Origin of the sequence: Streptomyces sp. NPDC015345, assembly GCF_043078805.1 — a bacterium.
Lineage (GTDB): Bacteria > Actinomycetota > Actinomycetes > Streptomycetales > Streptomycetaceae > Streptomyces.
The window spans coordinates 353,954-409,130 of sequence record NZ_JBIBTX010000003.1 but is presented as its reverse complement, the minus strand read 5'-3'; the positions used below and the strand labels follow the sequence as shown (position 1 = coordinate 409,130).

General features: G+C 72.0%; 58 protein-coding genes (1 of these 58 only partly in view). 36 read left to right on the top strand and 22 right to left on the bottom strand.

All coding sequences use genetic code 11. The features are described from left to right. Nucleotides 1-764 carry the 3' portion of an ABC transporter ATP-binding protein gene (locus tag ACF062_RS14155; protein WP_392138028.1) on the top strand. Its footprint begins 277 nt before the window's first position, so the window shows 764 of its 1,041 coding nt (coding positions 278-1,041); the start codon falls outside the window, past its left edge; the stop codon is at nt 762-764. 8 nt (nt 765-772) lie between these two features. On the opposite strand, the gene ACF062_RS14150 is transcribed toward ACF062_RS14155, so the two are convergent. Further along, on the bottom strand, nt 773-2,953 hold the full coding sequence (locus tag ACF062_RS14150; RefSeq protein WP_392138026.1) for a prolyl oligopeptidase family serine peptidase: 2,181 nt from the start codon (nt 2,951-2,953) through the stop codon (nt 773-775). A gap of 147 nt (nt 2,954-3,100) precedes the next feature. Here ACF062_RS14150 and ACF062_RS14145 point away from each other — a divergent pair, with 147 nt between their 5' ends. The 8 genes from ACF062_RS14145 (at nt 3,101) to ACF062_RS14110 (ending at nt 10,759) form a co-directional block, all read left to right on the top strand. Then, the gene (locus ACF062_RS14145) at nt 3,101-3,295 is read left to right on the top strand and encodes a hypothetical protein (protein WP_127909498.1); all 195 of its coding nucleotides are present in this window, start codon (nt 3,101-3,103) and stop codon (nt 3,293-3,295) included. Nucleotides 3,296-3,345: 50 nt separating this feature from the next. Then, nucleotides 3,346-4,269 (top strand): N-acetyl-1-D-myo-inositol-2-amino-2-deoxy-alpha-D-glucopyranoside deacetylase, encoded by a 924-nt coding sequence (gene mshB, locus ACF062_RS14140; RefSeq protein ID WP_392138024.1) that lies wholly within the window; start codon nt 3,346-3,348, stop codon nt 4,267-4,269. Nucleotides 4,270-4,385: 116 nt separating this feature from the next. Next, nucleotides 4,386-4,754 (top strand): DUF6113 family protein, encoded by a 369-nt coding sequence (locus tag ACF062_RS14135; RefSeq protein ID WP_392138858.1) that lies wholly within the window; start codon nt 4,386-4,388, stop codon nt 4,752-4,754. Between the two features lie 165 nt (nt 4,755-4,919). After that, nucleotides 4,920-7,055 carry a hypothetical protein gene (locus ACF062_RS14130; RefSeq protein WP_392138022.1) on the top strand — a complete coding sequence of 712 codons (2,136 nt, stop codon included), beginning with the start codon at nt 4,920-4,922 and terminating at the stop codon, nt 7,053-7,055. Nucleotides 7,056-7,195: 140 nt separating this feature from the next. Next, the gene (locus ACF062_RS14125; protein WP_392138856.1) at nt 7,196-8,143 is read left to right on the top strand and encodes an ABC transporter ATP-binding protein; all 948 of its coding nucleotides are present in this window, start codon (nt 7,196-7,198) and stop codon (nt 8,141-8,143) included. After that, nucleotides 8,137-8,895, top strand: coding sequence for an ABC transporter permease (locus ACF062_RS14120; RefSeq protein WP_392138020.1), 759 nt, complete (start codon nt 8,137-8,139; stop codon nt 8,893-8,895). Before ACF062_RS14125 ends, ACF062_RS14120 begins: the two co-directional genes overlap by 7 nt. After that, nucleotides 8,892-10,112: a sensor histidine kinase gene (locus ACF062_RS14115; protein WP_392138019.1), complete on the top strand. Its 1,221-nt coding sequence runs from the start codon at nt 8,892-8,894 to the stop codon at nt 10,110-10,112. The genes ACF062_RS14120 and ACF062_RS14115 overlap by 4 nt, the downstream gene beginning before the upstream one ends. Continuing rightward, nucleotides 10,109-10,759 (top strand): response regulator transcription factor, encoded by a 651-nt coding sequence (locus ACF062_RS14110; protein ID WP_392138017.1) that lies wholly within the window; start codon nt 10,109-10,111, stop codon nt 10,757-10,759. The genes ACF062_RS14115 and ACF062_RS14110 overlap by 4 nt, the downstream gene beginning before the upstream one ends. A 14-nt stretch (nt 10,760-10,773) precedes the next feature. Here ACF062_RS14110 and ACF062_RS14105 read toward each other — a convergent pair whose 3' ends face one another. The 3 genes from ACF062_RS14105 to ACF062_RS14095 form a co-directional block, all read right to left on the bottom strand. Beyond that, nucleotides 10,774-10,929, bottom strand: coding sequence for a hypothetical protein (locus ACF062_RS14105; RefSeq protein ID WP_392138015.1), 156 nt, complete (start codon nt 10,927-10,929; stop codon nt 10,774-10,776). 77 nt (nt 10,930-11,006) lie between these two features. Beyond that, nucleotides 11,007-11,855, bottom strand: a complete 849-nt coding sequence (locus tag ACF062_RS14100; protein WP_392138013.1) for a tetratricopeptide repeat protein — start codon at nt 11,853-11,855, stop codon at nt 11,007-11,009. Between the two features lie 58 nt (nt 11,856-11,913). After that, entirely contained in the window at nt 11,914-12,921 is a 1,008-nt protein-coding gene (locus ACF062_RS14095; RefSeq protein ID WP_392138011.1) for a GNAT family N-acetyltransferase, read from the bottom strand. 143 nt (nt 12,922-13,064) lie between these two features. Here ACF062_RS14095 and fdxA point away from each other — a divergent pair, with 143 nt between their 5' ends. Together fdxA and ACF062_RS14085 are read left to right on the top strand one after the other, a co-directional pair. Continuing rightward, a complete protein-coding gene (gene fdxA, locus ACF062_RS14090; RefSeq protein WP_018089397.1) occupies nt 13,065-13,385 on the top strand; it encodes a ferredoxin in 321 nt (106 codons plus the stop codon). 117 nt (nt 13,386-13,502) lie between these two features. Continuing rightward, on the top strand, nt 13,503-14,597 hold the full coding sequence (locus ACF062_RS14085) for a bifunctional succinyldiaminopimelate transaminase/glutamate-prephenate aminotransferase (protein ID WP_392138010.1): 1,095 nt from the start codon (nt 13,503-13,505) through the stop codon (nt 14,595-14,597). A 66-nt stretch (nt 14,598-14,663) separates the two neighbouring features. Here the strand turns inward: ACF062_RS14085 and ACF062_RS14080 are convergent, their stop codons facing one another. Both ACF062_RS14080 and ACF062_RS14075 read right to left on the bottom strand, forming a co-directional pair. Next, a complete protein-coding gene (locus ACF062_RS14080) occupies nt 14,664-15,092 on the bottom strand; it encodes an ATP-binding protein (protein WP_320590037.1) in 429 nt (142 codons plus the stop codon). Between the two features lie 327 nt (nt 15,093-15,419). Next, nucleotides 15,420-16,328, bottom strand: coding sequence for a heavy metal transporter (locus ACF062_RS14075; protein WP_392138008.1), 909 nt, complete (start codon nt 16,326-16,328; stop codon nt 15,420-15,422). Nucleotides 16,329-16,400: 72 nt separating this feature from the next. On the opposite strand from ACF062_RS14075, the gene dapE reads away from it, so the two are divergent. Together dapE and ACF062_RS14065 are read left to right on the top strand one after the other, a co-directional pair. Then, on the top strand, nt 16,401-17,489 hold the full coding sequence (gene dapE, locus ACF062_RS14070) for a succinyl-diaminopimelate desuccinylase (RefSeq protein WP_392138006.1): 1,089 nt from the start codon (nt 16,401-16,403) through the stop codon (nt 17,487-17,489). A 102-nt stretch (nt 17,490-17,591) separates the two neighbouring features. Continuing rightward, nucleotides 17,592-18,368, top strand: coding sequence for a TIGR00730 family Rossman fold protein (locus tag ACF062_RS14065; protein WP_223776601.1), 777 nt, complete (start codon nt 17,592-17,594; stop codon nt 18,366-18,368). A 39-nt stretch (nt 18,369-18,407) separates the two neighbouring features. On the opposite strand, the gene folP is transcribed toward ACF062_RS14065, so the two are convergent. Further along, entirely contained in the window at nt 18,408-19,268 is an 861-nt protein-coding gene (folP, locus tag ACF062_RS14060) for a dihydropteroate synthase (RefSeq protein ID WP_392138004.1), read from the bottom strand. Nucleotides 19,269-19,391: 123 nt separating this feature from the next. Here folP and ACF062_RS14055 point away from each other — a divergent pair, with 123 nt between their 5' ends. Beyond that, nucleotides 19,392-19,817: a DivIVA domain-containing protein gene (locus ACF062_RS14055; RefSeq protein ID WP_223776603.1), complete on the top strand. Its 426-nt coding sequence runs from the start codon at nt 19,392-19,394 to the stop codon at nt 19,815-19,817. Between the two features lie 8 nt (nt 19,818-19,825). After that, nucleotides 19,826-20,428, top strand: coding sequence for a DNA-3-methyladenine glycosylase I (locus ACF062_RS14050; RefSeq protein ID WP_392138854.1), 603 nt, complete (start codon nt 19,826-19,828; stop codon nt 20,426-20,428). On the opposite strand, the gene ACF062_RS14045 is transcribed toward ACF062_RS14050, so the two are convergent. Further along, nucleotides 20,425-21,225, bottom strand: coding sequence for an enoyl-CoA hydratase/isomerase family protein (locus ACF062_RS14045; RefSeq protein WP_392138002.1), 801 nt, complete (start codon nt 21,223-21,225; stop codon nt 20,425-20,427). The two genes, ACF062_RS14050 and ACF062_RS14045, sit on opposite strands and share 4 nt — an antisense overlap. A gap of 37 nt (nt 21,226-21,262) precedes the next feature. On the opposite strand from ACF062_RS14045, the gene ACF062_RS14040 reads away from it, so the two are divergent. Both ACF062_RS14040 and ACF062_RS14035 read left to right on the top strand, forming a co-directional pair. Continuing rightward, nucleotides 21,263-21,544, top strand: a complete 282-nt coding sequence (locus tag ACF062_RS14040) for a hypothetical protein (RefSeq protein WP_230902626.1) — start codon at nt 21,263-21,265, stop codon at nt 21,542-21,544. Continuing rightward, nucleotides 21,532-21,699 carry a DUF3117 domain-containing protein gene (locus ACF062_RS14035; protein ID WP_003966491.1) on the top strand — a complete coding sequence of 56 codons (168 nt, stop codon included), beginning with the start codon at nt 21,532-21,534 and terminating at the stop codon, nt 21,697-21,699. The genes ACF062_RS14040 and ACF062_RS14035 overlap by 13 nt, the downstream gene beginning before the upstream one ends. Before the next feature lie 190 nt (nt 21,700-21,889). Here the strand turns inward: ACF062_RS14035 and ACF062_RS14030 are convergent, their stop codons facing one another. Further along, on the bottom strand, nt 21,890-22,588 hold the full coding sequence (locus ACF062_RS14030; RefSeq protein ID WP_392138853.1) for an O-methyltransferase: 699 nt from the start codon (nt 22,586-22,588) through the stop codon (nt 21,890-21,892). A 153-nt stretch (nt 22,589-22,741) separates the two neighbouring features. Between ACF062_RS14030 and sigE the strand changes: the two genes are divergently transcribed. The 5 genes from sigE to ACF062_RS14005 all read left to right on the top strand — a co-directional run bounded on the left by sigE (nt 22,742) and on the right by ACF062_RS14005 (nt 27,925). After that, a complete protein-coding gene (gene sigE, locus ACF062_RS14025; protein ID WP_223776605.1) occupies nt 22,742-23,518 on the top strand; it encodes an RNA polymerase sigma factor SigE in 777 nt (258 codons plus the stop codon). Continuing rightward, the gene (locus tag ACF062_RS14020) at nt 23,515-24,558 is read left to right on the top strand and encodes an anti-sigma factor family protein (RefSeq protein WP_392138000.1); all 1,044 of its coding nucleotides are present in this window, start codon (nt 23,515-23,517) and stop codon (nt 24,556-24,558) included. Before sigE ends, ACF062_RS14020 begins: the two co-directional genes overlap by 4 nt. Before the next feature lie 143 nt (nt 24,559-24,701). Beyond that, nucleotides 24,702-26,492, top strand: a complete 1,791-nt coding sequence (locus ACF062_RS14015; RefSeq protein WP_392137998.1) for a trypsin-like peptidase domain-containing protein — start codon at nt 24,702-24,704, stop codon at nt 26,490-26,492. A gap of 182 nt (nt 26,493-26,674) precedes the next feature. Further along, a complete protein-coding gene (locus ACF062_RS14010; protein ID WP_223776608.1) occupies nt 26,675-27,136 on the top strand; it encodes a sec-independent translocase in 462 nt (153 codons plus the stop codon). A gap of 120 nt (nt 27,137-27,256) precedes the next feature. Continuing rightward, complete coding sequence (locus ACF062_RS14005; RefSeq protein ID WP_223776609.1) at nt 27,257-27,925, top strand: hypothetical protein; 669 nt, start codon at nt 27,257-27,259, stop codon at nt 27,923-27,925. Between the two features lie 76 nt (nt 27,926-28,001). Here ACF062_RS14005 and ACF062_RS14000 read toward each other — a convergent pair whose 3' ends face one another. From ACF062_RS14000 to ACF062_RS13990, 3 genes are read right to left on the bottom strand one after another with little or no spacing between them, the layout of a single operon-like run. Continuing rightward, nucleotides 28,002-29,135, bottom strand: a complete 1,134-nt coding sequence (locus ACF062_RS14000; protein WP_205038926.1) for an Mrp/NBP35 family ATP-binding protein — start codon at nt 29,133-29,135, stop codon at nt 28,002-28,004. A 44-nt stretch (nt 29,136-29,179) separates the two neighbouring features. Then, nucleotides 29,180-29,764 (bottom strand): DUF1003 domain-containing protein, encoded by a 585-nt coding sequence (locus ACF062_RS13995; protein WP_223776610.1) that lies wholly within the window; start codon nt 29,762-29,764, stop codon nt 29,180-29,182. Beyond that, the gene (locus tag ACF062_RS13990; RefSeq protein ID WP_392137995.1) at nt 29,751-31,031 is read right to left on the bottom strand and encodes a magnesium transporter MgtE N-terminal domain-containing protein; all 1,281 of its coding nucleotides are present in this window, start codon (nt 31,029-31,031) and stop codon (nt 29,751-29,753) included. The genes ACF062_RS13995 and ACF062_RS13990 overlap by 14 nt, the downstream gene beginning before the upstream one ends. A 209-nt stretch (nt 31,032-31,240) precedes the next feature. Here ACF062_RS13990 and ACF062_RS13985 point away from each other — a divergent pair, with 209 nt between their 5' ends. Then, nucleotides 31,241-32,029: a hypothetical protein gene (locus tag ACF062_RS13985; RefSeq protein WP_392137994.1), complete on the top strand. Its 789-nt coding sequence runs from the start codon at nt 31,241-31,243 to the stop codon at nt 32,027-32,029. Between the two features lie 65 nt (nt 32,030-32,094). Here ACF062_RS13985 and ACF062_RS13980 read toward each other — a convergent pair whose 3' ends face one another. Together ACF062_RS13980 and ACF062_RS13975 are read right to left on the bottom strand one after the other, a co-directional pair. Then, nucleotides 32,095-32,607, bottom strand: coding sequence for a hypothetical protein (locus tag ACF062_RS13980; RefSeq protein ID WP_392137992.1), 513 nt, complete (start codon nt 32,605-32,607; stop codon nt 32,095-32,097). Between the two features lie 41 nt (nt 32,608-32,648). Further along, nucleotides 32,649-33,791, bottom strand: a complete 1,143-nt coding sequence (locus tag ACF062_RS13975; protein ID WP_392137991.1) for a magnesium and cobalt transport protein CorA — start codon at nt 33,789-33,791, stop codon at nt 32,649-32,651. Between the two features lie 510 nt (nt 33,792-34,301). Here ACF062_RS13975 and ACF062_RS13970 point away from each other — a divergent pair. Further along, nucleotides 34,302-34,886, top strand: coding sequence for a suppressor of fused domain protein (locus ACF062_RS13970; protein ID WP_392137989.1), 585 nt, complete (start codon nt 34,302-34,304; stop codon nt 34,884-34,886). Nucleotides 34,887-34,926: 40 nt separating this feature from the next. Here the strand turns inward: ACF062_RS13970 and ACF062_RS13965 are convergent, their stop codons facing one another. Next, complete coding sequence (locus ACF062_RS13965) at nt 34,927-36,180, bottom strand: MFS transporter (protein ID WP_392137987.1); 1,254 nt, start codon at nt 36,178-36,180, stop codon at nt 34,927-34,929. A gap of 177 nt (nt 36,181-36,357) precedes the next feature. Here ACF062_RS13965 and ACF062_RS13960 point away from each other — a divergent pair, with 177 nt between their 5' ends. The 3 genes from ACF062_RS13960 (at nt 36,358) to ACF062_RS13950 (ending at nt 38,721) form a co-directional block, all read left to right on the top strand. Then, nucleotides 36,358-36,999, top strand: coding sequence for a DUF6758 family protein (locus ACF062_RS13960; RefSeq protein WP_356574648.1), 642 nt, complete (start codon nt 36,358-36,360; stop codon nt 36,997-36,999). A 95-nt stretch (nt 37,000-37,094) separates the two neighbouring features. Further along, a complete protein-coding gene (locus tag ACF062_RS13955; RefSeq protein WP_392137985.1) occupies nt 37,095-37,961 on the top strand; it encodes a PHP domain-containing protein in 867 nt (288 codons plus the stop codon). 154 nt (nt 37,962-38,115) lie between these two features. Beyond that, nucleotides 38,116-38,721, top strand: coding sequence for a MarC family protein (locus ACF062_RS13950; RefSeq protein ID WP_356574732.1), 606 nt, complete (start codon nt 38,116-38,118; stop codon nt 38,719-38,721). A 91-nt stretch (nt 38,722-38,812) separates the two neighbouring features. Here ACF062_RS13950 and ACF062_RS13945 read toward each other — a convergent pair whose 3' ends face one another. After that, nucleotides 38,813-38,965 (bottom strand): hypothetical protein, encoded by a 153-nt coding sequence (locus ACF062_RS13945; protein WP_162933566.1) that lies wholly within the window; start codon nt 38,963-38,965, stop codon nt 38,813-38,815. A gap of 237 nt (nt 38,966-39,202) precedes the next feature. Between ACF062_RS13945 and ACF062_RS13940 the strand changes: the two genes are divergently transcribed. Then, complete coding sequence (locus tag ACF062_RS13940; protein WP_392137984.1) at nt 39,203-40,132, top strand: NYN domain-containing protein; 930 nt, start codon at nt 39,203-39,205, stop codon at nt 40,130-40,132. A 17-nt stretch (nt 40,133-40,149) separates the two neighbouring features. Here ACF062_RS13940 and ACF062_RS13935 read toward each other — a convergent pair whose 3' ends face one another. Together ACF062_RS13935 and ACF062_RS13930 are read right to left on the bottom strand one after the other, a co-directional pair. Then, nucleotides 40,150-41,049 carry an alpha/beta fold hydrolase gene (locus ACF062_RS13935; RefSeq protein ID WP_392137982.1) on the bottom strand — a complete coding sequence of 300 codons (900 nt, stop codon included), beginning with the start codon at nt 41,047-41,049 and terminating at the stop codon, nt 40,150-40,152. A gap of 262 nt (nt 41,050-41,311) precedes the next feature. Next, complete coding sequence (locus ACF062_RS13930; RefSeq protein WP_392137980.1) at nt 41,312-43,492, bottom strand: DEAD/DEAH box helicase; 2,181 nt, start codon at nt 43,490-43,492, stop codon at nt 41,312-41,314. A 454-nt stretch (nt 43,493-43,946) separates the two neighbouring features. On the opposite strand from ACF062_RS13930, the gene ACF062_RS13925 reads away from it, so the two are divergent. Beyond that, on the top strand, nt 43,947-44,705 hold the full coding sequence (locus ACF062_RS13925; RefSeq protein ID WP_223776621.1) for a ferritin-like fold-containing protein: 759 nt from the start codon (nt 43,947-43,949) through the stop codon (nt 44,703-44,705). A gap of 79 nt (nt 44,706-44,784) precedes the next feature. Here ACF062_RS13925 and ACF062_RS13920 read toward each other — a convergent pair whose 3' ends face one another. The 4 genes from ACF062_RS13920 to ACF062_RS13905 form a co-directional block, all read right to left on the bottom strand. Next, nucleotides 44,785-45,054, bottom strand: a complete 270-nt coding sequence (locus ACF062_RS13920; protein WP_223776622.1) for a hypothetical protein — start codon at nt 45,052-45,054, stop codon at nt 44,785-44,787. A 192-nt stretch (nt 45,055-45,246) separates the two neighbouring features. Next, nucleotides 45,247-45,474 (bottom strand): DUF3107 domain-containing protein, encoded by a 228-nt coding sequence (locus tag ACF062_RS13915; protein WP_194138286.1) that lies wholly within the window; start codon nt 45,472-45,474, stop codon nt 45,247-45,249. 151 nt (nt 45,475-45,625) lie between these two features. Further along, the gene (locus tag ACF062_RS13910) at nt 45,626-46,267 is read right to left on the bottom strand and encodes a TetR/AcrR family transcriptional regulator (RefSeq protein ID WP_205040194.1); all 642 of its coding nucleotides are present in this window, start codon (nt 46,265-46,267) and stop codon (nt 45,626-45,628) included. A 184-nt stretch (nt 46,268-46,451) separates the two neighbouring features. Next, a complete protein-coding gene (locus tag ACF062_RS13905) occupies nt 46,452-46,676 on the bottom strand; it encodes a hypothetical protein (protein WP_223776623.1) in 225 nt (74 codons plus the stop codon). Between the two features lie 172 nt (nt 46,677-46,848). Between ACF062_RS13905 and ACF062_RS13900 the strand changes: the two genes are divergently transcribed. The 7 genes from ACF062_RS13900 to ACF062_RS13870 all read left to right on the top strand — a co-directional run bounded on the left by ACF062_RS13900 (nt 46,849) and on the right by ACF062_RS13870 (nt 54,965). After that, nucleotides 46,849-47,889 (top strand): alpha/beta fold hydrolase, encoded by a 1,041-nt coding sequence (locus tag ACF062_RS13900; RefSeq protein ID WP_392137977.1) that lies wholly within the window; start codon nt 46,849-46,851, stop codon nt 47,887-47,889. Between the two features lie 401 nt (nt 47,890-48,290). Beyond that, nucleotides 48,291-49,340 (top strand): DUF3152 domain-containing protein, encoded by a 1,050-nt coding sequence (locus ACF062_RS13895; protein WP_392137975.1) that lies wholly within the window; start codon nt 48,291-48,293, stop codon nt 49,338-49,340. Nucleotides 49,341-49,422: 82 nt separating this feature from the next. Then, nucleotides 49,423-49,515, top strand: a complete 93-nt coding sequence (locus ACF062_RS13890; protein WP_317850838.1) for an Ms4533A family Cys-rich leader peptide — start codon at nt 49,423-49,425, stop codon at nt 49,513-49,515. Between the two features lie 164 nt (nt 49,516-49,679). After that, nucleotides 49,680-51,410 (top strand): ABC transporter substrate-binding protein, encoded by a 1,731-nt coding sequence (locus ACF062_RS13885; RefSeq protein WP_392137973.1) that lies wholly within the window; start codon nt 49,680-49,682, stop codon nt 51,408-51,410. Next, nucleotides 51,407-52,345, top strand: a complete 939-nt coding sequence (locus ACF062_RS13880; protein ID WP_392137971.1) for an ABC transporter permease — start codon at nt 51,407-51,409, stop codon at nt 52,343-52,345. The genes ACF062_RS13885 and ACF062_RS13880 overlap by 4 nt, the downstream gene beginning before the upstream one ends. Then, entirely contained in the window at nt 52,342-53,349 is a 1,008-nt protein-coding gene (locus tag ACF062_RS13875; RefSeq protein WP_392137969.1) for an ABC transporter permease, read from the top strand. Before ACF062_RS13880 ends, ACF062_RS13875 begins: the two co-directional genes overlap by 4 nt. Next, a complete protein-coding gene (locus tag ACF062_RS13870) occupies nt 53,346-54,965 on the top strand; it encodes a dipeptide ABC transporter ATP-binding protein (protein ID WP_392137967.1) in 1,620 nt (539 codons plus the stop codon). Before ACF062_RS13875 ends, ACF062_RS13870 begins: the two co-directional genes overlap by 4 nt. Nucleotides 54,966-55,177: the final 212 nt, after the last annotated feature.

Here is a 55,177-nt window from a genome sequence, read left to right as displayed (position 1 = left end):
GGGCCCTGAAGGCGGTCCGCCGCAACATCCAGATGGTCTTCCAGGACCCGTACACCTCACTGAACCCCCGGATGACCGTCGGCGACATCATCGGGGAGCCCTACGAGATCCATCCCGAGGTCGCGCCGAAGGGCTCGCGGCGGCAGAAGGTGCGGGAACTCCTCGACGTGGTGGGGCTCAACCCCGAGTACGTCAACCGCTATCCGCACCAGTTCTCCGGCGGCCAGCGCCAGCGCATCGGCATCGCGCGCGGCCTCGCGCTCAGGCCCGAGGTCATCGTCGCCGACGAGCCGGTCTCCGCGCTCGACGTCTCCGTCCAGGCCCAGGTCATCAATCTCCTGGACCAGCTCCAGACCGAGTTCGACCTCAGCTACCTTTTCATCGCCCACGACCTGTCGATCGTGCGGCACATCTCCGACCGGGTCGGGGTGATGTACCTCGGCCGGATCGTGGAGACCGGCACGGACGCGGAGATCTACGAACACCCGACGCACCCCTACACGCAGGCGCTGCTCTCCGCCGTGCCGGTCCCCGACCCCGAGGCGCGCGAGCACCGGGAGCGGATCATCCTCACCGGCGACGTGCCCTCGCCCGCCAACCCGCCCTCGGGCTGCCGCTTCCGCACCCGCTGCTGGAAGGCGCGGGAGCGGTGCGCCCTGGAGGTGCCGGCGCTCGCGGTGCCCGCCGAGTTCCGGTACACGCAAGGGCCCGCCGCGCACGACTCGGCCTGCCACTTCGCCGAGGAGAAGCAGGTCGTGCCGTAGCCGGGGCGCTACGCGAGGCCCAGCGACCGCTTCAGGAAGTCCGCCTGGTGCAGCAGCAGATTCTCCGCGACCTGCTCCTGCGGCATCATGTGCGTCACGCCGGACAGCGGCAGGACCTCGTGCGGGCGGCCCTCGGCGAGCAGCGCCGAGGAGAGCCGCAGCGAGTGCGCCACCACCACGTTGTCGTCCGCGAGGCCGTGCACGATCAGCATCGGACGGTGCGGCCCGGCGGCCGCCTCCACCAGGCCGTCGTCCCAGACCAGGGAGTTGTGGCGGTACGTCTGCGGGGTCCGGGTCGGGTCGCCCAGGTACCGCTCCTCGTAGTGCGTGTCGTACAGCCGCAGATCCGTCACGGGCGCGCCGACCACCGCCGCGTGGAAGACGTCGGGGCGGCGCAGCGCGGCCATCGCGGCGAGGTAGCCGCCGTAGGACCAGCCCCGGATCGCGACGCGCTCCAGGTCCAGGGGGTACGCCCCGGTCGCCGCGAGGGCGTGCAGGGCCTCGACCTGGTCGTCGAGGGTCAGCGTGAGGTCGTTCTTGATCGACTTCTCCCAGGCGGGGGAGCGGCCCGGGGTGCCGCGGCCGTCCGCGACGACCACCGCGAAGCCCTGATCGGCGAACCACTGCGAGGTGAGGAAGACGTTCTGCGCCCGCTGGACCCGCTGCCCGTGCGGCCCGCCGTACGGATCGAGCAGTACCGGAAGCGGCCCGTCCGCCGCCTTGTAATCCGTGGGGAGCAGGACGGCGCACGGAATCCGCCGCGTGCCCCCTTCGGTCAGCGTCACGCGCGGCGTGAGCCCCGGGCGCTGGGCGTGTGAGGCGACGGTGGCGACCCGCTTGCCGTCGCGCAGCACCTGGACCGACGCGCCGGGACGTTCCAGGGTGGCCGAGACGAGCACGGTGACACCGCCCGCCCGCACCGCCGCGTGCACGCCGGGTTCCCGCGAGAGGCGCTCCACACCCAGTTCGTTGACGCGGTAGACGTGGATCTCACCGGTCTCAGGGCAGGCCGCCGCCTCGCCCGCCGACGCCGAGACGAGGATGTCCTCCTCCGTCACGTCCAGCACCGCGCGGACATGCAACTGCGCCCCCGTCAGCGGCCGTTCGCCCCAGGCCAGGACCCGCGCGCCGCCCTCGTCGACGATCCGCACCAGCTTGCCGCTGGGGGACCAGGAGGGCACTCCGGGGAAAAGTTCCAGCCAGTCGGCGTCCTCCTCGGCATGCACCATTCGGGTGGATCCGTCCCCGGGGTTCACCGCGAGGTACAACTGGCTCCGCTGGTCGCGGGACTGCACGAGCAGCAGCGGCGCACCATCCGCCGACCAGTGCACCCGGCCCAGATAGGGGAAGCGGACGCGGTCCCACACCACCTCCGTGCGCGACCCGTCCAGGCCGAGGACGAACAGGCGTACGTCGGCGTTGGCCGTGCCCGCGGCGGGATACGCGACCTTCGTGGGCTCGCGGTCCGGGTGCGCGGGGTCCGTGATCCACCACCGCAGGACAGGGCTGTCGTCGACCCGCGCGACGAGCAGCCGCGTGGAGTCGGGCGACCACCAAAAGCCCCGGTGCCGCGCCATCGACTCGGCCGCGACATGCTCCGCGAGACCGTACGTGACGGTTCCGGTGTGGCCGGATTCCGGCTCCGCCAGCGCCCGGTCACCCTCGCCGTCGGCGCCCGTCACACGCAGGGCGCCCTGGGCGACGTACGCGACATGCCGGCCGTCCGGCGAGGGGCGCGGGTCGATCACCGGTCCCCGCGCGGGCAGTTCGCGCGCCGTGCCCGCGCGCAGCTCCGCCGTGAAGAGCCGGCCCGACAGCGCGAACGCCGCCAGCTCCACCGCCGCGTCCGTCGCATAGCCCACGATGCCCGCGCCGCCCTCCCGGCTGCGCTCGCGCCGCGTCCGCTCCCGCGCGGAGAGCCGCTCGGGCGCGCCGCCGAGCAGCACGCCCGGATCGGCCGAGAGTCGCTCACGGGAGCCGTCCGCGAGGTCCAGGACCCAGAGCTGGTGCGCCCGGTCCGTTTCGGACGGCGAGCGCAGGAACACCACCCGCGAGCCGTCGGGCGCCACCGTGAACGCACGGGGCGCACCCAGGGTGAACCGCTGCGTGCGGGCGCTCTGCCGCGGGAAGGAGAGCCGTGGTGCCGGGCTCTCGTCGGGCCTGCGGATGCCGGGGTTCTCGGTGGTCATCCCCCGAGCCTAGGCCGCATGCGCCCCCCTGTGCTGCCGTGCTCCGAGTCATGCGTCCGCACGGATAGTTATGATCCGTAGCGCTTGGTGGGTATGAACCTGCTGGCGTCCGCACTGGGTTACGGCAACGACTTGGAGGTGACCGCCGTGGCACTCTCGATTTCGGCGGTGGTGCTGCTGGCGATCATCGTCTTCTTGCTGGTCAAGAAGTCAGGGCTGAAAGCGGGGCACGCTGTCGTCTGTACGCTGCTCGGCTTCTACCTGGCGAGCTCGTCCATCGCCCCGACGATCAGCGAGCTGACGACGAACGTGGCGGGGATGATCGGCGACATCAAGTTCTGACCCTTCTCCCTGGACCCTCGCCCTCCTCACCTTCCTCGTAGGGTGGTCCCATGACGGAACCGCCCGCCCGGCGCCTGCTGCTCGTGCACGCGCACCCCGACGACGAGTCGATCAACAATGGCGCGACCATGGCCAAGTACGCGGCCGAGGGCGCCCATGTCACGTTGGTCACCTGCACGCTGGGCGAGGAGGGCGAGGTCATCCCGCCCGGGCTCGCCCACCTCGCCGCCGACCGTGAGGACTCGCTGGGGTCCTGGCGCGTGGGCGAGCTGGCCGCAGCCATGAAGGAGCTGGGGGTCACCGACCACCGCTTCCTCGGCGGCCCCGGCCGCTACCGCGACTCCGGGATGATGGGCACCGAGCAGAACCACCGCCCCGGCGCCTTCTGGTCGGCCGACCCCGACGAGGCGGCCGCCCATCTCGTCGAGGTGATCCGCGAGGTCCGGCCGCAGGTCCTGATCACGTACGACCCCGACGGGGGCTACGGCCACCCCGACCACATCCAGGCGCACCGCGTCGCCATGCGCGCCGCCGACCTCGCGGCCGAACCGGCCTTCCGCCGCGACCTCGGGGAGCCGCACACGATCGCCAAGATCTACTGGAACCGCGTCCCGCGGTCCGTGGCCGAGGAGCGGTTCCGGCGGCTGGAGGGGCAGTTGCGGCACTCGCCGTTCACGGCCCCCGCCGCCGTAGCGGACGTCCCCGGCGTCACGGACGACGAGCGGATCACGACGGAGATCGACGGCGGCCCCTTCAAGGCGGCCAAGGCGGCGGCGATGCGCGCCCACGCCACGCAGATCACGGTGAGCGAGCCGCTCTTCGTCCTCTCCAACGAACTGGCACAGCCACTCTTCGAGGTGGAGTACTACGAGTTGGTTCGGGGAGAAGCGTCCGCAGAAGACACGATCCGCGAGACCGATCTCTTCGCCGGGCTCGAAAGGGTGACGGATGTGGCTGAGGTGACCGCGCTGTGAGTACGCGATCTCGTGCGTCGTCGGGGGCCGGTTCCGGGGCCTCGGAGACTCCGGGCGCCTCGGGCTCCGCCACGACGCCCGCCCCGGCGCCCGCCGGGAGCTTCCTCGCCCAGCCGCTGAGGGCGGGGCGACTCGCCGCGTACGCCGGACTGTTCGTGCTCGGCGCCGTCGTCGGCGCCGCGGGCGCCCTCGTCCAAGGCGGCTTCTTCCCCGCCGGGTTGCTGCTCGCCCTGCTCGGCGCCGCCGGCGCCTTCTATGGCGGCGCGCGGGCGGTCGGCACCAAGGCGGGGGCCGTCGCGGCCGCCGCCGGCTGGCTGGTCGCGGTGATGCTGCTGACCGCCACCAGACCCGAGGGGGACTTCCTCTTCGGTGCGGGCCTCGGCTCGTACGGCTTCCTGCTCGGCGGCATGGCGGTGGCTGTGATGTGCGCCACCCTCGGGCAGCGGCCGCAACCGGGCGTGTCCGGCGCCCGACTTGGCAAGTGACGTACCACTTCAGCCCGTGTCCCGCACGGGTTTGACGCCGGTCACAGGATGAGCGCCGACGGCGGCCAGTATGGTGGTGCGGCCGCCGAGCCTCCCCCAACCTCCGGCCGGGGGGACCCCGGATGAGGTCGAGACGGGCGGCGGAGTCAACCAGGAGAACCTGCCTTGAGTCGTGAAACTGACAGTTCGTCCTCCGGGCCCCAGGGGCGCGGTGGAGCCGCATACCCCTCGGGGACGCCGCCGTACGGCTCCCCGGCGCAGGGCGCTGCCGCGGACGGCGGCGCGGACGGCGGGCGGCCCGGCGAACCCGAGACCCAGACCACGCTGACCACGCGCATCCGGATCAACATCCCCGGTTCGCGGCCCATCCCACCGGTCGTCATGCGTACGCCCGTCGGTGACGAGGGCGGCTCCCGGGGCGACGCCCCGGGCGGGGACCGTGCGGATGGCGAAAGCCGCCGTGATGGCGCGCCGGGGGCTCCCGGCGCGGCGGACGCGGGCGCGGCGGGCAGGGGCGGGGCCCCGGCCGCGTCCCACGCGGGCGCCGGCTCCCAGGGTTCCGGTGACGGCGGCGGTTCCGGGGCCGGGCCGGCCTCCGGTGACGGCGGCGCGGGCGGTTCCGGCGGCTCAGGCTCCGGTTCCGGTTCCGGTTCCGGTTCCGAGGAGAAGACCAGCGACTGGTTCGCGCCGCGCAAGCCCGCGCGGGGCGAGAGCGGCGCGTCGGGCGGCTCGCCCGCGGCCGGTTCCGGCGGCCAGAACGGCCCCGGCGGCTCCGGATCGGGCTCCTTCGACGTGTCCGGCGCCGTGGCGTCGGGCCCGCTCGGCTCGGGGACACCGCAGGGCGGCGACCTGCCGTACTTCTCCCAGGGCTCAGGCGCCGGTTCCAGCGGCTCTCAGGACGCACAGGGCGCACAGGACTTCAGGGGGCCCGCGGGCCCGACCGGCGGCCCCGTGACGGGCGACAGCCCGCTGGCCCCGCCCGGCGCCCGCCCCTCGGGCCCCGGCGGCGGCTCCGGCGGCCCCGCGGCGCGTCCGCCGCGTTCGGGTGCCATGAGCGACGACACCGCGATCCTGACGCCGCAGAAGGCCGGACCCGTCTCGCCGCCTTCCGGCGGCCAGCGCCCGCCCGCGGGCGGTCCCGGTTCCCTGCCCGGCGGCCCCGGCGCCCCGACGCCCGGCACCAACGTCTCCGGGGACACGCTGACCAGCGGCATCCCCGTCGTACCGCCCACGCAGGACAACTCGCCCTTCCCGGCGGGGCCGCAGGGTGACGGGGCGATGTCGCACACGCCGCCGAAGCTGCCGGAGCCGGTGCGCTCCGACGTGCCGGCCGCCGCGCCCGCAAAGAAGAAGAAGGGCCGCAACAAGCTGGTCCTCCTCGCGGTCGCCGTGGTCGTCGTGGCCTGCGGGGCGTACGGCGCGGGTCTGTTGATGAACCACGCGGACGTGCCGAAGGGCACCACGGTGCTCGGCGTCGACATCGGCGGCGGCACCCGTGACGAGGCCGTCAAGAAGCTCGACGACGCCATCGGCGCGCGCGTCACCAAGCCCCTGAAGCTGTCGGTGGACGGCGAAACGGTCACGCTCAAGCCCGACCAGGCCGGCCTGACCGTGGACAGCCAGGCCACCGTCCGCGTGGCGGCGGGCAGCGACTACAACCCCGTCTCCGTGATCGGTTCGCTCTTCGGCAACCAGCGCGTCGTCGACCCGGTCGTGCCCGTCGACGAGGAGAAGCTGGCGGCCGCCCTGGAGCGCGCCGCGGGCGGCTCGGGCTCGGCGCAGGACGGCACGGTCAAGTTCGTGCCCGGCAAGGCCGTCCCCGTCTACGGCAAGGTCGGCAAGGGCATCGACGCCGACGCCTCGACGACCGCGGTCGCGCAGGCGTACCAGAAGCAGGTCGAGACGGGCAGCGCGGGCGCCGTCCAGGTCCCGGTCACCACCCGCAAGCCGACGGTCTCCAAGGCGGAGGTCGACAAGTTCATGACCCGGTTCGCGAAGCCGGCGATGTCCGCCAACGTCACGATCAAGGCGGGCGGCCGGTCGATCCCGTTCGGCCCGGCGAAGTCCCTGCCGAAGATCCTTGAGGCGAGGCCCACCGACAGCGGCACCCTCCAGCCGCACTTCGACCTCGAAGAACTCAAGAAGCTGTACGGCAACGTCTTCGACGGCATCCTGATCCAGCGCGGCAACGGCGAGAAGACGCCGGTCCAGCCCACGGACGTGGCCGGTGCCATGAACAAGGCGCTGCTCGGCAAGACGCCCGCGGAGCGCATCGGGGTGATCGAGACGAACGCCGGCTGACCGGCGTACGCCGGCTCATCGTCAGGAGGCCGGACGGCCCGCCCAGGTGACCGGGTGAACCGTCCGGCCTCCGGCATGACATCTGTCATCCCGGAGACATCACTCCCGGCACTGCCGCCCCCACCTGCGCTTTTGTGACGATGGTCGGCATGACGACGACCACACTCCCAGCGACCGCCACCAGCGCGGTCAGCTTTGAGCGGGTGACCAAGTCCTACGGCGACGTCCGCGCCGTGGACGGCCTCACGCTCGACCTGCGCCCCGGCGAGACGGTGGCGCTCCTCGGCCCCAACGGCGCGGGCAAGTCCTCCACCCTCGACCTGCTGCTCGGCCTGCGCCGCCCGGACAGCGGCACCGTCCGCGTCTTCGGGACGTCCCCGCGCGAGGCGATCACCGAGGGCCGGGTCGGCGCCATGCTCCAGAGCGGCGGCCTGATGGGCGAGGTCACCGTGCGGGAGATGGTCGAGCTCGCCTGCGCCCTGCACCCGAGGCGCCACCGCGTGAACGACGTGCTCGCCCACGCGGGCATCACACAGATCGCCGACCGCAAGGTCGACAAGCTCTCCGGCGGCCAGGAGCAGCGGGTGCGCTTCGCGCTCGCCACGGCCGGCGCGAACGACCTCATCGTCCTGGACGAGCCGACCACCGGCATGGATGTCACCGCCCGCCAGGCGTTCTGGGCCACCATGCGGGAGCAGGCGGACCAGGGCCGTGCGGTGCTTTTCGCCACGCACTACCTGGAGGAGGCCGACGCGATCGCCGACCGCGTCCTGGTCCTGCACCGCGGCCGCCTCCTCGCCGACGGCACCGCCGCCGAGATCAAGGCGAAGGCGGGCGCCCGCAAGGTCTCCTTCGACCTCGCGGAGATCGGCGCCGAACTGGCCGCGCGCCTCGGGAGGCTGCCGTTCCTGACGTCGCTCGATGTCGCCGGGCGCACGGTCCGCCTCCAGTCCACCGACGCCGACGCGACCGTGCACGCGCTGTACGGACTCGGCGTCTACCCCCGCAACCTCGAAGTCGCCGGGCTCGGCCTTGAGCAGGCCTTCGTGGCGATCACCGCGGCCGAGGAGGCCAAGTCGGCATGCTGACCACCTTGACGTCATGGGCCCTGGTCCGGCTGGAGATCATCCGCGCCCTGCGCAACCGCAAGTTCCTGTTCTTCTCCGTCATCTATCCCGCGATGCTGTTCCTGATCATCGCGGGCAGCCAGGGCGGCTCCGACGAGGTCCCCGGCTCGGGGCTGTCCGTACCCGCGTACGTGATGGTGTCGATGGCGTCCTTCGGCGCCCTCACCGCTGTCCTGATGGGCAACAGCGAGCGCATCGCCAAGGAGCGGGAGAGCGGCTGGGTGCGGCAGCTGCGCCTGACGACGCTGCCCGGCCGCGGCTATGTGCTGGCGAAGACGGCGAGCGCGGCCGTGGTCAGCCTGCCGTCCATCGTCGTGGTGTTCGCCGTCGCCGCCGTCTTCAAGGACGTCCGCTTCGCGGCCTGGCAGTGGCTGGCGCTGACCGGTGCGATCTGGGCGGGCAGCCTCTGCTTCGCGGCGCTCGGCGTGGCCATCGGCTACCTCGCCTCCGGCGACGCGGTCCGCCCGATCACGATGATCGTCTACTTCGGGCTCTCGCTCCTCGGCGGCCTGTGGATGCCGACGACGACCTTCCCGCAGTGGCTGCGGGACGTCGCGTCCTGGCTGCCCACCCACGCGTACGCTGCCCTCGGGCAGGCGATCGAACTGGGCGACGCCCCGCACGCGAAGGACGTCACCCTGCTCGCCGTCTACTTCCTCCTCTTCGCGGGCGGCGCGGCATGGCTGTATCGGAAGGACACACTGAAGCCGTGAGCGAGACCCCCCGCGCCGAGGACGCGCGCGCCATCGACCGCCTCGAAGAGGCCCACCCGCTGCACACCTTCGGCCGACCCGCCCACGACCGCCGCCAGATCCTCGCCAAGTCCCTGTGGATCGGCGTCTGGCTGGTCTTCATGGCGAGCCCCGTGCGGGACCTGCTGACGGCGGAGCGCGGCGCCGCGGCCACGGCGCTGGGCTGGCTCGGCCTGTCGGTCTTCGTGGTCTGCTACCTCGCGCTCGTCTTCCGGTACACCTCACGGGTGCTCGACTGGGGAAGGGTGCACGGGTGGTTCGCGGCGCAGTTCGTCCTGGCGGTCGTCCTCGCCCTCAGCTTCGGCACCAACTGGCTCGGCCTCTTCGTCTACGTCTCCGTGGCCGCGGGCGCGGTGCTGCCGCTGCGCCACGCGGCCTGGGTCATCCCGGCGGTCACCGCCGCGCTGATCGGGGTGGGTCTGCGCACCGACAGCCTCCAGGACCTCCTCGGCAACCTCGCGGTGCTCAACGTCCTCACCGGCTTCGCGATGAGCGGCGTACGCCAGTTGGTGCGTACGACGATCCAGCTCCGCCAGGCACGAGCCACCGTCGCCCAGCTCGCCGCCAACGAGGAGCGGCTGCGGCTGGCCCGGGACCTGCACGACCTGCTCGGCCACTCGCTCTCCCTGATCACGCTCAAGAGCGAACTGGCCGGGCGGATGCTCCCCGACCACCCCGACAGGGCCGCCCAGCAGGTCGCCGACATCGAACAGGTCAGCCGCCAGGCCCTGGTGGACGTCCGCGAGGCCGTCTCCGGGTACCGCAGGCGCACCCTGGCCGGTGAGCTGGCGGGCGCCCGCACCGCCCTGACCGCCGCGGGCATCGAGGCGGACGTCCCGCTCCGGGCGCCCGCCGAACTGCCCGGCGAGGACGGCGAGGCGGCGCTCGCCTGGGCGCTGCGGGAGGCCGTGACCAACGTCGTGCGGCACAGTGGCGCCCGGCGCTGCACGGTGGCGTTCACGGCCCGCCAGACCCTCACGGGGCCGCTCCTGGAACTGACCGTGGAGGACGACGGCGTGGGCGGCTCGGGCACGGCCGCGGGCAACGGCCTGACGGGCCTCGCCGAGCGCGTGGAGGCGGTCGGCGGTGCCCTGGAGACGGGCCCGGCGGGCCGCCGCGGCTTCCGCCTGGCGGCCCGCGTCCCGATGGCCGGGACGGCCGTAGGATCCCCCTCATGACCAGCGAGGACGGCCACGGGGTGGCAGGGGACGGGAGCGCGACGATCAGGGTGCTCCTCGCCGAGGACCAGTCGATGGTCCGCGAGGCGCTCGCGGCGCTGCTCGGCCTTGAGCCGGACATCGAGGTCGTCGCCCAGGTGGCCCGCGGCGACGAGGTGCTCGCGGCGGCCCGCGCCCACGACGTGGACGTGGCGCTCCTCGACATCGAGATGCCCGGGTGCACGGGCATCGAAGCGGCGGCCGAACTGCATGCCGCGCGCCCCGAGTCGAAGATCGTGGTCCTGACCACCTTCGGGCGTCCCGGCTACCTGCGCAGCGCCATGGAGTCCGGCGCCGACGCGTTCCTCGTCAAGGACGCCCCCGCCGCCCAGCTCGCCGAGGCCGTGCGCAAGGTCCTCGCGGGGGAGCGGGTCATCGACCCGACGCTGGCGGCGGCGGCCCTCGCGGAAGGCGCGAACCCTCTCACCGACCGCGAGCGCGAGGTCCTGCGGGCCGCGGCCGACGGGGCCACCAACGCCGAGCTGGCCGACGCCCTGCACCTCTCCCCGGGCACGGTCCGCAACTACCTCTCCACGGCCATCCAGAAGCTCGCCGTCCGCAACCGCGCGGAGGCGGTCAGGACGGCCCGCGACAAGGGCTGGCTCTGACCCGCGGCCGCCGCTCAGCTCAGCAGCGCCCGCGCGCCCCGCGCCTGGAGCCGCGCCCGGTCGATGTCCTCCCGGCCGAAGGAGGGGTCGGCCTCCGCGCCGATCAGCAGGCACAGCAGCGCGAGATCGGCCGCGGGGCACCGGCCTCGGCGGCGAACAGCCGCCGCCACTCGGTGGTTCCGGTGAGCCGGGGATGCATACGCCCTGGTGCCCGGCCGGCCCGATCGAGTACCGCCGCCCCGGCCGCTCAGTTCAGCATGGCGCGGGCCGCCCGCGCCTGCTGGCGCACCCGGTCCGCCGTGGTCGGCTCCACGGCCGTCACCACGTCGGCGTACTCGTCGAGCTCCGCCGCGCCGCCGAGGAAGTCGCCGCGCTGGACGAGGAGTTGGGCGCGTTCGTAGCGCAGGCGCGCCGGGTGCGCGGGCAGCAGCAGCGAGAGGTCGAGGGCCCACAGCGCGACCTCCGAGCGCTCGGGACGCGCGGCGGCCCAGGCGCGGATGTTGTTGAGGACGCGCTGCACGATGTTCAGCGGGTCGGCGGGCGTCAGCATCGACGGCTGGATCCCGGTGCCCGCGGTCCCCGCCACCAGCAGCTCCGCGTCCTGCCCTGTCAGCAGCCGCCCGCCGTCGAAGGGGTCGGCGAGCACCTGGTCGTCGCGGGGCCCGAAGCCGACCACGAAGTGGCCCGGCAGCGCCACCCCGTACACGGGAGCGCCCGCGCGGCGCGCCACCTCCATCCACACGACGGAGAGCAGGATCGGCAGCCCTCTGCGGCGCCGCAGCACCTCGTGCAGCAGGGAGGACTCAAGCCGCTGGTAGTCGCCCGGCGTCCCCTCGAACCCGCACCGATCACCGAGGAGTTCGGCCATCGCCGACGCCCACGCGCGGGGCCCGCCGGGCCGGAAGGGCAGCAGCCCCGCGAGCCGGTCCAGCTCGATCTCGGCGGCGTCGATGCCCGCCTCGTCCAGTGAGGGGTCGGCCTCCGTGCCGATCAGCAGACACAGCAGGGCGAGTCCGGGCCGTTCGGACCGTGCCTCTTCGGCGAACCGCCGCCGCCATTCGCCGGACTCCGCGTGCATACGTGCCTCGTGTCTCATGCCCTCGCCGGGCTGCTTTCCGTGCCGTGCCGTGCTGACCCCGCCGGGCCGCTCCCGCTCAGGCCCCGCCGTGCCGGTAGTGGTGATGGGCGTGATGCGCCGCGAAGCCCATCCGGCCGTACAGCGCCCGCGCGCCGTCGTTGCCCTCCTCGACCTGGAGCCAGGCCGCCGACGCGCCGTCGGACAGGGCCTGACGGGCCAGCGCGGTCATCACCGCGGTGGCGAGTCCCTGCCGCCGGTGCTCCGGGTCCACCTCGACCGCCATGAACCCGGCCCAGCGTCCGTCCACCACGCACCGCCCGATCGCGGCCATGGAGTCACCGCTCCCGGGCACGGAAGCGAACCACACCGAGGGCCCGCTCGCCAGCACCTTGGACACATGAGGTGCCAAGTCCCCGGACCGCCCGTAGCGCCGCAGCCACGCCTCGCCGCAGGACCGGGACAGGTCTACGCGCGACACGTCCACGTCGACATTCGGATCGGCGATCGGCGCGAGAGCGCCGATGTGCAGCTCAGCGCTCACCTCGCGCTCCCACCCGCGCGCCGCGAGCTCGGCGCAGAGCAGCTCCTGGGTGCCCTCGGCGCCGGTCGCGGCCTGGATGCGGGCGGGCAGCCCGCGGGCCGCGTACCACTGGCGTACGTACGTCAGCGCCTCGTCCAGCGGCCGTCCCGGGTCGCCCAGCGGCAGCGCCGAGTTGAGGCGGCGCATGTACCCGGACGAGGCCCGCAGCTCCCAGTCGCCGAGCCGCTCGCTCTCCACCGGCTGCCAGGCCCGCGCGGAGACCCGGGCCAGCTCGGCGTACGAGGCGGCGGGGCCCCGTCGGCGGGCCGGTGCCTGCGGCACGACCTTGCCCGCGACCAGGGAGTGTTCCGGGATGCGGACGCACTCGCCGTTCCGCCGTGTGATGACCACCACACCATCGGTCCACGATGTGAGAACACCGACCGTGTCGGTGAACTTGCCCCCAGGTTCTCCCGCCTCACCCAGGCGCCGGACGGAGACTCGTTTCCCCACGTCAGCAGGGGTGATGCGGACCTCAAGCCGTCCGCCCGCAGTGAATTCCACAGCTCTGTACGCCCCTCCTGTTCGGATCATGCCCAGGAACGGAGATACTAGGTGCGGGCATCGACGACGCCGCGCTCCCGCGCGCCAGGCGAGCGGAGCCTGAGGACGGCCCGCCAACGCCCGTATCGAGGAGGAACGACAGCGTGACCTACGTCATCGCGCAGCCTTGTGTCGACGTCAAGGACAAGGCGTGCATCGAGGAGTGCCCGGTCGACTGCATTTACGAGGGCTCCCGGTCCTTGTACATCCACCCGGACGAATGCGTCGACTGTGGTGCCTGTGAACCGGTCTGCCCGGTCGAGGCGATCTTCTACGAGGACGACACTCCCGAGGAGTGGAAGGACTACTACAAGGCGAACGTCGAGTTCTTCGACGAGCTCGGTTCGCCCGGTGGCGCGAGCAAGCTCGGCCTGATCGAGCGCGACCACCCCTTCATCGCCGCACTGCCGCCGCAGAACCAGTAACGACGGCCTGAGCACCGCCCCGGTCCCGTACGGCACGTCCCGCGTACGGGACCGAGGTGTTTCCACGGGAGCGTGCGAGGCGCCCCCGAAGAACAAGCGCACCACGGGAGTGAGCACGTGTCCGCAGTCTCCGATCGGCTTCCCGCCTTCCCCTGGGACAAGCTGGAGCCCTACAAGGCCACGGCGGCCGCGCACCCGGGCGGCATCGTCGACCTGTCCGTGGGGACGCCGGTCGACCCGGTCCCCGAGCTGATCCAGAAGGCCCTCGTCGGGGCCGCCGACTCGCCGGGCTATCCGACGGTGTGGGGCACCCCCGAGCTGCGCGACGCGATCACCGGCTGGTGCCGGCGGCGTCTTGGCGCACAGGACATCACGCACCGCGAGGTGCTGCCGGTCGTCGGCTCCAAGGAGCTGGTGGCGTGGCTCCCGACGCAGCTGGGGCTCGGCCCTGGCGACGTCGTCGCCTACCCCCGCCTTGCCTACCCCACGTACGAGGTGGGCGCCCGGCTCGCCCGTGCCGACTACGTGGCCTACGACGAGCCCACGGACCTCGACCCCACCCGCCTCAAGCTCCTGTGGCTGAACTCGCCCTCCAACCCGACCGGTCGCGTCCTCACGGCCGAGGAGCTGACCCGCACCGTCGCCTGGGCGCGCGAGCACGGCGTGCTGCTGGTCAGCGACGAGTGCTACCTGGAGCTCGGCTGGGAGGCCGACCCGGTCTCGGTGCTGCACCCGGACGTGTGCGGCGGTTCGTACGACGGGATCGTCGCCGTCCACTCGCTCTCCAAGCGGTCGAACCTCGCCGGCTACCGCGCCGCGTTCATCGCCGGTGACGCGGCCGTCCTCGGCGACCTGCTGCAGATCCGCAAGCACGGCGGCATGATGACCTCCGCGCCGACCCAGGCCGCCGTCGTCGCGGCGCTCGGGGACGACGAGCACGTCCGCGAGCAGCGCGAGCGGTACGCGGCCCGGCGCGCCGCCCTGCGCGACGCCCTCCTGAAGCACGGCTTCCGTATCGAGCACAGCGAGGCGAGCCTGTATCTGTGGGCGACGCGCGAGGAGTCCTGCTGGGACACCGTCGGCCACCTCGCCGGGCTCGGCATCCTGGTGGCGCCCGGCGACTTCTACGGCCCGGCGGGCGCCCGCTTCGTGCGCGTGGCGCTGACGGCGACGGACGAGCGGGTGGCCGCGGCGGTCGAGCGCCTGGGGTGAGCCCCTGAGCACGACGCAGGGCCCGGAGCCGATGGCTCCGGGCCCTGCGTCATGAGGTGCGGGTGATCAGCCGAGAGGCAGGCCCTGGGTCGGCAGACCGCCCTTGGCGACACCATCGGTGGGCAGACCGGCGCCGGTGGCCGTGCCCGCCGTCTCACCGACCACCTCACCGGCGCTGGCCGCGACGTCACCGGCGGCCTTCTGCGCGGCGGGAGTCGCGGTCTTGGCGCTCTTGCCGACGACCTTGCCCGCGGTCGGGACGCCCTTCTTCACGGCCTTGCTGCCGGTGTCACCGGCGACCTTGGTGGTCTTCTGGGCGGCGCCGTCGACGGTGTCGCCGATGCCGGCGCCGTCCAGCGCGGTCAGCCCGCCCAGGTCGGGGGCGGCAGGCAGGCCAACGGCGCTCGCGGAGCCGGCCGCACCGACCACGGAAGCTGCGCCTGCTGCGCTGAGCAGCGCGGCGCGGGCGATCCGGCGGGTCAGGGGGAGGGACATGATGCTCCTTCAGACGGGGAGAGAACGTTGGGGTGTCCGGCCGGTTCGGTTCCGGCGTCCCACCGGATGGCTTCCGGCGATCGGACACAGTGGATACCGCTCGAAGCCCGCGAAGGTTGCGGTGCGCCAACGTAAAGAGTTGGCAATGCGTCGCATTATCGGTTCTGGATAAAAACGGGCAAAAAGCTCGTGTTCCCGGAGCGCTGCCGAAACCTTAATTCCCTTCGGTCGCACGGCCTTTCAGGGTGCCTCGGCAGACACGCGGGAAATCCGGGCGGCGCGTCGCCGTGCCGTGATCGCCGCCCCTCGATCGGGTGACCGGCCGCACTACTGCCCAGTGACGATTCGGACCTCGTCCAGGGCGCCGCCGGGCCCCGCGGACCCGCTCCGGCGCACCTCGCGCCACACCCCCGGGTCCGAGGCGCGCCACTCCCGGCCGCCGTACGAGACGCGCTCGACACGCAGCGCCGAGGCCTGCGCCACCGCCCAGTGCGCCAGCTCCCAGCCCCGCCGCGGGGCCCTGCCGTCGGCGGCGGCCGTGGCGGGCACCGGGACCGTCACCGTGCGCCCCCGGGCGGCGTCGGGCCGCACCTCGCGGCCGAAGTCACGCACAAGCGCGGCCCGCACCTTCGCGGGGCCGCCGGGATCCGTGCCCGGGCGGCCCTCGCAGGTGAACGTGGCGGGCGCGCGGCCGGTGAGCGCGGCGGCGAGCAGCACGGCGTCCGGCTCGTGCTTGGCGTAGGCCTGCGGAAAGCCGCTGCGCTGCACGCGCTGCGCGGCGACCGTCAGCGGCAGGCGCGAATAGCCGGGGACCTCGGCGAGGTGCTCGTAGAAACGGGCCGACGCGTATGCCGGGTCCATGATCTGGCGCTCGTCGCCCCAGCCCTGCGTGGGGCGCTGCTGGAAGAGACCGAGCGAATCCCGGTCGCCGTGCCGGATGTTGCGCAGTCCCGACTCTTGTAGGGCGGTCGCCAGGGCGATGGTCACGGCGCGCTCGGGCATGCCGCGCGAGGTGCCGACGGCGGCGACCGTCGCGGCGTTCCGCGCCTGCTCGGCGGTGAATTCGTACGACGCGCCGTCGTCGTCCGCCGAGACCACCGTGCACCGGGGGGCGGGCTTGCCCCCGTAGACGTACTGCACCGCCACATAGCCCACGACGGCGAGCAGCACGACGACCGCGGCCGTGAGACGGCGGATGCGGCCGCGCCGGAGGAGAGGGGTGGGGGGCTCAGGCACGCGTCCAAGGTACTGGAGTCCACCGACAGGCCCGCGCGCCCCGTGGAGTTCTCTGGCGTTAGGGTCTTCCGCATGCCTCAGACCGCGCTTGACCTCACGCTGGACGCCGCCGAGCTGACCGCCCGGCTCGTCGACTTCCCGTCCCCGAGCGGCTCGGAGAAGGACCTCGCCGACGCCATCGAGGCGGCCCTGCGCGGCCTGCCGCACCTCACGGTCGACCGGCTCGGCAACAACGTGGTGGCCCGCACCAACCTGGGCCGCGCGGAGCGGGTCGTCCTCGCCGGGCACATCGACACGGTGCCGATCGCGGACAACCCTCCCAATGTGCCCTCCCGCCTGGACGAGGACGGCGTCCTGTGGGGCTGCGGCACCTGCGACATGAAGTCGGGCGTCGCCGTCCAGCTGCGCATCGCCCAGACGGTGACCGAGCCCAACCGCGACCTCACCTTCGTCTTCTACGACAACGAGGAAGTGGCCGCCCACCTGAACGGCCTCGGCCATGTCGCCGAGGCGCACCCCGACTGGCTGGCGGGCGACTTCGCGGTCCTCCTGGAGCCGACCGACGGCCAGGTCGAGGGCGGCTGCCAGGGCACCCTGCGGGTCCTGCTGAGGACCAAGGGCGTGCGCGCGCACTCCGCGCGCGCGTGGATGGGCTCCAACGCCATCCACGCCGCCGGCCCGATCCTGACGAAGCTCGCCGCGTACGAACCGCGCAAGCCGGTCGTCGAGGGCCTTGAGTTCCACGAGGGCCTCAACGCCGTCCGCATCGAGGGCGGCGTCGCCACCAACGTCATCCCCGACGAGTGCACCGTCACCGTCAACTTCCGCTACGCGCCGGACCGCAGCGAGGAGGAAGCCCTCGCCTTCGTACGCGACTACTTCGCGGACTGCGGCGTCGACGAGTTCATCGTCGACGACCACACCGGCCCGGCCCGCCCCGGCCTCACCCACCCGGCGGCCGCCGCGTTCATGGCGGCCGTCGGCGGCGAGGCCCGCCCCAAGTTCGGCTGGACGGACGTCTCCCGCTTCAGCGCGCTCGGCGTGCCCGCGGTGAACTTCAGCCCCGGCGACCCGCTGCTCGCCCACAAGATCGACGAGCGTGTGAAGGCCTCGCTGATCCCGGAGGCGGAGGAGCGGCTGCGCTCCTGGCTGACGTCATAGGCGGCTTCCCGAGCGGCTTCGGGGCCGGACATCCCGAGGTCCCTCGGGCGTAACCCGCGTAGATCTACGCTGTGAGGCACGCACGCGTGGAGGGAGCAGACGATGACCGACCCCAATGCCAGCCCAGACAGTGGTGCCCCCGCTGCCAGGAAGCGTCCCGAGGAGCAGCGGCTCGGGCCGGTGCTGCGCCGCCGCGACAAGGTCCAGGCAGGCACCACCGATCAGCGTCTCCTCGACTCCAAAGGCCCCTCCGAGTGGGTGCACACCGACCCCTGGCGGGTCCTGCGCATCCAGTCCGAGTTCATCGAGGGCTTCGGCACCCTCGCCGAACTCCCGCCCGCGATCAGCGTCTTCGGCTCGGCGCGCACTCCCGCGGGCTCACCGGAGTATGCGGCGGGGGTGGAGATCGGCCGGGCGCTCGTGGAGGCCGGCTTCGCCGTCATCACGGGCGGCGGGCCCGGCGCCATGCAGGCCGCCAACCAAGGCGCCGTCGAGGCGAAGGGAACCTCGGTCGGCCTCGGCATCGAGCTCCCCTTCGAGCAGGGCCTGAACCCATATGTCGACATCGGCGTGAACTTCCGCTACTTCTTCGTCCGCAAGACGATGTTCGTGAAGTACGCGCAGGGCTTCGTGGTGCTGCCCGGCGGCCTCGGCACCCTGGACGAGCTCTTCGAAGCGCTCACCCTCGTCCAGACCCGCAAGGTCACGCGCTTCCCGATCGTCCTGTTCGGCTCGCAGTACTGGCAGGGCCTGATCGACTGGCTGAAGAACACGGTCATCGCCCAGGGCAAGGCCTCCGAGGCCGACCTGCTCCTCTTCCACGTCACGGACGACGTGGAAGAGGCCATCTCCCTGGTGACCAAGGAAGTCGGGACGTAGCTTCTTCCCCTCAGGGGAGTTCAAGGGATTTCAGGGGGTTCAGGCGAGTCCCCGGCGGGCGACCGCCGGGGGCCGGTGCCCCGCGATGGCGGCCACCATGTCCAGGACCTGCTTCGTCTCCGCGACCTCGTGCACGCGGTAGACCTGCGCGCCAAGCCACGCCGAGACCGCCGTCGTCGCCAGCGTGCCGATCACCCGCTCCTTGACCGGCTTGTCCAGGGTCTCGCCGACGAAGTCCTTGTTGGACAGCGAGACCAGCACGGGCCAGCCCGTCTCCACCATCTCGCCGAGCCGCCGGGTGGCTTCGAGACTGTGCCGGGTGTTCTTGCCGAAGTCGTGCCCCGGGTCGATCAGCACGGACTCACGCGGGACGCCGAGCCCGACCGCCCGCTCGGCCAGGCCCACCGTCACGCGCAGGATGTCGGCCAGCACGTCGTCGTAACGGACGCGGTGCGGCCGCGTCCGCGGCTCGGCGCCGCCCGCGTGCGTGCAGACCAGGCCGGCGCCGTACCGCGCGGCGACCTCCGCGAGCTTGGGGTCGACACCGCCCCAGGCGTCGTTGAGCAGATCGGCGCCGGCCTCGCAGACCGCCTCGCCGACGTCGTGCCGCCAGGTGTCGACGCTGATCACCACCTCGGGGAACCGCTTGCGCACCTCGGCGACGAAGCCGACCGTGCGGCGCGCCTCCTCCTGCGCTGTGACCTCCTCGCCGGGGCCCGCCTTGACCCCGCCGATGTCGATGATGGCGGCGCCCTCGGCCACCGCCTGCTCCACCCGGGCGAGCGCCGGCTCGTCGCGGAACGTGGCGCCCCGGTCGTAGAAGGAGTCCGGGGTCCGGTTGACGATCGCCATGATCACCGGCTCGTGCGCGTCGAACTCGCGCCTGCCAAGCCTGAGCATCCCCTGTGGCCCTCCTGGGTCCTCGTCGCGTGTGGCCGCCTGCGACCTTAACTGTCACAGCCGCATGGCACGATCGGACCCTGACAGTTTCAGCACGGGCAGTCGAGCGTGGGGGCCTACGCCATGGTCTTGTTCTTGTTCCTGGTCATCGCCCTCGTGGTGGTGGTCGGCGCGGTGACCCTCGCCGTGGTCGGCGGCGGCGAGAGCGCCGCCCTGCCCGATGCCCCGCCCGAGCGGTTCACCGACCCGCTGCCCGTCGACCGTCCGCTGCGCCGGGCCGACGTCGACGCCGTCCGCTTCCCGACGGCCCTGCGCGGCTATCACATGGGCGAGGTGGACGACGTGCTCGGCCGCGTCGGCGCGGAGCTGGCCGAGCGGGACGCCCGCATCGCCGAGCTGGAGGCGGCCCTGGCCGGCGCCCAGGCCACGGCGGTCGCGGGCCCCGCCCTCTTCGAGGGGTACGACCCGCGCCCCCACGAGGCGGCCGCCGACGACAAGGCCGAGGACACCGCTCAGCCGAAGGACCAGAAGGGCGACGACGACCAGTGAGCACCGAGATCGAGAGCGGCGCGGTCCCGGGTCCGGACGGCGCGCTGCGCTGCCCCTGGGGCCTGTCCACCGAGGACTACGTCGCGTACCACGACGGCGAGTGGGGCCGCCCGGTCCACGGCGACGACGCGCTCTACGAACGGCTCTGCCTGGAGGCCTTCCAGTCCGGCCTCTCCTGGATCACGATCCTGCGCCGCCGCGAGGGCTTCCGCGCGGCCTTCGCCGACTTCAAGATCGCCGCGGTCGCGGAGTTCACCGACGAGGACCGTGCGCGGCTCCTCGCCGACCCGGGCATCATCCGCAACCGCGCCAAGATCGACGCGACCCTCGCCAACGCGCGCGTGCTCGCCGACTGGGCCGAGGGCGAACTGGACGCCCTGATCTGGTCGTTCGCGCCGGACCCCGCCTCCCGCGAGGCCCCGAGGGTCCTCGCCGACGTGCCCGCGATCACCGACGAGTCCATCGCCCTGTCCAAGGCCCTCAAGAAGCGCGGCATCCGCTTCATCGGCCCCACCACGGCGTACGCCCTCATGCAGGCCTGCGGCCTGGTCGACGACCACCTCGCGGACTGCGTGGCCCGCGAGGCCTCGCGCGGGGCCTCCGCGGGCTAACGGCCCAGGTACTTCGGCTTCTCCTTGGCGATGAAGGCCTGGACGGCGATCGTGTGGTCCTCCGACGCGCCCGCCCTGCTCTGCAACTCGTCCTCCTTGTCCAGCGACTCGTCCAGCGAGTGGGAGGCGGCGTAGGCGAGGGACTCCTTGAGCGCCGCGTAGGCGAGGGTCGGGCCCTCGGCCAGGGCGCGGGCCACCTTCGCGGCCTCGGCGGCCAGCTCGGCCGCGGATACGACCTTGTTGGCGATCCCCAGGTCGTACGCGTCCTGGGCGCTCAGGTTCCGCGGGAAGAGCAGCAGGTCGGCGGCGCGGCCGGGGCCGATCACGCGCGGCAGCGTCCAGGAGACGCCCGAGTCGGCGGTCAGGGCGACCCCGGCGAAGGAGGTGTTGAACGACGCGGTGTCCGCGACCACGCGGTAGTCGGCGGCGAGCGCGAAGCCGAGGCCCGCGCCGGCGGCGACGCCGTTCACCCCGGCCACCACCGGCTTCGGCATGCCCGTCAGCGTCCGCACGATGGGGTTGTAGTGCTCCCTGACCGTGCTCATGGTCTGCCCGGTACCGGCCTCGCGGTCCGCCGCCAGGGAGCCGATGTGCTCCTTGAGGTCCTGCCCGACGCAGAAGGCGCGCCCGGTCGCGGTGAGCAGAACGGCGCGCACGGCGGTGTCCTCGGCGGCCGACCGCACGGCCTCCCGAAGGGCGACCTTGGCCTCCGTGTTCATGGCGTTCATCGCATCGGGACGGTTGATCGTGATCGTCGCGAGTCCGTCGCTCACCTCGTAGAGCACGCTGTCGGCCATGGTGTTCCCCTCCGTCGGTCCAGTACGTGGACTCAGCATGACGGAGATCATCGGGCTCAGGCATGAGGCCGGATATGTGACCTGCGTCAAAGAATTTCGGGTCTGTGAGGCGTATGGGGCGGCGAAGTATCGCAGCCACATCGGCGAATTGGGTGGTTTTGCGGGCGCGCGTTGCGCAAGCGATGCCGACCGATGTTGGTCATCGGGTCCCGCCATGCGGGATAATGACCTGGAAGCAATGTGTTCGATGCCGGTGACACCTGGGTTGTCGGCTGCGATGAGCTGGTTTCAGGAAGGGGAACGAGCATGGCGGCCATGAAGCCGCGGACGGGCGACGGCCCGCTCGAGGTGACCAAGGAGGGGCGGGGCATCGTCATGCGCGTTCCGCTCGAAGGCGGCGGACGACTTGTCGTCGAACTCACTCCGGACGAGGCCGACGCACTCGGCGACGCTCTGAAGAAGGTCGTCGGCTGACGCGCAAGCGCCAACACTTTTCACTGCCCCGGATCCGCGACACCGATCCGGGGCAGTGCTGTACCCGGCCCCGATAGGGGCGCGGGGAACTGCACGCCCAGCCAAGAACGACCCGCACCCGACGAACCACACAAGCGGCCCCCGGCACCCCGACCGGGCAGCACCGAGAACCGCCCGAGCGAGCGCAGCGCTACCGCTTGACGGCGCAGAGCAGCCCGTCCCCCACCGGCAGCAGCGAAGGCACCAGGTCCGGACTCTCCCGCACGGTGCGCAGCAGCTCGCGAAGGTGCAGCACCTCGACCGGCTGGGGTCCGGAGTCCACGGTCCTGCCGTCCGCGAAGGCACCCTCGAAACAGACGAGGCCGCCAGGCCGCAGCAGACGCAACGATTCAGCGAGGTACTCCATGGACTCCACGCGGTCACCGTCGCAGAACACGAGGTCGTAACCACCGTCCGCGAGGCGCGGCAGGACGTCCAGGGCCCTGCCGGGGATGAAGCGCGCGCGGTTGCCGGCGAACCCGGCGGCGCGGAAGGCCTGACGGGCGAACTGCTGGTGGTCCGGCTCGGGGTCGACCGTGGTCAGCACACCGTCGGGCCGCATGCCGTGCAGCAGGTGGATCCCCGACACTCCCGTGCCGGTGCCGATCTCGGCCACCGCTTTCGCGTCAACCGTGGCGGCGAGCATCCGCAGCGCGGCGCCGGTGCCGGGCGACACCGAGGGCAGCCCTGCCTCCCGGGCCCGGTCCCGGGCCCAGCGCAGCGCCTCGTCCTCGGCGACAAAGGCGTCGGCGAACGCCCAGCTCGTCTGCCGGTTGCCGGTAATGGCCCTCTCCTGTCCCCGTGGTTGCCTGGCCGTGACTGTATCCGTTGGGGCCGGGAACCCGCAGATGGGACCGGGCGTTTACAGGGGGTGGGAGGACAGCGGGGGTAACGGATGGATCAAGACCGGAAGCGGGCGCGCCGAAGAGGCAGGACAGCTGCCCGGAAGCCTGTACCAAATTCACGTAAAAACGCTTATCCGGAGCTAACGGGCGAGGTGGTTATGGTAGGGGCTCCACTGGACAACACCACCAGAGCCGACAGGGGAGGTGCGGCTGCGTCCGCGGATCGGGGAGGAGCGCTGCGGCGTTTTCTCGGATTGGCGGGTGAGCCGAAATCCGTGACCGACACCGCTGACCGCATCCGTGCCAACGACTCCGCTCAGACCGCGACCTTTGCCGCTGACGCGGAATCGCAGGCGTGGACTCCGCCCACCTGGGAGGAGATCGTCAGCACGCACAGCGGCCGCGTCTACCGCCTGGCGTATCGCCTGACCGGCAATCAGCACGACGCCGAGGACCTCACCCAAGAGGTCTTCGTCCGTGTCTTCCGGTCCCTCTCGACCTACACCCCCGGCACGTTCGAGGGCTGGCTGCACCGCATCACCACGAACCTCTTCCTGGACATGGTGCGCCGCAAGCAGCGCATCCGCTTCGACGCCCTCGGCGACGACGCGGCGGAGCGCCTGCCGAGCCGCGAGCCGTCGCCGCAGCAGGTGTTCAACGACACGCACTTCGACGCGGACGTCCAGCAGGCGCTCGACACCCTCGCGCCCGAATTCCGCGCCGCCGTGGTCCTCTGCGACATCGAGGGCCTTTCGTACGAGGAGATCGCCGCCACGCTCGGCGTCAAGCTCGGTACGGTCCGCAGCCGAATCCACCGGGGCCGCTCGCAGCTGCGCAAGGCCCTCCAGCACCGCTCTCCCGAGGCCCGCGCCGAGCGTCGTTCGCTCGCGGTCACGGGGGCTCTGGCGCTGGGAGGAGGGGGCGCGACCGCGTGAGTGGATCACGGTCGAATCCTGCCGGGCGGCATCTGGCCGAGGCCGAGCAGCATCTGGGAGACCGACTCGCCGCCCTGGTGGACGGCGAGTTGGGCCATGACGCGCGCGAGCGCGTCCTCGCGCATCTGGCGACATGTCCGATGTGCAAGACCGAGGCGGATGCCCAGCGTCGCGTGAAGAGCGTCTTCGCGCAGGCGGCACCGCCGCCGCCCTCCGAGAGTTTCCTCGCCCGCCTCCAAGGCCTTCCGGCGGGTGGCACCGAGCCGCCCGACGGCCCCCGACATCCCGGCGACGGGGACGGGTTCGCCACCGGCTCCACCGGTTCCACCGGACTGCCGCGGACCGGGCTCTTCGGCGTGAGCACCGAGCCCTTCGTGGGGTATGTCCCGGCCGGCGCCCACGCCGGGGTGCTGCCCGGCGCGGGGCGCGGCTTCCGCATCCACGACGTCACCCGGCACGACGGCGACCGCTCGCTCTGGCGCGGGCGGCGCTTCGCGTTCGCCGCGGCGGGCGCGGTGTCGCTGGCCGCCATAGCGCTGGGCGGTGTCACGGTGGGCGTCCCCGCCGATACCGGCGTCCCGCGGGCCAGTGGCTCCAAGGCCAACAGCAATGTGACGCCGCAGCGGACCCAGGGCTCGGGTGTCGCCGTGACCCCCGACTCCGTCCGGCGCCGCGGCGCCGGCAATCCGCTGTCGGCGCTGGGCCAGCGCCCCGGCGCCCACTCCGGCCCGGTCGCCCCGACCGAGGTGACGGGCCCGCTGCTGCCCGGGACCACACGGCCGCTCCGCTCGCACGACGCGGTGTACGAACTGACCGCGCCGATGCTCGCGGGCGCCGCCACGATCTCCCCCCTGATACGCCCGCCGCAGCCGGACCACCGGTCCCCTGCGGCGCCCGGCCTCGCCCGGCCGCCCGCGGTGGGGCCCGTCGGCACGGGTGCGGATCAGCTGGAGACCACCGCCACCACCGGCGCCGAGACCACCACGGCCACCGCGCCCCCGGGTTCGGGCCCTCTGCTGGGCACCTCGCGGGTGCACTGACGCGGCGGTCGAAGGGACGGTGCCCTGCGCTTCGCCGCGGGAACCTGGTTGAATCTCGGTGGGCCGTGCCTGCCGGGGGGACTTGGCGGCACGGGGTTCGAGCATGTAATCGGCGTCCGCCGCGGGCCAGTTGTGGGGAGAGCATGGACGAGGGCAGGCCCACGAAGGCCAAGTGGTGGAGCCGGCCCCGGCAGGGATCGCCGGGGACCACGCATCAGCCGCCCGCCGCGGAGACGCAGCGGCCTGCCGCCGGGCAGACCGGTGCCTTTCCGCAGGGTCCGGGCCAGGCCGAGGCGGGCCCTGCTGTCCCCGTGCAGGGCACTTCGGCCACGGGCACGGAGCGGCCTGCCGCCGGGCAGACCGGTGCCTTTCCGCAGGGTCCGGGCCAGGGCGAGGCGGGTCCCGCTGTCCCCGCGCAGGGCACCTCGGCCACGGGCACGGAGCGGCCCGCCGGTGCCGCCCAGCCCGCGCAGGGCGAGCGGCCCCGCCCGCTGCACGACCCCGACCCGTACAGCACCCCGCCGTACGGCGAGCCGGGCCCCTGGGCGCCCGCACCCCCGGTGCAGCACCCGGCGGCGACCCCGGCCCACGGCACCACGCTCCCGGCCGCCCCCCAGGGTCCCGCCCCGCTGCACGGGACCACGCCGCCCCCGCCCGGTGCGGCCGCCCCAGCCCCCTACGGCGGCGCGCCGCACGCCCAGGCGCCCGCCCCGCAGCCGGGGCAGCCGCAGGGGGCTCAGGGCGCGCCACGGCAGCCTTACGACCCCTGGAACCAACCGCTCCAGCAGATCGGCTCGCTGCCCCCGGAGACGAGGGAGAAGCAGCGCAAGCGGGCCAGGCGGCTCGTGGTGGTCGGGGTCGCCCTCATCGCCCTGGTGTCCGGCCTCATCGGCGGCGCGCTCGGCTCGTACCTGGAGCGCAACGGCGTCGACGAGATCGAATTCCCGCAGGCCGACGCGGAGTCCGCCGACCGCCCCCGGGGCAGCGTCGCCGGCATCGCCGCCGCGGCCCTGCCCGGCGTCGTGACCCTGCACGTCAGCGGCGACTCGGCGCAGGGCACCGGCACCGGGTTCGTCCTCGACGGCAAGGGCCACATCCTCACCAACAACCACGTCGTGGAGCCCGCGGGCACCGGCGGCGAGATAACGGTGACCTTCAGCGGCGGCGACACCGCCGAGGCCGAGGTCATCGGCCGCGACTCCGGCTACGACCTCGCGGTCGTCAAGGTCTCCCACGTCCGGGGCCTGAAGCCGCTGACCCTCGGCAACTCCGAGAACGTGCAGGTCGGCGACCCCGTCGTGGCCATCGGCGCCCCCTTCGACCTGGCGAACACGGTGACCTCCGGGATCATCAGCGCCAAGGAGCGGCCCATCACCGCGGGCGGTGAGAAGGGCGACGGCAGCGACATTTCGTACGTCGACGCGCTCCAGACGGATGCCCCCATCAACCCGGGCAACTCGGGCGGCCCGCTCGTCGACTCCAAGGCACGCGTCATCGGCATCAACAGCGCCATCCGCTCGGCCGGTGACGGCTCGGACATGAAGGGCGGCCAGGCCGGCTCCATCGGCCTCGGCTTCGCCATCCCCATCAACCAGGGCAAGCGCGTCGCCGAAGAGCTGATCAACTTCGGCAAGGCGACGCACCCCGTGATCGGCGTCACGCTCGACACCGACTTCACCGGCGACGGCGCCCGCATCGCCGACAAGGGCAAGGACGGCGGCCCCGCGGTCAACACGAACGGCCCCGGCGACAAGGCGGGCCTCAAGCCCGGCGACGTCATCACCGAGGTGGACGGCGCGCCCGTGCACTCCAGCGACGAACTGATCGTCAAGGTCCGCGCCCACCGCCCCAAGGACCGCCTGGACCTGACCATCGAGCGCGGCGGCCGCGACCGTGAGGTCACCCTGGTGCTCGGCTCGGCGGACGGGGACTGAGCGGACCGAGGGCGGAGAGCGGGAGAACGACTGTGACGACGACTGGGCAAAGGTCCGGCCATGTCCGCTCCCGGTTGCGGCGCAGCGGCTACCGGACAGACATGAGCGGCGGGTACCGTGGTCACGGTCCAGACCTCGGACGACGACCTGTTGCGGGCTGAGGACATCGCAAGGAGCTCTAGGTGTTCAATGACATTGGCGCACTCGAGATAGTGGCGCTGGTCGTCCTCGCCGTGCTCATCTTCGGCCCCGACAAGCTGCCGAAGGTCATCCAGGACATCTCCCGCACGGTCCGCAAGATCCGCGAGTTCTCGGACAGCGCGAAGGCGGACATCCGTGAGGAGCTGGGCCCGGAGTTCAAGGACTTCGAGTTCGAGGACCTGAACCCCAAGAAGTTCATCCGCAAGCAGCTCGACAACGACGAGCTCGGGCTCAAGGAGATCCGCAACGGCTTCGACCTGAAGAAGGAGATGAACGAGGTCGCGGACGCCGTGCACGGACGCGACAGCGACTCGTCCGACGCCTCTTCGCCGGCCGCTGCCACCTCCTCTTCAGGGGCGCGCGTGGACATGCGGAAGAAGTCCGCCGAGCCCGGAAAGCTCGACTCCGCCGACCGCCCGCCGTTCGACGCGGACGCCACCTGACGGATCACCTGAACCGCCGCCGCCGACCGGTGTGGCTATCCTGCCTTGTTGTCCGGCGTGAGGACGCCCGAGGGGGGCGGGCCGCTCCGGGCAGACGAGAGCGAGGAGGCGGCCGGGTACATGGAGACGACAAGTCGCGTAGGCGCGCAGGCGCCGGCCGCGGACGGCACCGCGCAAGCGGTGCCCTCCGCCCGGCGCATGGTCGACGGTTACCTGCTGGCGCCCTTCCCCTGGTACGGCCTCGACGAGGCCTTCACGGGGCCGCGCTGGCTGATGCGGGTCGGCGCGACGGCGGACGGTTCCGTGGAACACGGGTCGATCGGCCATGGGGACGAGCCGTCGGTCCGCGCCGAGGGAAGCCTCGGCAACAGCGACAAGGAACGCTTCGCGGTGGTGGTGACCGTCGCGGCCAACCCCGTGCGGCGCAGCGCGGACGGCACCGGCCTCCTGGAGGCCACCTCGGTCTCCTCGGCGGCCTGGCTCGCCGGCGTCGGCCTGCTGTCCTACACCTGGCCGGGCCAGATGGACCACAGCCTGCGTGACGACTGGCTGGACCAGCAGACGGAGACGGCGTGGGTCCTCGCGGACGATCTGGAGGGCGCCGACTGGTCGACGCTCTCACTGCCGGTGGACGGGACGCCGACGCCGTTCCACTACCGCGAGTCCGAGTACGGCTGGGTCCTCGCGGGCTCCACGGAGGAGGGCGTCCACCTGGGCGCGTACGGGCGCGGCATGAGCGCGTACGGGCTGGGCTTCTCGGTGATCAAGGACATCGGCGCGTACGCCTAGCCCCGCCGGGGCGCGTGGCCGGCTGCGGGTCCGCCGTGGCTGGTCGCGCAGTCTCCCGCGCCCCTTCAGGGCACGCTCAGAACTTGTTGCGCGGCGTGATCCCCAGCGACATGCCCGACAGGCCGCGCTGACGGCCGCCCAGCTTGCCCGCGATGGTGCGCAGCGCCGAACCGGCGGGGGACTCCGGGTCGGTCAGGACGACCGGCTTGCCCTCGTCGCCGCCTTCGCGCAGCCGGACGTCGATCGGGATGGAGCCGAGCACCGGCACCGTGGCGCCCGTCGTCTTCGTGAGGCCCTCGGCGACCTTCTGGCCGCCGCCCGTGCCGAACACGTCGACCATCTCGCCGCAGTGCGGGCAGGGCAGCCCTGACATGTTCTCGACGACGCCCACGATCTTCTGGTGGGTCTGCACGGCGATGGAACCGGCCCGCTCGGCGACCTCCGCCGCGGCCTGCTGGGGCGTCGTCACGACGAGGATCTCGGCGTTCGGGACCAGCTGCGCCACGGAGATCGCGATGTCACCGGTGCCCGGCGGCAGGTCGAGCAGCAGCACGTCGAGGTCGCCCCAGAAGACGTCCGCGAGGAACTGCTGGAGGGCGCGGTGCAGCATCGGGCCGCGCCACACGACCGGGGCGTTGCCCGGCGTGAACATGCCGATGGAGATGACCTTCACGCCGTGCGCGGACGGCGGCATGATCATGTTCTCGACCTGGGTGGGCTTGCCGTCGGCGCCCAGCATGCGCGGCACGGAGTGGCCGTAGATGTCCGCGTCCACGACGCCGACCTTCAGGCCGTCCGCCGCCATCGCGGCCGCGAGGTTCACCGTCACCGAGGACTTGCCGACGCCGCCCTTGCCGGACGCGACCGCGTAGACGCGGGTGAGCGAGCCGGGCTTGGCGAAGGGGACCTCGCGCTCGGCGGTGCCGCCGCGCAGCGCGGACGCCAGCTCCTTGCGCTGCTCGTCGCTCATCACGTCGAGGGTGACGTCGACGCGCGTGACGCCCTCGACGGCGGCGACCGCGTCCGTCACGTTCTTCGTGATGGTCTCGCGCATCGGGCAGCCGGAGACCGTCAGGTACACGGTGACCGCCACCGCCCCGTCGGCGCCGATGTCCACCGATTTGACCATCCCCAACTCGGTGATGGGTCGCTGGATCTCGGGGTCGTTCACCGTCGCCAGTGCTTCACGCACCGCGTCTTCCGTAGCCATAGACCCGATAGTACGGCGCGGTAACCCCGCCCGGGAAAGGGCCGTCAGCGGTCGCCTACGTCACGTCCCCGCGACCCCTCCGACGGGAATACGACGCGGTTCTCGCCGCGCTGCTCGTGCCGGTGATCCTCCAGCTCCTTGACCAGGTCCTGGAGCTCGGAGCGGATCCAGTCGCGGGTGGCCACCTCACCGAGGCCCATGCGCAGCGAGGCGATCTCCCGGGTGAGGTACTCGGTGTCCGCGATCGACCGCTCGTTCTGTTTGCGGTCCTGTTCGAGGTTGACGCGGTCGCGGTCGTCCTGGCGGTTCTGCGCGAGGAGGATCAGCGGCGCGGCGTACGACGCCTGGAGCGAGAGCATCAGGGTGAGGAAGATGAAGGGGTACTGGTCGAAGCGGAGATGAGCGGGTGCCGAGACGTTCCACACCACCCACAGGATGATGACGACCGTCATCCAGACGATGAACCTGCCGGTGCCCAGGAACCGCGCGATCCGCTCCGAGAGCCGCCCGAACGCCTCCGGGTCGTAGTCGGGCAGCAGTTTGGGCCGCGGGGTGCGCGGCTGGTCGAGGCGGAATCGTGGACTCCTGGGCTCGGCGCGGTTCTCGCGCTCCCGGTCAGCCGCCGCCATCGTCCGCTCCCTCCTCCTCCAGGTGGAACTCCGTCTCGCGCCAGTCGTCGGGCAGCATGTGGTCCAGTACGTCGTCGACGGTGACCGCCCCGAGCAGCGCCCCGCCCTCGTCCACGACGGGCGCGGCCACCATGTCGTACGCCGCGAAGAAGCCGGCGACGGTGGGCAGGGCGGCGCCCGGGGCGAGCGGTTGCAGGTCGTCGTCGAGGATCGAGCCGACGAGCGTGTACGGCGGATCGCGCAGCAGCCGCTGGAAGTGCACGGTGCCGAGGTACTTGCCGGTCGGCGTCTCGTCGGGCGGCCGGCACACGTACACCTGTGCGGCGAGCGCGGGGGAGAGGTCCTGCTGCCGCACCCGCGCGAGGGCGTCGGCGACGGTGGCGTCCGGGCGCAGCACGATCGGCTCGGTCGTCATCAGGCCGCCGGCCGTGCGCTCCTCGTACGCCATCAGACGCCGCACGTCGGCCGCGTCGTCCGGCTGCATCAGGGTGAGGAGGCGTTCCTTGTCGTCCTCGGGCAGCTCGGCGAGGAGGTCGGCGGCGTCGTCGGGGTCCATGGCCTCCAGGACATCGGCGGCACGTTCCTCCTTGAGCTTGCCGAGGATCTCGATCTGGTCGTCCTCGGGCAGCTCTTCGAGGACGTCGGCGAGCCGGTCGTCGTCGAGGGCGGCGGCCACCTCGGCCCGTCGCTTCGGCGACAGGTGGTGCAGGACGTTGGCGAGGTCGGCGGGACGCAGCTGTTCGAAGGTGGCCAGGAGGTTCTCCGCGCCCTGCCCGTGCTCCTCCAGGGAGAACCCGTCGACGGCGGTCCAGTCCACGGTGAGCGTCTCGCCCTTGCGCCGGAAGGTGCCGCCTTTCCCCTTGCGTACGAAGACCCGGTCGATCTCCCAGTCGCGGCGGGCCGGCAGCTGCCGCACCGACACGTCGAGGACGGTGACCTCCTCGCCGGTCTCGACCAGGTGGACCCGGCGGTCGAGCATCTCGCCGAGGACCAGCCGCTCGGTGGGCCGCTGCTCGAAGCGCCGTACGTTCAGCACGCCGGTGGTGATGACCTGGCCCGACTCGATGCCGGTGACGCGGGTCATGGGCAGGAAGATGCGGCGCCGGGTCGCCAGCTCGACGACGAGACCGAGCAGCCGCGGCGGCTTGCGGCCGACGCGCAGGATCGTCACCAGGTCGCGTACCCGCCCCACCTGGTCGCCGTTCGGATCAAAGACGGGGATGCCGGAGAGGTGGGAGACGAAGATCTTGGGGGCGCCTGCCGCCATGCGTGCGCCTCCTTCTCGCGGGCTTCCCACGTGCTGAACTGATTCCTGCCGTTCTGTCCGGCAATACGGGCTTCAGGCTAGCCCGTCCCGGTCGGATACGCCCCGGCGGAGGGTCCGGACGGACTGGCTCCGATCCGCCGCGCCGACCCGGGTACGCTGCCGTACTGCCGTAGCCGTAGAGGTCGTCCGTACGAGAGGCAGCGCCACCTGTGACTGCACTTCCCCTGGCCAGCCGCGCCCGCAGGGCAGCGTTCGTGAGCGCGATGTGCGTGGGCGTGGTCACGGCGGTCACGAGTCTTGCCGGGTGTGGCAGCCCCGAGGATCCGGACGCCGGCACGAACGGTGTCGGGAAGCTCTCGGCGCCGAAGATCCAGGGCAAGTCGAGCAGGCTGGCGCAGGCGGCGTCGGCGGTCCGGCTCTCCGGCACGGTGGTGAGCAAGGGGCACACCTACACCCTCGACATGCGCCTCAAGGGCAAGGGCGGCACCGGCTCGGTCACCTCCAAGGGGCAGACGTTCCGGCTGCTGCGGGTGGGCGAGGACCTGTTCCTGAAGGCCGACTCGCGGTTCTGGACGCACGACGACAACGACAACGGCAGCGGCAAGGGTGACGGGACGCCTCAGAAGGCGGACGAGGCGGCGGCCGCGAAGCTCGACGGCAAGTACGTGAAGGTCCCGAAGGGCGACCCCGCCTACGAACAGCTGAGCGGCTTCACGGACAAGGACGTGCTCCTGGAGGGACTGCTCACCCTGCACGGCGAACTGGCCAAGGGTGACCGGGGGAAGTCGGGCGCCCTGCGCACCATCAAGATCACCGGCGATGAGGGCGCGGGCGGCACGCTGAGCGTGGCCCTGGACGGAAAGCCGTACCCCCTGCGTCTGGACCGCGGCGGCCACGCGGGCACCCTCAAACTCACCGACTGGAACAAGGACTTCCCTCTCCAGGAGCCGAACAAGTCCGAGATGGTCGACTACGGCAAGCAGCTCCCGACGTCGTAAGCCGTGCGCCATTCAGAAGAAGCGAGCCCGGGAGGGGCAGGCTTCAGGGAGCAACGGCACTGACCTCAGCGGCGCTTGCGCTTGAACAGCAGCCGGGGAAGCCCCGCGGGCACCGCCTGGCGGGTGGTGGCCTCCGTGGGCAGCGGAGCCGCCGCGAGCGATCCCGAGGGCAGCTCCGTCGTCGCCTCCAGCGGAGCGAGCCGCACGACCCGGCACTCCTCGGCCCAGCGCTGCGGCATCCGCTCCGCGTCGAGCGCGTTCAGCCGCTTGCCCTTCAGTTCGGCGACAGTGGCCTCCCACTCCTCGGAACCGGCCGCGAGCTCGCTCACCGTCGCCGTCCAGGCGATGACCCGGCCGCCCTTGTCCTTGCTGCGTACGGTCACCTCGGCGCGCCCGCCGTCGACGATCCCCGGCAGCGGCTGCTCGCCCGGCCCGTCGCCGACGAGGCACGCGGCGCCCTCGTGCCAGACGTGCCACAGCGCCCGCGCGGGGGAGCCCTCGCCCCGCACCCAGATGAGGCCGGACTTCTTGGTGGCCTCCTCGACGAGGGCGGGGCCGAGCAGCGCGTCAGCAGTCATGGCGGCAGCCTATCGAGTGACGGCCGGGGCGGGCCGCCCCGTCACAGCCAGCCGTTGCGCTTCAACGTCCGGTGGATCGCGAAGCAGACGCCGCCGATGAGAGCGAGGACCATCGGGTACCCGAACCGCCAGTGCAGCTCGGGCATGTGGTCGAAGTTCATGCCGTAGACCCCGCAGACCGCCGTCGGCACGGCGATGATCGCCGCCCACGAGGTGATCTTGCGCATGTCCTCGTTCTGCGCGACGGCGGCCTGCGCGAGGTTAGCCTGGAGGATCGAGTTGAGCAGTTCGTCGAAGCCGACGACCTGCTCCTGGACACGCGTCAGGTGGTCGGCGACGTCACGGAAGTACTTCTGGATGTCGGGGTCGACGAGCCGCATGGGCCGCTCACTGAGCAGCAGCATCGGGCGCAGCAGCGGCGAGACGGCCCGCTTGAACTCCAGGACCTCGCGCTTGAGCTGGTAGATCCGCCCGGCGTCGACACCGCGCGCGGTCCCCTTGCCTTTGCTCGGCGCGGAGAAGACCTCGGTCTCGACCTCGTCGATGTCGTCCTGCATCGCGTCGGCGACCGCGAGGTAGCCGTCGACGACGTGGTCGGCGATGGTGTGCAGGACGGCGGAGGGCCCCTTGGCGAGCAGCTCCGGGTCCTCCTGGAGGCGGCGGCGCAGGGCGCGCAGCGAGCCGTGTCCACCGTGCCGGACGGTGATGAAGAAGTCCCGGCCGGTGAAGCACATCACCTCGCCGGTCTCCACGACCTCGCTGGTGGCGGTGAGTTCCTCGTGCTCGACGTAGTGGATGGTCTTGAAGACCGTGAACAGCGTGTCGTCGTACCGCTCCAGCTTGGGCCGCTGGTGCGCGTGGACCGCGTCCTCCACGGCGAGCGGATGCAGCCCGAACTCGGCGGCGATACCGGCGAATTCGGCCTCGGTCGGCTCGTGCAGACCGATCCAGGCGAAGCCGCCCTGGCGGCGCACCTCCAGCATCGCCTCGTGCGGGGAGAGGGCGTCGGCGCACTCCAGGCGCCGCCCGTCGCGGTAGACGGCGCAGTCGACGACGGCGGAAGCGGCGTCACGGGTCGCGTCATAGGCGTACCCGGACGATGACGACGTCGCGGCGGAGTAGGGGGTGCCGTCCTTGCGCAGTGAGGGGCGGACGGCGGCACGAAGGTCGCGGATCATCGACATGGGCAGGCTCCTTCGAGGGGAGGCCGCCTACGACGGGTGGAACTGCCCGGAATGGGGACGTCCTGCTGCGGGAATGTTTGGCACGTCCACAAAGCGGGGAGCACCGCACCGTCGCGGTGGCAGCTTCGCTACTGACACAGATCAGGGAACTCAGACAGATCAGGTGGAAACGAAGTGCTCTTCCGTCGCACCCGGCACGAACAGCGCATGCGGTGCATGCGGCACGTGCCTGTGCTTGTGCAGCTACGGAGCTGCGTGATTCACCGGGCGGAAGAGCGGGTGGTACTGCACGGTCGACTTCGGTCCATTGCAGCCCCACCTCCTCCGGCCGGTCCCCCGTAAGGGAAGTCCCATGCGCCCTCTGCACCCGTGGCGCAAAGTCAGTGTCTGTCCGCAGGGCTTGAAAGCGACGCTTCTGCGTGCTGCCCTGAGCCAGCGGCCAACACTATCAGCCGACCGCAGTGTCAAGCCCCCGCTTTGCCCTTCACTGACGAGTTCTATGCTCACGTCATGGCTGATGTTCTTGCGCTGGTCGAGGCCCGTCTCCGTACTGGCCTCGGAGAACCGGACGCGCGTGCGGCGGTGACCTTCCTCGGCACCGACCGGATCGAAGTGCTGCGGTTCACGGACGGCGACGTAGTGCGCTACGCCACGCTCGGTATGTCCGCCCAGCCGATGGCCGACCCCACCGCGGCCCTCGCCGACCCGGTCAAGGGCCCGCGCGCCGAACTGGTCCTCTCGGTACGCGCGGGTCTCGCCGACACGGACAAGGTGCTGCGGCCCCTCGCGGTGCTGGCGGCCTCCCCTCAGGTCGAGGGCCTGATCGTGGCGCCGGGCGCCTCACTGGACGTGGGCGAACCCCTGTGGCCGGCCGCGCCGTTCACCTCGGTCCTGGTCGCCGAGTCCGGCGGCCTGGTGGAGGACCTGGATCTCGACGCTCCCATGGACCCCGTACGGTTCCTGCCCCTGCTGCCCATGACGCCGAACGAGGCGGCCTGGAAGCGGGTGCACGGCGCGGCGGCCCTCCAGGAGCGCTGGCTGACCAGCGGGACGGACCTGCGCGATCCGCTGCGCAGGTCGGTGTCCTTGGACTGACCGGGCGGAAGTGCCGTGCGGGGCCTGCCATATGCGGGCCTCAGCCGGCGAAGACGCCGACCCCGTCCTCCGTCGCATGCTTCGGCTCCAGTTCCTCGGCCTCGTGGGTGAGGGAGGCCCGGCGCACCCAGACCACGAGTGCGCCGAGGACCGCCGTGACGGCCGCGACGACGAACGGCATGTGGATGTCGCTCCACTCCTCGATCTTCGGTGCGAAGAACGGCGCGGCGGCCGCGGCGAACCACCGGACGAAGTTGTAGCCGGCGCTGGCCACCGGTCGCGGCGCGGCGGAGACGCCGAGGGCCAGTTCGGTGTAGACGGTGTTGTTCACGCCGATGAAGGCACCGGACAGGATCGTGCAGACGATGGCCGCGGTGTGGTTGCCGTATCCGAGCACCAGCACGTCCATGGCGAGCAGCACCAGGGAACCGCCGAGCACCTTCAGGGACCCGAAGCGTTCCTGGAGCCGGGGCGCGACGAGCACCGAGAAGACCGCGAGCAGCACGCCCCAGGCGAAGAAGACGGCGCCCGACTTGTACGGGGTCATGTCCAGCACGAACGGCGTGAACGCCAGCACGGTGAAGAACGTGTAGTTGTAGAAGAAGGCCGAGGCCGCCGCCGAGGCGAGCCCGCCGTGGCCGAGGGCCTTGATGGGGTCGAGCAGGGACGTCTTCCGCGCGGGCCTCGGCTGCTCCTTGAGGAACGCCGTGATGCAGAGGAAGCCGATCGCCATGAGTACGGCGGTGCCGAAGAACGGATAGCGCCAGCTGGCGTCGCCGAGCAGCGCGCCGACCAGGGGCCCGCAGGCCATGCCGAGGCCGAGCGCCGATTCGTACAGCAGGATCGCGGCCGCGCTGCCCCCGGCCGCGGCGCCGACGATGACGGCGAGCGCGGTCGACACGAAGAGCGCGTTGCCGAGCCCCCAGCCCGCGCGGAACCCGACCAGCTCACCGACCGATCCGGAGGTGCCGGACAGACCCGCGAAGACCACCACGAGCGCGAGGCCGAGGAGCAGCGTCTTCTTGCCGCCGATGCGGCTGGAGACGAAGCCGGTCACCAGCATGGCGAGGGCCGTGATCAGGAAGTACGAGGTGAAGAGGAGGGAGACCTGGCCGGCGGTGGCGTCCAGGCCCTCGGCGATGGAGGGCAGGATCGGGTCGACGAGCCCGATGCCCATGAAGGCGACGACGGAGGCGCCAGCCGTGGCCCACACCGCCTTCGGTTGCCGCAGGATGCTGCCCGCTCCGGCGTCGAACGGGTCCCCTTCGGCGGGGCCTCCTGTCCTGCTGTTCATACAGCCGCTCCTTCACTGCTTTCGCGTTCAGTGCCGCGCAGAGTTCGTTGATGTATACATATATTAAGTTAGATAGGCTAAAGAGTGCAAGCTACATCTAAATTCTCCTGGTGACGGGGCCACCGGACGGGTGATCGTCCTTGACGGGGCGGCGACCGAAGAGGACCGTTGGTCGCTATGAGGGGCGAACCCAGTTGCCCGAAGTGTGGTGGCCGGGTCAGGGCTCCCGGTCTCTTTGCCGACTCCTGGCAGTGCGATGTGGACGGCACCGTGCACCCGCTGCAGCCCGTGATCCCGCCCAGCGTCGAGGCCCTCCAGGTCGTCGTGCACCGTGCGCAGGTCCCGGTGTGGATGCCATGGCCCCTGCCGGTCGGCTGGCTGTTCACCGGTGTGGCGTGCGCGGGCGACGACAGGAGCGGCGGTCGCGCGACCGCCGTGGCCTGTTCGGGCCCCGCCCCGCTCGGCGGCGTCGGCGAACTGGTCCTGGTCGCCGAGGAGCTGGGCGTCGGCCTCGGCGCGCGGTACGCGGGCATCGACGGCCCCGACCCCGGCCCCTACATGAGCGTGGACCAGCCCGCGCACGCCAAGGTCCACGCCGCCGGGCGGCCCACGCCGCTGTGGCACGTGTCGGCGACGCCGGACGACCGCGCCGTCTTCGCGGGCGAGGCGCGGGGCCTGTGGCTGTGGGCCATCGCGTGGCCGGAGCAGTCGGGACTCCTGATGTACGACGAGCTGGTGCTCACCGACCTGCGGGACGCCGGCGCCGAGGTGGACCTGGTGCCGTGCGGGGCGCTGTCGCCGCGGCTGCTCACGCCGTGAGCGATGCCTCGTCCGGGGCGGCCGGGGGAGCGTTCGATTCCCGTTATCCTTGAGCGTCCCCGCCGTCCGCCCGTCAGAGCCCTGGAGTCAGCGCCGTGCGCATCGATCTGCACACTCACTCCACCGCCTCCGACGGCACGGACACCCCGGCCGAGCTGGTGCGGAACGCCTCGGCCGCCGGTCTCGACGTCGTCGCGCTGACCGACCACGACACCACCCGCGGGTACGCCGAAGCGATCGCCGCGCTCCCCTCGGGCCTGACCCTCGTCACGGGCGCCGAACTCTCCTGCCGCCTCGACGGCGTGGGGCTGCACATGCTGGCGTACCTCTTCGACCCCGAGGAGCCGGAGCTCGCCCGCGAGCGCGAACTGGTGCGCGATGACCGGGTGCCGCGCGCGAAGGCCATGATCGGCAAGCTCCAGGCGCTCGGCGTGGACGTGACCTGGGAGCAGGTCGCCCGGATCGCGGGCGACGGCTCGGTCGGCCGCCCGCACATCGCCGAGGCGCTCGTCGAGCTGGGCGTCGTGCCCACCGTCTCCGACGCCTTCACGCCCGAGTGGCTCGCCGACGGCGGTCGCGCGTACGCCGAGAAGCACGAGCTCGACCCCTTCGACGCGATCCGCCTGGTGAAGGCGGCCGGCGGCGTCACCGTCTTCGCGCACCCCGCCGCCGCCAAGCGCGGCCAGGTGGTGCCCGAGAGCGCGATAGCCGAACTCGCTGCGGCGGGCCTCGACGGAATCGAGGCGGACCACATGGATCACGCGCCCGAGACGCGCGCCCGGCTGCACGGTCTCGCCGCGGACCTCGGCCTGCTGGTCACCGGCTCCAGCGACTACCACGGCACCCGCAAGACGTGCGTGCTCGGTGAGTTCACCACCGACCCCGAGATCTACGGTGAGATCACCCGCCGGGCCACCGGGGCGTTCCCCGTGCCCGGGGCGGGCGGAACCCCGGCCGCGTAACGCTGCCGCGTCCGCGCGCACTGCCTCCCTCACCCTCGCTCTCACCCTCCCCCTCGCTCCACTGTTCCGCTGTTCCGGGCCGGTGACCGCCATGCCCTGCGCCCGGCGGCATCCGGTGCGGCTCCTTCGTACGACTCTCCGCAAGGCCATCACTGTGTTCGACGTCGCCGTCTTCGGCTCCCTCTTCCTCACGCTCTTCGTGATCATGGACCCTCCAGGGATCACCCCGATCTTCCTCGGCCTGACCGCCGGCCGGCCCGCCAAGGTGCAGCAGCGGATGGCCTTCCAGGCCGTCTGCGTCGCCTTCGGCGTCATCTCCGTCTTCGGCCTCGTGGGCCATCAGATCCTCGACTACCTGCATGTGTCCGTTCCGGCGCTGATGATCGCGGGCGGCCTCCTGCTGCTGCTCATCGCGCTCGACCTGCTCACCGGCAAGACGGACGAGCCGAAGCAGACCAAGGACGTCAACGTCGCGCTGGTCCCGCTCGGCATGCCGCTGCTCGCCGGGCCCGGCGCGATCGTCTCGGTGATCCTCGCCGTCCAGGACGCCGACAGCGTCGGTACGCAGATCTCCGTCTGGTCGGCGATCGTGGCGATGCACGTGGTGCTGTGGCTGGTCATGCGGTACTCGCTGCTGATCATCCGCGTCATCAAGGACGGCGGCGTGGTGCTCGTGACGCGGCTCGCGGGCATGATGCTGTCCGCGATCGCGGTCCAGCAGATCATCAACGGCGTGACGCAGGTGATCAACGGGAGCTGAGCTCCACGCTCCGTGTCCGTCCCGCCGGGGATGGACGCGGACGCACGAAGGGCCCCGTACGGCTTTCGTACGGGGCCCTGTGTCGTCTGCGTTACGAGGCCGAGGACTCGGCCGGTCGGATGTAGATGCGCTGGCCTATCGCTGCGGCCTGCTGCACGATCCGATTGACGGAGGCGGCGTCCACGACGGTGCTGTCCACGGCGTTGCCATCGACGTCATCGAGTCGCATGATTTCGAAGCGCATGAGGCTTCTCCCTTCGTCTGGTCATCCTCCTGAAGGAGAACTACTGGAGATGGCCAGGCTGTTTCCCGGCCATGAAGTGTCGGTTGCGGGCTTCCTGTGCCCGCGTTCCTGATGGGTACAACGAGTTGCCCCGTGCAAACATTCCCTACGCTAAGGAAATTTTTCGAGTACCTAATTACCCGTGGGTAGCGGCACCGGTTGTGTTCGCTGTGTGACCAGCGGGAGACTGGGTTCCCTATGAACAACGTCGAACACAGCGCGGCCGACCACGGTGTCGCAGCGCACCTCAGCGCCCAGCTGGAGCGCGCCAACGGGCTGCTCGAACGCGTGCTCGCGGAGGTGGCGAAGACCCCGTCCACGCACGCGATCTTCGTCGACGCCGGATACCTGTACGCGGCCGCGGGCCGGCTCGCCGCGGGCACCGAGGACCGGCGGTCCTTCGATCTCGACGCCGAGGGCCTCATCGAGGCGCTCATCGACAAGGCCCGCACGATCTTCGCGGACAGCCGGCTGCTGCGCGTCTACTGGTACGACGGGGCCAGGCGCCGCATCCACACCACCGAGCAGCAGTCGATCGCCGAGCTGCCCGACGTCAAGGTCAGGCTCGGCAACCTGAACGCCAACAACCAGCAGAAGGGCGTCGACTCCCTCATCCGCAGTGACCTGGAGTCCCTGGCCCGGCACCGCGCCATCAGCGACGCGGCCCTCATCGGCGGCGACGAGGACCTGGTCTCGGCGGTCGAGGCGGCGCAGGGGTACGGCGCGCGGGTGCACCTGTGGGGCATCGAAGCACCCGACGGCCGCAACCAGGCGGAGCCGCTGCTGTGGGAGGTCGACAGCCAGCGGACGTTCGACCTCGACTTCTTCAAGCCGTACGTGTCCCGGCGCGCCGCCACGACGACGTACGAGGCGGGGCCCGACGCGCAGCGCCCCACCCGTGAGGACGTCCGCTTCGTCGGCGCGCAGATCGCCGCGAAGTGGCTGGCGGCGCGGGGGCGGGAGGCGCTGGTGGGCCTCCTGCCCGGGCATCCGTACCTGCCCGGGTCGGTGGACCAGGAGCTGCTGGTGGAGGCGGAGCGGATGCTCCAGTACTCGCTGCGGGGGCAGTCCGATCTGCGCAGGGCGCTGCGGGACGGGTTCTGGGACCACCTGCGGACGCAGTACTGAGACTGGTTCTGGTTCTCTTAACCGTCCTCGCGTCGGCCGAGGCCGTCCCAGAAGCCGGTCACGGCCGCGGCCGTCTCCTCGGGGCGGTCCGTGTTGGGGGAGTGCTCGGCGCCGGTGATCACCGTGCGGTGGGCGCGCAGGCGGCGTGCCATGTCGTCCAGGAGCGGCACGGGCCAGGTGTCGTCGCGCTCGCCCGAGACGACATGCTTGGGCAGTGCGGTGGCGGCGAGTTCGGCCACGCGGTCCGGCTCCGTGGAGAGCTGCCTGCCGGTCGCGATCAGCTGGGCGGGGTTGTGGCGCAGCCAGCGGGCGTGCAGGGCCGCGCTGTCGTCGCCGCCGTCCGCCCGGGCGCCGCCGGTGTCCGTGTCCTCCGGGGGCGGCGGCTCCATGGCCCGCATGGCCTGCCACACCTCCTCCATCGTGAGCACCGCGAGGGCGTCCGCCAGCATCTTGGCGCGGGCCTGCTGGGTGGGGGTGATCGCGGCGGGGCCCGAGGACATCAGCGTGAGCGAGGCGAAGGCGCCGGGGTCAAGGAGCACGGCGGCGCGGGCGATCTGGCCGCCGAGAGAGTGGCCGAGGAGATGGGGCGGCGCCGGCTCCGCCAGGGCCGCCGTCTGTGCCAACACGTCGCGGGCCAACTCCGCCTGGGCGTACGCCGATTGGTCGTCCGGGCCCGGTGACTCGTACTGGCCCCTGCCGTCCACGGCGACGGCGCGGTAGCCGGCGGTGGCCAAGGGTTCCAGGAGGGCGATGAAGTCCTCCTTGCTGCCGGTGAAGCCGGGGAGCAGGAGGGCGGTCCCGTTGACCCGGGTGCCCTCGGGCGGGAGTGCGTCGAGGACGGCGAAGTCGCCGCGGGCGGTGTGCAGGACGCGTGCGGTCGTGCACGGCGGCGGCGTGAAGGTGGGAGGCCTGCTCATGGGGCGAGGCTAACGGGTTCTGGCCGGTGGGCCTCGGGCGGGTTCTCGGGCCCGGTTCGGCGGTGCCCGGGGTCTCGGTGGCCGTTTCCGCCGCTGCGCGGCGGGCTGCCCCACCCACCCGCCCGGCACCCCGGAGCGGATGAGTGGGCGTCGCCCTGTTCTGCTTCGCGGCCAGGTGGCCGGGCGGCCGGCTGCTCGGATACGCGCGAAGGCCCGCCCCTGGTTCGGGGCGGGCCTTCGGTGGTGCGAGAACGGCGGAGGCTCAGCTCTCCGTGGCCTGCGCGGGCTCCGCCTTCTTGCGCGTGCGACGGCGCGGGGCCGCGACAGGCGCCTCGGCCACGTCCGCGACCGGCGCGGCGGCGGCCTTGCGCGTACGGCGCTTCGGCTTCGGCTCCTCCGTCGACTGCGCGGGGATCTCAGCCTCGACGACCGGTTCGGCGGCCTTGCGGGTGCGGCGCTTGGGCTTCTCCTCGGCCGGAGCTTCGGCGGCGGCTTCGGTCACCGGTTCGGCGGCCTTGCGCGTGCGGCGCTTCGGCTTCTCGGCAGCCGGAGCTTCGGCGTCTGCCACGGGCTCCGCGGCCTTACGGGTACGGCGCTTCGGCTTCTCCGCGACCGGGGCTTCGGCCTCGGCGGCCTTACGTGTCCGACGCTTCGGCTTCTCCGCCACCGGCGCCTCGGCGTCGACCACGGGCTCCGCTGCCACGGCCGGCGCGGCAGCTTCGGCGACGGGCTCGGCAGCCTTGCGCGTACGGCGCCTCGGCTTCTCCGCGACCGGGGCCTCGGCGTCGACCTTGACCTCGGCTTCGGCGACGGGCTCGGCGGCCTTGCGCGTGCGGCGCCTCGGCTTCTCCGCGACCGGCGCCTCAGCGGGCTCGGCGACGGGGGCCTTCGGCTCCGTGACCGTCGGCTCGGCGGCGGTCACCGCTTCGGCGGCGGCGCCACCGCGCGTCCGGCGGCGGCGGCGCGGGGTGCGCGGCTCCGTCGGCTCGGCGGCTGCCGGAGCGGACTCCTCGACCACCGGAGCGGTGGCCGTGGCCGCCGACGCCGGGGCCGTGGTGTCCAGGGGGGACCCGGCACGCGTACGGCGACGGCGTCGCGGCGTACGCGCGGGGCGCTCCTGATCGGCCGACGCGGAGCCGGGACCCGAAGCGGAACCGGAACGATCCCGGTCACGGTCACGATCCCGGTCACGGCCGCGATCACGGTCGCGGTCCTGTGAACGGCCGCCGCGGCCGCCACGGCCGCGCCCGCCGGTCTCGCCGAGGTCCTCGATCTCCTCCGCGCCCAGACCCGCACGGGTCCGCTCGGCACGCGGCAGCACACCCTTGGTGCCCGCCGGGATGTTCAGCTCCTCGTACAGGTGCGGGGAGCTGGAGTACGTCTCGACCGGGTCGTTGAAGCCCAGGTCCAGCGCCTTGTTGATCAGCTGCCAGCGCGGGATGTCGTCCCAGTCGACCAGCGTGATCGCGATGCCCTTGGCGCCCGCGCGGCCGGTGCGGCCGATGCGGTGGAGGTACGTCTTCTCGTCCTCGGGCGACTGGTAGTTGATGACGTGCGTGACGCCTTCGACGTCGATGCCGCGGGCGGCGACGTCGGTGCAGACGAGCACGTCCACCTTGCCGTTGCGGAACGCTCGCAGGGCCTGCTCGCGCGCGCCCTGGCCGAGGTCGCCGTGGACGGCGCCGGAGGCGAAACCGCGCTTCTCCAGCTGCTCGGCGATGTCGGCGGCGGTGCGCTTGGTGCGGCAGAAGACCATCGCGAGCCCACGGCCGTCGGCCTGCAGGATGCGGGAGATCATCTCCGGCTTGTCCATGTTGTGCGCGCGGTAGACGAACTGCGCGGTGTTCGCGACCGTCTGGCCCTCGTCGTCCGGCGCGGTGGCGCGGATGTGCGTGGGCTGCGACATGTAGCGACGGGCCAGGCCGATGACCGCGCCCGGCATGGTCGCCGAGAACAGCATGGTCTGGCGCTTGGCCGGCAGCATGTTGATGATCTTCTCGACGTCGGGCAGGAAGCCCAGGTCGAGCATCTCGTCGGCCTCGTCGAGGACGAGGCACTTGACGTGCTTGAGGTCGAGCTTGCGCTGGCCCGCGAGGTCCAGCAGGCGCCCCGGGGTGCCGACGACGATGTCGATGCCCTTCTTGAGGGCCTCGACCTGCGGTTCGTAGGCACGGCCGCCGTATATGGCGAGGACGCGGACGTTACGCGCCTTGCCGGCGGTCAGGAGGTCGTTCGTCACCTGCTGGCAGAGCTCGCGGGTGGGGACCACGATGAGGGCCTGCGGCGCCTCGGTCAGCTGCTCGGGCTCGGCGCGGCCCGCCTCGACGTCGGCGGGGACGATCACCCGCTCCAGGAGCGGGAGACCAAAGCCGAGCGTCTTGCCGGTGCCGGTCTTGGCCTGGCCGATGACGTCCTTGCCCGAAAGGGCGACGGGGAGGGTCATCTCCTGGATGGGGAAGGGATTGATGATGCCGACGGCTTCAAGTGCCTCGGCCGTCTCGGGAAGAATCCCGAGCTCTCGGAAAGTCGTAGTCAGGGCTATGCCTCTTCTGTGAGACGCGGCGTGAGGCGAACGCTGGGGGTCGTGACCGTGCCACTACCGCCGGCTGCTTGGGGGGCTGGCCGGGGGCGCGGGACCACTGCCTGCGCTCGAGCGCTCTTACCGCTGAGGTTCCCTCCTCGTGCCGTACGCATCTGCGCGTACCGCCCGGAGGGCTGTCGGGTCGGAGCCGATCGGGCCACCGACCGGGCATCCTCATTCGTACGGCCCGTCGAATATTCGGCAGGCGCATTACCACTGTACCCCGGAATCTCGCATGCGTGTCCGGCGAATTCGTCACATGGTCGTCGTCACAGTGACTGACCAGGACCTTACGGCTTACGGCAGGCGGGCTATTGTGCGCTTCATGGAGACGCCTGACACCCCCGCCGAATCCGCCCCCGAGTCGCCCGCCGAACCCACCGGAGTCGCCGCCCAGGACTGGGCGAAAGCTTCTGCCGAGCCCCACTACCGCGCGGCGGTCGTCGACCTGCTCGGCGCGCTCGCCTATGGGGAGCTCGCGGCGTTCGAGAGGCTCGCGGAGGACGCGAAGCTGGCGCCGACCCTCGGCGACAAGGCGGAGCTGGCGAAGATGGCGTCGGCGGAGTTCCACCATTTCGAGCAGTTGCGGGACCGGCTGTCGGCGATCGGCGCGGAGCCGACCGAGGCCATGGAGCCCTTTGTGGCGGCGCTCGACGGTTTCCACCGGCAGACCGCGCCGTCCGACTGGCTGGAGGGCCTCGTCAAGGCGTACGTCGGCGACTCGATCGCCAGTGACTTCTACCGCGAGGTGGCGGCCCGCCTCGACGCCGACACGCGCGAACTCGTCCTCGCCGTCCTCGACGACACCGGGCACGCCAGCTTCGCCGTGGAGAAGGTGCGCGCCGCGATCGAGGCGGACCCGCGGGTCGGCGGACGGCTCGCCCTGTGGGCGCGGCGGCTGATGGGCGAGGCGCTCTCGCAGTCGCAGCGGGTGGTCGCGGACCGGGACGCGCTCTCCACCATGCTGGTGGGCGGAGTCGCGGACGGGTTCGACCTGGCCGAGGTCGGGCGGATGTTCTCTCGGATCACCGAGGCGCACACCAAGCGGATGGCTGCGTTGGGGCTTGCCGCCTGAGACCGTTGTCGGGCGCGGGTGGTCGTGGGCTGAGCGCGCAGTTCCCCGCGCCCCTTGCAGGCACCCCTGCGCGCCCCCGTCACGCCGTCGCTGAGCGGTGCATTCCGGCTCGGGTCGGGCGGAGCAGCAGGGACAGCAGGGCCGCAGAGACGGCCACCGCTCCCAGCATGACCGCGGGGGCGTGGCCGGGGCCGAGTGCCATGTGGGTGATGAAGGCGCCGATGAGGGCGCCGGCGGGGCCCGTCGACAGGACCAGGCTGCGCGCGGGCAGCCGGTGCGCCAGCCGGTGGGCCGCGGCCCAGGCCAGCGCGAGGCCCAGCAAGGTGGAGCCGAGTGCTTCCAGAATCACGGTGGTGCCCTCCTTCGCGGCCAGGTGCAAATCGGTCGTAGCCGGTCTACCCCTGGCGGCCGGAACGCAACCCTCCATGATCCGGAGGGCTCCACTGCCACCGTGTACGGCAACACGCGCGCACGGCAACGCATGAGTACGGCCCGGCGGTCGAGAGAACCGCCGGGCCGTACTCGTACTCGTATGCGCGTCCTACAGGGCGCTGAAGCCCACCTTGCGCGCGGTGGGCTCGCCGAGCTCCACGTACGCGAGGCGGTCGGCCGGAACCAGGACCTTGCGGCCGTGGTCGTCCACGAGGCTCAGCAGCGGCGACTTGCCGGTCAGCGCCTCGGACACCGCGTGCTCGATTTCCTCGGCGCTCTGGCCGCTCTCCAGCACGATCTCGCGGGGCGCGTACTGCACGCCGATCTTGACCTCCACGGCTTTGTCCCTCCGACGGTCAGTCTGTGCGCGGCCGTCCGCGCCGTACCCAGCACACATTAGCCCGGTGAGGGGATGTGGACGGCCGCTGCCGTGCACGCCGGTAGCGAACACGGAGCGGGAACAAAGAGGCGGCAGCCGGGGTGCGGCGTCAGTGGCCCTCGGTGCCGTGCAGCGGGAAGCCCGCGATGCCGCGCCAGGCGAGCGAGGTGAGCAGTTCCACCGCCTTGTCGCGCGGGACCGTGCTGCCGCTGGCCAGCCAGTACCGGGCGACCACCTGCGAGTATCCGCCGAGGCCCACGGCCAGGAGCATCGCCTCGTCGCGCGGCAGGCCGGTGTCCTCGGCGATGACCTCGCAGATCGCCTCCGCGCACTGGAGGGTGACGCGGTCCACGCGCTCGCGGACCGCGGCCTCGTTCGTCAGGTCCGACTCGAAGACCAGCCGGAAGGCGCCGCCCTCGTTCTCGACGTACGCGAAGTAGGCGTCCATCGTCGCCGCGACGCGCAGCTTGTTGTCCGTGGTGGACGCCAGGGCCGTGCGCACCGACTGGAGCAGCGACTCGCAGTGCTGGTCGAGCAGGGCCAGATAGAGGTCGAGCTTGCCGGGGAAGTGCTGGTAGAGCACCGGCTTGCTGACCCCGGCGCGCTCGGCGATGTCGTCCATCGCGGCCGCGTGGTAACCCTGTGCGACGAAAACTTCCTGGGCCGCGCCGAGAAGTTGATTGCGCCGGGCACGACGCGGCAGGCGAGTGCCCCGCGGGCGTGCCGCCTCTGTCTGCTCGATGGCTGTCACGCCGCCTCCCAAATCGTCCGATGTGCGGTGAGCGCCGCGCCGCCATCGTACTTTTCGGTAACAGTGATGTGTGCGGTGCGGGCGCAGAATTTCACGGACTGGACCGCCGCAGAAGGGCTTCGCGGCGGTGCGTAGCGGGGCAAACACGGTCAGGCCGTGTCGGCCGCCGTTCTTGGGGGACGGCTCAGCGGTAGTCGTCCTCGTCGAGATCGACCACGCGGGCCTGTTCGGCGAGGTCCGCCACATTGGCGGCGTTCGGGTCGGCGTCCTTCAGTGAGTCGTCCCTGCTCGGGGCGAGATCGGCCTGCTGCTCGGCGGCGTCCGCCTCCGGGGTCTCCAGATCCGCCTCGGCTGTGCTCGCGTCGTCTTCCGGCTCGAAGGTCTCGGGGTCGGTCGGGTCGACACTCATGTGTGGCTCTCTCTTCCCTTGCGGTACTGGCGGCCCTTCGTGAATGCGAGTGCCCTCTTCGCCCGCTTTCTATGAGCGTAGGAGACGCCCGGATGTGGCGCTACGCGATCCGTGCGCGACCTGTGACGGCGAACACGTGAGTCAGCGCGTGATCGTCTCGTAACATTGCCGCATGTCTTCGACCGAGCTGCCGAATCTGCTGGCCGCCACCGCCGCGCCCAAGCCCGGTGCCGTCGCGGTCGCGGAGGGTGAGCGGCTCGGCTCGGTCGGCCTGCCGGGGCTCACCCTGACCGTGCGCTCACGGCCCCCGGTCCGCCCCGGGCTCCCGCCCGCCCTTTTCGTGCACGGACTCGGCGGCTCCTCGCAGAACTGGTCGGCCCTGATGCCACTGGTCGAGGACGTCGTCGACTGCGAGGCCATCGACCTGCCGGGGTTCGGTGACTCCCCGCCGCCGGACGACGGGAACTACTCGATCACCGGGCACGCCCGCGCGGTCATCCGCTACCTCGACGCCCGCGCCCGTGGCCCCGTCCACCTCGTCGGCAACTCGCTGGGCGGCGCCATCACCACGCGCGTCGCCGCGGTGCGGCCCGATCTCGTACGCACGCTGACGCTGGTCTCGCCCGCGCTGCCCGAGCTGCGCGTGCAGCGCACGGCGGTGCCGACCGGGCTGCTCGCGGTGCCCGGAGTCGCCGGGCTTTTCACGCGGCTCACCAGGGACTGGACCGCCGAGCAGCGGGTCCGCGGAGTCATGGGGCTCTGTTACGGCGATCCGGCCAAGGTCACGCCGGAAGGTTTCAGCGCGGCTGTCCGCGAGATGGAGCGCCGGCTTCAGCTCCCCTACTTCTGGGACGCGATGGCACGCTCGGCGCGCGGGGTCGTGGACGCGTACACGCTGGGCGGCCAGCACGGGCTGTGGCGGCAGGCCGAGCGGGTGCTCGCGCCCACCCTGCTGGTGTACGGCGCGCGGGACCTCCTCGTCTCGTACCGCATGGCACGCAAGGCGGCCGCGGCGTTCCGTGACTCGCGGCTGCTCACGCTGACCGAGGTGGGGCACGTGGCGATGATGGAAGATCCGCGGAGCGTGGCCACCGCTTTCCGTGAACTGCTCCTGGACGCGGGGGAGTCGAGCGGGGCGGGGGGTGCTCGGGGGGTTCGTTCCCCTGGGGCCGAGGCAGGCCCCTGTGACGCCCGTACGGGTTCGGGGAGCTGAGGCGACGCGTGGGACGACACAGCCGCCGCGGCCCGGCAGCCACACCCGACAACAAGAGCACCACGGGTACTCCGCAGGCACAGGGCGCCGACGCCGACGCCGGTGCCCGCCCGCGGTCCGGCGCGCAGCCCGGCCCGGGGACGGGTCGTCGCAGGCGGGCGCCCGGGGGTGACGGGGCGCCGCCCGCGCACGGCACGCCCGCGCATGAGGCGCCCCCGCAGTCCCCGCTTTCCCCCGGGGCTCCGGAAGTCCGCGGTGGGCATCCGGAGCAGCGGGAGCCCGGCGGCGGCTGGGGCGATGCCTCCGGTGGCGGCGCGGGGCCGAGTGCCGGGGCCGGGCAGAGCGGATTGCCGCGACCGTCGCGTGCCCGGCGCGGGCGGCAAGGGCCCCGCCAGGACTACGTGGCCGCCTTTCCCGAGGGTGCCCCGGAGGGGGCGGGGCAGGGCGCGCCACCGCCGCCCCACGACCCGTACGCCTCCGTCACCGAATGGACCGAGAGCCCCGCGCACCGGGCCGACGGTGGGGCCGAAGACTTCTCCGCCGACGCCGGCCCCAGTGACGGCAGCAGTGACAGCGACGGTGGCCGCGGCTCCGCCGGTGCCAGGAGGGGCGGGCGGGCCCGCGTCTTCACCGGCATCGCGGCCGCCGCCGTGACCACCGTGCTCGCGATCGTCGTGGCGGGCCAGGTCGCCGACGGCGCCGACGACTCCGATGTCCGCCCCCAGGCCGCCCCCGGCGGTGGCGCGCGCGACACCGAGGATCCCGCCTCGCGCTCCGACGAACGGCCGCCGCCCAAGGAGCCCGTCAAGGGTCCGGAAGCGGCCCCGGTGACGTACGAGCAGAAGATGGGCAAGAAATACCCGCTGGACGCCGACCTCAAGGGCTCCGGTGACTTCGAGGTGGTTCCCGGATTCGACAAGGCGCCCGGAAAGGGGCAGCTCTACCGCTATCGCGTCGATGTCGAGAAGGGGCTCGGTCTGGACGGCGCGCTCTTCGCGCAGGCCGTGCACAAAACCCTGAACGACGACCGCAGTTGGGCCCATGACGGGGGCCGCGCCTTCCAGCGGATCTCGTCGGGAGAACCCCATTTCGTCATCACGCTCGCGAGCCCCGGGACGACCGCGGAATGGTGCGCGAAATCCGGTCTCGACACGACCCAGGACAATGTCTCGTGCGATTCCGCGGCGACGGAACGCGTAATGATCAATGCCTTCCGGTGGGCGCAGGGCGCCAAGACCTACGGCGACGCCGTCAAGAAGAAGTACGGCAGCGCCATTTTCCCGTACCGCCAGATGCTGATCAATCACGAGGTCGGGCACCGGCTCGGCTTCAATCACACGGACTGCACGGAGGACGGCGGCCTCGCGCCGGTCATGCAGCAGCAGACCAAGTTCCTGAATCACGACGGGATCAAGTGCAAGGCCAACCCCTGGGCGTACCCCGAGGGTTGAGCCGCGGCCGACGGGTCCGGAGCCGGCGTCCGGCGAGGGAGTCGCTTTGACATCCGTCGGAAGTTCGTTCATATTTCTGCGCATGTCGAACCGTCACGCCCCTTCGAGCGCCGCCATCGAGCTGGCGCTGCTCGGCGTGACCGCGCTCTGCGTGGCCGACATCCACTGTTGCTGACGCCCGCCCCGGCGAGTGCGTCGCTCTTTCCACGGCTCCGTTGTGCTGGTTCCGTCCCACAGCTCTGTGCCGTTTTTCTCCCCGCACCCTCCCCGGGGTCAGCTCTGCTCCATTTCCGCTGATCCGCCGCGTTTTCCGCGGTGTTCCCCGAGAGGTTCTCCCCGATGCGTCAAGCGTCCGTCACAGCCCGCCGCGTGGCAGCGGCATCCGTCAGCCTGGTCCTGGCCTCGGGCGTCGCCGCCTGCGCGGGTCCGAAGGGCGGCGGCGCCGGGAGCGGCGGTGACGGCGAGCCGGCGAAGGGCGGCACGCTCACCGTCCTCAACCGCGACCCGCAGACCGACTTCGACCCCGCGCGGCTCTACACCTCCGGCGGCGGCAACGTGCCGAGCCTCGTCTTCCGCACGCTGACCACCCGCAACCGCGAGGACGGTGCCAAGGGCGCCGAGGTCGTGCCGGACCTCGCCACCGACCTGGGCAAGCCGAGCAAGAACGCCACGGTGTGGACGTACACCCTGAAGAGGGGACTCAAGTACGAGGACGGTTCGCCGATCACCTCGGCGGATGTGAAGTACGGCATCGAGCGTTCCTTCGCCGCCGAACTCAGCGGTGGGGCACCCTACTTGGGGGACTGGCTGATCGGCGGGGACACGTACCAGGGCCCCTACAAGGACAAGAGCGGCAAGGGGCTCGAGTCCATCGAGACGCCGGACGAGCGCACCATCGTCTTCCATCTGAACAAGCCCGAGGGCGAGTTCCCCTTCCTGGCCACCCAGACGCAGTTCGCCCCTGTCCCCAAGAGCAAGGACAAGGGCACGAAGTACGAGGAGCACCCGGTCTCGTCCGGGCCTTACAAGGTCGTCAGGAACGAGAACGACGGCGAGCGGCTGCGCCTGGAGCGCAACCCCCACTGGTCGGCGAAGACCGACCCGGAGCGGAAGGCCTACCCGGACGTCATCGACGTACGCTCCGGCCTCGACTCGTCCGTCATCAACCAGCGGCTCTCCGCGAGCCAGGGCGCGGACGCCGCCGCCGTCACCACCGACACCAACCTCGGCCCCGCCGAGCTCGCCAAGGTCACCGGCGACAAGGAACTGGCCTCGCACGTCGGCACCGGCCACTTCGGGTACACGAACTACCTCGCCTTCAACCCGAAGGTGAAGCCCTTCGACGATCCCAGGGTGCGGCAGGCCATCTCGTACGCCGTGGACCGCTCCTCGGTGGTCAACGCCGCGGGCGGCTCCTCGCTCGCCGAGCCCGCCACCACCTACCTGCCGAACCAGAAATCCTTCGGGTACACGAAGTACGACCACTTCCCGGCGGGCCCGAACGGCAACCCCAAGAAGGCGAAGGAGCTGCTGAAGAAGGCCGGTCACGAGGACGGGCTGACCATCACGCTCACACACTCCAACGCCAAGGACTTCGAGACGAGCCCCGAGATCGCGACCGCGATCCAGGACGCCCTGAAGAAGGCCGGCATCACCGTCAAGCTGGCGGGCCTGGAGGAGAACGACTACTCCGACAAGATCCACAGCGCCCAGGACGAGCCCGGCCTCTTCCTCTCCCACTGGGGCGCCGACTGGCCCTCCGGCGGCCCCTTCCTCGCCCCGATCTTCGACGGGCGGCAGATCGTGAAGGACGGCGCCAACTTCAACACCGGCTTCCTGGACGACCGTTCCGTCAACGACGAGATCGACGAGATCAACAAGCTGACGGATCTCGACGCCGCCGCGAAGCGCTGGGGCGCACTCGACAAGAAGATCGGCGAGAAGGCGCTGACCGTGCCGCTCTTCCACCCGGTCTACAAGCGGCTGTACGGCAAGGACGTCCGGAACATCGTCATCAGTGACTGGACCGGTGTCCTCGACGTCTCCCAGGTCGCGGTGAAGTCGTCGTGACGCCTTTCTGGCGGCGGCTGCGCCGGCAGCCCGCCGTCCTCGTCGCGGCGGGCGTCGTCGCGCTGCTCGCCCTCGTGGCGCTCGCCGCGCCGCTGCTCACGGCCCTGGAGGGGCAGGACCCCACCACGTACCACCCCGAACTGATCGACTCGGCGCGCGGCGGCGTGCCGGTCGGGCCGTTCGGCGGGATCAGCGGCGAGCACTGGCTCGGCGTCGAACCGCAGACGGGGCGCGACCTGTTCGCGCGCCTCGTGTACGGGGCGCGGGTCTCGCTCGGCGTCGCGCTCGCGGCGACCGTCGTCCAGGTGTTCATCGGGGTGGCCGTCGGCATCGCGGCCGGGTTCGGCAACCGCTGGGTGGACCAGGTGCTCAGCCGCGCCACCGACGCCATCGTGGCCCTGCCGCTGATGGTCCTGGCGCTCGCGCTGATGGCGGTCGTGCCGAGCGGGTTCCCGCGGCCGGTGCTCGTGGCCCTGGTCATCGGGCTCGTCGCCTGGGGCTACCTGGCCAAGATCGTCCGCGCGCAGACGGTCACGCTCAAGGAACTCGACCATGTCGCCGCGGCGCGGCTCAGCGGTTGGGGTTCCGTGCGGATCGCCCGACGCGAGCTACTGCCCGCGCTCGCCGCGCCCGTCATCACGTACGCCGCGCTGCTGGTCCCCGCGAACATCACGGTCGAGGCCGCGCTCTCCTTCCTCGGCGTCGGCGTGAAGCCGCCGACCGCCTCGTGGGGGCAGATGCTCACCTCCGCTGACGTCTGGTACCAGGCGGCGCCGCAGTACCTGCTCTACCCGGCGGGCGCGCTGTTCGTGACCGTGCTCGCGCTCACCGTCCTCGGCGACGGGGTGCGCACGGCGCTCGACCCGCGGGCCGCCTCCCGGCTGCGGATCGGCACCGGGAGCGAGAGCGGGCGCGCGCGGGAGGCCCACTCATGACGGCGCTCACGCGGCCTGCCGGCTTCCTGCTGCGGCGCCTCACCGGCGCCCTCGTCACCCTCCTCGCCCTCTCCGTGATCATCTACGGGGTGTTCTACGCCGCCCCCGGCGACGTCGCCCAGATCACCTGCGGCCCGCGCTGCTCACCCGCCCAGGTCCAGCAGGTCGCCGAGCAGCTGCGCCTCGACGACCCGCTGTACGTCCGCTACTGGGAGTTCCTCCAGGGCCTCTTCGTCGGCCACGACTACTCGACCGGCACGGGCACCGAGCACTGCGGCGCGCCCTGCCTCGGCATCTCGTACCAGAGCGACCAGCAGGTCACCGCGCTGATCGTGACGAAGCTGCCGGTCACGGCGTCACTGGCGCTCGGCGCGATGGTGATGTGGCTGATCCTCGGCGTGGGCACCGGCGTGCTCTCCGCCTGGCGGCGCGGCCGGGTCAGCGAGCGCGTCCTGACCGCCCTCACCCTCGCGGGCACCGCCACGCCGGTCTTCGTGATCGGCCTGCTGCTGATGATCCTCGTCTGCGGCCGGCTCCAGTGGCTGCCGTTCCCGCAGTACGTGGCCCTCGGCGACGACCCGACGCAGTGGGCGTGGAATCTGCTGCTGCCCTGGCTCTCGCTCGCGCTGATCGAGGCCGCCAAGTACGCGCGGCTGACCCGCTCCTCGATGCTGGAGACCCTTGCCGAGGACCATGTGCGGACCTTTCGCGCGTACGGCGTGGGGGAGCGGTCGATCATCGGCAGGCACGCGCTGCGGGGCGCCGTGGCGCCGGTCATCGCGCTGACCGCCAACGACGTCGGATCGATGTTCGGCGGTGCCGTGCTCACCGAGACGCTGTTCGGCCTCCCCGGGATCGGGCGTGAGCTCGTGCACGCGGTCAAGGCCGTCGACCTGCCGGTGGTGGTCGGGATGGTCCTGGTCACGGGCTTCTTCGTGGTGTTCGCCAACGCCGTCGCGGACGTGCTGTACGCGGTGGCCGACCGGAGGGTGGTGCTGTCGTGAGTCTCGTCGAAGTGCGTGATCTGAGCGTGGAGTTCGCCTCCGGGGTACGTGCGGTCGACGGGCTCTCCTTCGCCCTGGAGGCGGGCGGCGCCCTCGCTCTCGTCGGCGAGTCGGGGTCCGGCAAGTCGACCGTGGCGTCGGCGCTCCTCGGGCTCCACCGGGGCACGGGGGCGCGCGTCGCCGGTGCCGTGCGGGTCGACGGCATCGACGTACAAGAGGCGTCCGAGACCGAGCTGCGGCGGCTGCGCGGCGGGAAGGCCGCGATGGTCTTCCAGGACCCGCTCTCCTCCCTCGATCCGTACTACGCCGTGGGCGACCAGATCGCCGAGGTGTACCGCGTGCACACCGGGGCGTCCCGGCGCGCGGCACGCGCGCGTGCCGTGGACGTGCTCGGCCGGGTCGGCATTCCCGACGCCGCACGCCGCTCGCGCTCGCGCCCGCACGAGTTCAGCGGCGGCATGCGTCAGCGCACGCTCATCGCCATGGCCCTGGCGTGCGAACCCGCGCTCCTGATCGCCGACGAGCCGACCACCGCGCTCGACGTCACCGTCCAGGCCCAGATCCTCGACCTGCTGCGCACGCTGCGGGACGAGACCGGCATGGGGCTGCTCCTGGTCACCCATGACGTGGGCGTCGCGGCGGAGAGCGCCGACGAGGTCCTGGTCATGCGGGGCGGGCGCGCGGTGGAGCGGGGCGCGGTGCGGGACGTCCTGGCGACGCCCAGGGAGGCGTACACGCGCGAGCTCCTGGGCGCCGTGCCGAGGGTCGACGCGCCGCTTCTGGCGCCATCCAGGGATGTGGGCGGGGGCGAGGGCGAGGGCGAGTTCGTGCTCGAAGCCGTCGGGCTGCGACGGGAGTTCGGGCGCGGAAAGCGCGCCGTCACCGCCGTCGACGACGTCTCGCTGGGCGTCCGGCGCGGGGAGACCCTCGGCGTCGTGGGCGAGAGCGGCAGCGGCAAGACCACACTGGGGCGCATGCTCGTGGGCCTGCTGGAGCCGAGCGCGGGACGGTTGCTGCACGAGGGCGCCGAGCGGCCCGGCGGCCGGGTGGACCCGAAGGTGCAGATGGTCTTCCAGGACCCCGTCTCCTCCCTCAACCCGCGGCGCTCCATCGGCGAGTCCATCGCCGACCCGCTGCGCGCGCGGGGCGAGGGCGACACCTTCGTACGGGGGCGTGCGCGCGAGCTCCTGGAGCGCGTGGGGCTCGAACCGGCGCACTACGACCGCTATCCGCACGAGTTCAGCGGCGGACAGCGGCAGCGCGTCGGCATCGCCCGTGCGCTGGCCGCCGAGCCGCGGATCATCGTGTGCGACGAACCTGTGTCCGCGCTCGACGTGACGACACAGGCCCAAGTGGTCGCCCTCCTCGCCGAGTTGCAGCGGGAGCTGGGCCTCGCGCTCGTCTTCATCGCGCACGATCTGGCGGTCGTACGCCAGGTCAGCGACCGGGTCGCGGTGATGAGACGGGGGCGGATCGTCGAGTACGGAAGCGTGGACGAGGTCTACGGCTCGCCGCGGGACCCGTACACGCGGCAACTGCTGGCGGCGGTGCCGTCGCTCGATCCGGAGGCGGCCGCGCGGCGGCGGACGGCGCGCGGGGAGCCGGCCGTGGTCTGACTCTCCGTGGTCTGACTCTCCGTAGCGGAAGAGGGGGCTCGGGACGCCGTAGCGCAACGGAACGCCACTGGCGCGGGAAAGTTACGACCGTTCACCCCTTTTGGTGGGGGGGGGGGGCCCCCCCCCCCGCCCCCCCCCCCCCCGCCCCCCCCACCCCCCCGCGGGGGCCCCCCCCCCCCCCCCCCCCCCCCCCCCCCCCCCCCCCCCCGCCC

Coding starts and splice junctions, on each gene's coding strand:
- ACF062_RS14150 (WP_392138026.1), bottom strand. CDS start 2,953: ATGACCACCGAGAACCCCGGCATCCGCAGGCCCGACGAGAGCCCGGCA.
- mshB (WP_392138024.1), top strand. CDS start 3,346: ATGACGGAACCGCCCGCCCGGCGCCTGCTGCTCGTGCACGCGCACCCC.
- ACF062_RS14125 (WP_392138856.1), top strand. CDS start 7,196: ATGGTCGGCATGACGACGACCACACTCCCAGCGACCGCCACCAGCGCG.
- ACF062_RS14120 (WP_392138020.1), top strand. CDS start 8,137: ATGCTGACCACCTTGACGTCATGGGCCCTGGTCCGGCTGGAGATCATC.
- ACF062_RS14110 (WP_392138017.1), top strand. CDS start 10,109: ATGACCAGCGAGGACGGCCACGGGGTGGCAGGGGACGGGAGCGCGACG.
- ACF062_RS14100 (WP_392138013.1), bottom strand. CDS start 11,855: ATGAGACACGAGGCACGTATGCACGCGGAGTCCGGCGAATGGCGGCGG.
- ACF062_RS14080 (WP_320590037.1), bottom strand. CDS start 15,092: ATGTCCCTCCCCCTGACCCGCCGGATCGCCCGCGCCGCGCTGCTCAGC.
- dapE (WP_392138006.1), top strand. CDS start 16,401: ATGCCTCAGACCGCGCTTGACCTCACGCTGGACGCCGCCGAGCTGACC.
- ACF062_RS14065 (WP_223776601.1), top strand. CDS start 17,592: ATGACCGACCCCAATGCCAGCCCAGACAGTGGTGCCCCCGCTGCCAGG.
- folP (WP_392138004.1), bottom strand. CDS start 19,268: ATGCTCAGGCTTGGCAGGCGCGAGTTCGACGCGCACGAGCCGGTGATC.
- ACF062_RS14055 (WP_223776603.1), top strand. CDS start 19,392: ATGGTCTTGTTCTTGTTCCTGGTCATCGCCCTCGTGGTGGTGGTCGGC.
- ACF062_RS14045 (WP_392138002.1), bottom strand. CDS start 21,225: ATGGCCGACAGCGTGCTCTACGAGGTGAGCGACGGACTCGCGACGATC.
- ACF062_RS14040 (WP_230902626.1), top strand. CDS start 21,263: ATGACGGAGATCATCGGGCTCAGGCATGAGGCCGGATATGTGACCTGC.
- ACF062_RS14035 (WP_003966491.1), top strand. CDS start 21,532: ATGGCGGCCATGAAGCCGCGGACGGGCGACGGCCCGCTCGAGGTGACC.
- sigE (WP_223776605.1), top strand. CDS start 22,742: ATGGTAGGGGCTCCACTGGACAACACCACCAGAGCCGACAGGGGAGGT.
- ACF062_RS14015 (WP_392137998.1), top strand. CDS start 24,702: ATGGACGAGGGCAGGCCCACGAAGGCCAAGTGGTGGAGCCGGCCCCGG.
- ACF062_RS14005 (WP_223776609.1), top strand. CDS start 27,257: ATGGAGACGACAAGTCGCGTAGGCGCGCAGGCGCCGGCCGCGGACGGC.
- ACF062_RS14000 (WP_205038926.1), bottom strand. CDS start 29,135: ATGGCTACGGAAGACGCGGTGCGTGAAGCACTGGCGACGGTGAACGAC.
- ACF062_RS13995 (WP_223776610.1), bottom strand. CDS start 29,764: ATGGCGGCGGCTGACCGGGAGCGCGAGAACCGCGCCGAGCCCAGGAGT.
- ACF062_RS13990 (WP_392137995.1), bottom strand. CDS start 31,031: ATGGCGGCAGGCGCCCCCAAGATCTTCGTCTCCCACCTCTCCGGCATC.
- ACF062_RS13980 (WP_392137992.1), bottom strand. CDS start 32,607: ATGACTGCTGACGCGCTGCTCGGCCCCGCCCTCGTCGAGGAGGCCACC.
- ACF062_RS13975 (WP_392137991.1), bottom strand. CDS start 33,791: ATGTCGATGATCCGCGACCTTCGTGCCGCCGTCCGCCCCTCACTGCGC.
- ACF062_RS13970 (WP_392137989.1), top strand. CDS start 34,302: ATGGCTGATGTTCTTGCGCTGGTCGAGGCCCGTCTCCGTACTGGCCTC.
- ACF062_RS13965 (WP_392137987.1), bottom strand. CDS start 36,180: ATGAACAGCAGGACAGGAGGCCCCGCCGAAGGGGACCCGTTCGACGCC.
- ACF062_RS13960 (WP_356574648.1), top strand. CDS start 36,358: ATGAGGGGCGAACCCAGTTGCCCGAAGTGTGGTGGCCGGGTCAGGGCT.
- ACF062_RS13945 (WP_162933566.1), bottom strand. CDS start 38,965: ATGCGCTTCGAAATCATGCGACTCGATGACGTCGATGGCAACGCCGTG.
- ACF062_RS13940 (WP_392137984.1), top strand. CDS start 39,203: ATGAACAACGTCGAACACAGCGCGGCCGACCACGGTGTCGCAGCGCAC.
- ACF062_RS13935 (WP_392137982.1), bottom strand. CDS start 41,049: ATGAGCAGGCCTCCCACCTTCACGCCGCCGCCGTGCACGACCGCACGC.
- ACF062_RS13930 (WP_392137980.1), bottom strand. CDS start 43,492: ATGACCCTCCCCGTCGCCCTTTCGGGCAAGGACGTCATCGGCCAGGCC.
- ACF062_RS13905 (WP_223776623.1), bottom strand. CDS start 46,676: ATGAGTGTCGACCCGACCGACCCCGAGACCTTCGAGCCGGAAGACGAC.
- ACF062_RS13900 (WP_392137977.1), top strand. CDS start 46,849: ATGTCTTCGACCGAGCTGCCGAATCTGCTGGCCGCCACCGCCGCGCCC.
- ACF062_RS13890 (WP_317850838.1), top strand. CDS start 49,423: ATGTCGAACCGTCACGCCCCTTCGAGCGCCGCCATCGAGCTGGCGCTG.
- ACF062_RS13885 (WP_392137973.1), top strand. CDS start 49,680: ATGCGTCAAGCGTCCGTCACAGCCCGCCGCGTGGCAGCGGCATCCGTC.
- ACF062_RS13875 (WP_392137969.1), top strand. CDS start 52,342: ATGACGGCGCTCACGCGGCCTGCCGGCTTCCTGCTGCGGCGCCTCACC.